This window comes from Streptomyces sp. NPDC001750 (genome assembly GCF_042892615.1).
In the GTDB taxonomy this organism is placed as follows: domain Bacteria; phylum Actinomycetota; class Actinomycetes; order Streptomycetales; family Streptomycetaceae; genus Streptomyces.
On the sequence record NZ_JBIAUE010000002.1, the window covers coordinates 294936 to 352606 of the forward strand.

49 protein-coding genes (2 of these 49 cut by a window edge) are annotated in these 57671 nt (G+C 71.9%); 23 read left to right on the forward strand and 26 right to left on the reverse strand.

Annotated elements, in window-relative coordinates:
- Positions 1-282 carry the 3' end of a DsbA family protein gene (locus tag ACFYY6_RS04660; protein WP_351522858.1) on the forward strand. Its footprint begins 726 nt before the window's first position, so only the last 282 of its 1008 coding nucleotides appear in the window; its start codon lies beyond the left edge, outside the window; the stop codon is at positions 280-282.
- Between the two features lie 359 nt (positions 283-641).
- Here the strand turns inward: ACFYY6_RS04660 and ACFYY6_RS04665 are convergent, their stop codons facing one another.
- From ACFYY6_RS04665 to ACFYY6_RS04690, 6 genes are all read right to left on the reverse strand, one after another.
- A complete protein-coding gene (locus tag ACFYY6_RS04665; protein ID WP_351522860.1) occupies positions 642-2111 on the reverse strand; it encodes a DUF6895 family protein in 1470 nt (489 codons plus the stop codon).
- Positions 2108-2929, reverse strand: coding sequence for an ABC transporter permease (locus ACFYY6_RS04670; protein WP_351522862.1), 822 nt, complete (start codon positions 2927-2929; stop codon positions 2108-2110). Before ACFYY6_RS04670 ends, ACFYY6_RS04665 begins: the two co-directional genes overlap by 4 nt.
- On the reverse strand, positions 2926-4056 hold the full coding sequence (locus ACFYY6_RS04675) for an ABC transporter ATP-binding protein (protein ID WP_351522863.1): 1131 nt from the start codon (positions 4054-4056) through the stop codon (positions 2926-2928). The genes ACFYY6_RS04670 and ACFYY6_RS04675 overlap by 4 nt, the downstream gene beginning before the upstream one ends.
- Complete coding sequence (locus tag ACFYY6_RS04680; protein WP_389191662.1) at positions 4053-5477, reverse strand: lanthionine synthetase C family protein; 1425 nt, start codon at positions 5475-5477, stop codon at positions 4053-4055. Before ACFYY6_RS04680 ends, ACFYY6_RS04675 begins: the two co-directional genes overlap by 4 nt.
- Positions 5474-8992 (reverse strand): lantibiotic dehydratase, encoded by a 3519-nt coding sequence (locus ACFYY6_RS04685; RefSeq protein WP_351627155.1) that lies wholly within the window; start codon positions 8990-8992, stop codon positions 5474-5476. The genes ACFYY6_RS04680 and ACFYY6_RS04685 overlap by 4 nt, the downstream gene beginning before the upstream one ends.
- A gap of 92 nt (positions 8993-9084) precedes the next feature.
- The gene (locus ACFYY6_RS04690; RefSeq protein WP_351522867.1) at positions 9085-9318 is read right to left on the reverse strand and encodes a gallidermin/nisin family lantibiotic; all 234 of its coding nucleotides are present in this window, start codon (positions 9316-9318) and stop codon (positions 9085-9087) included.
- A 282-nt stretch (positions 9319-9600) separates the two neighbouring features.
- Between ACFYY6_RS04690 and ACFYY6_RS04695 the strand changes: the two genes are divergently transcribed.
- The 7 genes from ACFYY6_RS04695 to ACFYY6_RS04725 all read left to right on the forward strand — a co-directional run bounded on the left by ACFYY6_RS04695 (position 9601) and on the right by ACFYY6_RS04725 (position 15034).
- Positions 9601-10158, forward strand: coding sequence for an RNA polymerase sigma factor (locus tag ACFYY6_RS04695; protein ID WP_073784617.1), 558 nt, complete (start codon positions 9601-9603; stop codon positions 10156-10158).
- Positions 10155-11234: a hypothetical protein gene (locus ACFYY6_RS04700; RefSeq protein ID WP_389191665.1), complete on the forward strand. Its 1080-nt coding sequence runs from the start codon at positions 10155-10157 to the stop codon at positions 11232-11234. Before ACFYY6_RS04695 ends, ACFYY6_RS04700 begins: the two co-directional genes overlap by 4 nt.
- A 138-nt stretch (positions 11235-11372) precedes the next feature.
- Entirely contained in the window at positions 11373-12011 is a 639-nt protein-coding gene (locus tag ACFYY6_RS04705) for a hypothetical protein (RefSeq protein WP_389191668.1), read from the forward strand.
- Positions 12011-12805, forward strand: coding sequence for a hypothetical protein (locus ACFYY6_RS04710; protein WP_389191671.1), 795 nt, complete (start codon positions 12011-12013; stop codon positions 12803-12805). The genes ACFYY6_RS04705 and ACFYY6_RS04710 overlap by 1 nt, the downstream gene beginning before the upstream one ends.
- A complete protein-coding gene (locus tag ACFYY6_RS04715) occupies positions 12802-13707 on the forward strand; it encodes an ATP-binding cassette domain-containing protein (protein WP_351627140.1) in 906 nt (301 codons plus the stop codon). Before ACFYY6_RS04710 ends, ACFYY6_RS04715 begins: the two co-directional genes overlap by 4 nt.
- Positions 13708-13714: 7 nt before the next feature.
- Positions 13715-14107 carry a DUF2511 domain-containing protein gene (locus ACFYY6_RS04720; protein ID WP_351522874.1) on the forward strand — a complete coding sequence of 131 codons (393 nt, stop codon included), beginning with the start codon at positions 13715-13717 and terminating at the stop codon, positions 14105-14107.
- Between the two features lie 108 nt (positions 14108-14215).
- Entirely contained in the window at positions 14216-15034 is an 819-nt protein-coding gene (locus ACFYY6_RS04725; protein ID WP_351627137.1) for a hypothetical protein, read from the forward strand.
- Positions 15035-15161: 127 nt separating this feature from the next.
- Here ACFYY6_RS04725 and ACFYY6_RS04730 read toward each other — a convergent pair whose 3' ends face one another.
- Both ACFYY6_RS04730 and ACFYY6_RS04735 read right to left on the reverse strand, forming a co-directional pair.
- Positions 15162-15908: an ATP-binding cassette domain-containing protein gene (locus ACFYY6_RS04730; RefSeq protein ID WP_351522877.1), complete on the reverse strand. Its 747-nt coding sequence runs from the start codon at positions 15906-15908 to the stop codon at positions 15162-15164.
- Positions 15909-15910: 2 nt separating this feature from the next.
- Positions 15911-16714, reverse strand: coding sequence for an ABC transporter permease (locus tag ACFYY6_RS04735; protein WP_351522878.1), 804 nt, complete (start codon positions 16712-16714; stop codon positions 15911-15913).
- Positions 16715-16979: 265 nt separating this feature from the next.
- Here ACFYY6_RS04735 and ACFYY6_RS04740 point away from each other — a divergent pair, with 265 nt between their 5' ends.
- The 3 genes from ACFYY6_RS04740 to ACFYY6_RS04750 all read left to right on the forward strand — a co-directional run bounded on the left by ACFYY6_RS04740 (position 16980) and on the right by ACFYY6_RS04750 (position 19234).
- Entirely contained in the window at positions 16980-17291 is a 312-nt protein-coding gene (locus ACFYY6_RS04740; protein WP_351627133.1) for a hypothetical protein, read from the forward strand.
- A gap of 134 nt (positions 17292-17425) precedes the next feature.
- Complete coding sequence (locus ACFYY6_RS04745; protein WP_351522881.1) at positions 17426-17659, forward strand: hypothetical protein; 234 nt, start codon at positions 17426-17428, stop codon at positions 17657-17659.
- A 597-nt stretch (positions 17660-18256) separates the two neighbouring features.
- Positions 18257-19234 (forward strand): terpene synthase family protein, encoded by a 978-nt coding sequence (locus ACFYY6_RS04750; RefSeq protein WP_351522884.1) that lies wholly within the window; start codon positions 18257-18259, stop codon positions 19232-19234.
- A 69-nt stretch (positions 19235-19303) separates the two neighbouring features.
- Here the strand turns inward: ACFYY6_RS04750 and ACFYY6_RS04755 are convergent, their stop codons facing one another.
- Positions 19304-20728: a helix-turn-helix domain-containing protein gene (locus ACFYY6_RS04755; RefSeq protein ID WP_351627131.1), complete on the reverse strand. Its 1425-nt coding sequence runs from the start codon at positions 20726-20728 to the stop codon at positions 19304-19306.
- A gap of 210 nt (positions 20729-20938) precedes the next feature.
- Here ACFYY6_RS04755 and ACFYY6_RS04760 point away from each other — a divergent pair, with 210 nt between their 5' ends.
- The 4 genes from ACFYY6_RS04760 to ACFYY6_RS04775 all read left to right on the forward strand — a co-directional run bounded on the left by ACFYY6_RS04760 (position 20939) and on the right by ACFYY6_RS04775 (position 27575).
- Complete coding sequence (locus ACFYY6_RS04760) at positions 20939-22447, forward strand: long-chain fatty acid--CoA ligase (protein ID WP_389191677.1); 1509 nt, start codon at positions 20939-20941, stop codon at positions 22445-22447.
- Positions 22448-22687: 240 nt separating this feature from the next.
- The gene (locus ACFYY6_RS04765; RefSeq protein ID WP_351627126.1) at positions 22688-23428 is read left to right on the forward strand and encodes an MFS transporter; all 741 of its coding nucleotides are present in this window, start codon (positions 22688-22690) and stop codon (positions 23426-23428) included.
- 129 nt (positions 23429-23557) lie between these two features.
- A complete protein-coding gene (locus ACFYY6_RS04770) occupies positions 23558-26065 on the forward strand; it encodes an alpha-L-rhamnosidase C-terminal domain-containing protein (RefSeq protein ID WP_389191680.1) in 2508 nt (835 codons plus the stop codon).
- A gap of 4 nt (positions 26066-26069) precedes the next feature.
- Complete coding sequence (locus tag ACFYY6_RS04775) at positions 26070-27575, forward strand: carboxylesterase/lipase family protein (protein ID WP_389191683.1); 1506 nt, start codon at positions 26070-26072, stop codon at positions 27573-27575.
- A 117-nt stretch (positions 27576-27692) separates the two neighbouring features.
- Here the strand turns inward: ACFYY6_RS04775 and ACFYY6_RS04780 are convergent, their stop codons facing one another.
- The 12 genes from ACFYY6_RS04780 to ACFYY6_RS04835 all read right to left on the reverse strand — a co-directional run bounded on the left by ACFYY6_RS04780 (position 27693) and on the right by ACFYY6_RS04835 (position 39848).
- Positions 27693-27908, reverse strand: a complete 216-nt coding sequence (locus ACFYY6_RS04780; protein ID WP_073784587.1) for an EF-hand domain-containing protein — start codon at positions 27906-27908, stop codon at positions 27693-27695.
- 186 nt (positions 27909-28094) lie between these two features.
- Positions 28095-28718 (reverse strand): ADP-ribosyltransferase, encoded by a 624-nt coding sequence (locus ACFYY6_RS04785; protein WP_351525075.1) that lies wholly within the window; start codon positions 28716-28718, stop codon positions 28095-28097.
- 201 nt (positions 28719-28919) lie between these two features.
- Complete coding sequence (locus ACFYY6_RS04790) at positions 28920-30110, reverse strand: YncE family protein (RefSeq protein WP_351525071.1); 1191 nt, start codon at positions 30108-30110, stop codon at positions 28920-28922.
- Positions 30110-30928 (reverse strand): polysaccharide deacetylase family protein, encoded by an 819-nt coding sequence (locus ACFYY6_RS04795; protein WP_351525072.1) that lies wholly within the window; start codon positions 30926-30928, stop codon positions 30110-30112. Before ACFYY6_RS04795 ends, ACFYY6_RS04790 begins: the two co-directional genes overlap by 1 nt.
- Positions 30929-31329: 401 nt before the next feature.
- Positions 31330-31845: an ATP-binding protein gene (locus tag ACFYY6_RS04800; RefSeq protein WP_351525073.1), complete on the reverse strand. Its 516-nt coding sequence runs from the start codon at positions 31843-31845 to the stop codon at positions 31330-31332.
- 251 nt (positions 31846-32096) lie between these two features.
- Positions 32097-32864 (reverse strand): enoyl-CoA hydratase/isomerase family protein, encoded by a 768-nt coding sequence (locus tag ACFYY6_RS04805; protein ID WP_351627117.1) that lies wholly within the window; start codon positions 32862-32864, stop codon positions 32097-32099.
- 176 nt (positions 32865-33040) lie between these two features.
- Positions 33041-34291, reverse strand: a complete 1251-nt coding sequence (locus tag ACFYY6_RS04810; RefSeq protein WP_351631123.1) for an Ig-like domain-containing protein — start codon at positions 34289-34291, stop codon at positions 33041-33043.
- A gap of 360 nt (positions 34292-34651) precedes the next feature.
- The gene (locus tag ACFYY6_RS04815) at positions 34652-35917 is read right to left on the reverse strand and encodes an Ig-like domain-containing protein (protein WP_386609261.1); all 1266 of its coding nucleotides are present in this window, start codon (positions 35915-35917) and stop codon (positions 34652-34654) included.
- 111 nt (positions 35918-36028) lie between these two features.
- On the reverse strand, positions 36029-36679 hold the full coding sequence (locus tag ACFYY6_RS04820) for a response regulator transcription factor (protein WP_351525281.1): 651 nt from the start codon (positions 36677-36679) through the stop codon (positions 36029-36031).
- Between the two features lie 27 nt (positions 36680-36706).
- Complete coding sequence (locus tag ACFYY6_RS04825) at positions 36707-37993, reverse strand: sensor histidine kinase (protein WP_351631116.1); 1287 nt, start codon at positions 37991-37993, stop codon at positions 36707-36709.
- Between the two features lie 159 nt (positions 37994-38152).
- Positions 38153-38944, reverse strand: a complete 792-nt coding sequence (locus ACFYY6_RS04830; RefSeq protein ID WP_351525283.1) for an ABC transporter permease — start codon at positions 38942-38944, stop codon at positions 38153-38155.
- A gap of 1 nt (position 38945) precedes the next feature.
- A complete protein-coding gene (locus tag ACFYY6_RS04835; protein WP_351525284.1) occupies positions 38946-39848 on the reverse strand; it encodes an ABC transporter ATP-binding protein in 903 nt (300 codons plus the stop codon).
- Between the two features lie 196 nt (positions 39849-40044).
- Between ACFYY6_RS04835 and ACFYY6_RS04840 the strand changes: the two genes are divergently transcribed.
- Both ACFYY6_RS04840 and ACFYY6_RS04845 read left to right on the forward strand, forming a co-directional pair.
- On the forward strand, positions 40045-42069 hold the full coding sequence (locus ACFYY6_RS04840; protein ID WP_389191689.1) for an ABC transporter ATP-binding protein: 2025 nt from the start codon (positions 40045-40047) through the stop codon (positions 42067-42069).
- Entirely contained in the window at positions 42066-43952 is a 1887-nt protein-coding gene (locus tag ACFYY6_RS04845; protein WP_351631108.1) for an ABC transporter ATP-binding protein, read from the forward strand. Before ACFYY6_RS04840 ends, ACFYY6_RS04845 begins: the two co-directional genes overlap by 4 nt.
- A 374-nt stretch (positions 43953-44326) precedes the next feature.
- Here the strand turns inward: ACFYY6_RS04845 and ACFYY6_RS04850 are convergent, their stop codons facing one another.
- Positions 44327-44560 carry a hypothetical protein gene (locus ACFYY6_RS04850; protein WP_351520884.1) on the reverse strand — a complete coding sequence of 78 codons (234 nt, stop codon included), beginning with the start codon at positions 44558-44560 and terminating at the stop codon, positions 44327-44329.
- A gap of 45 nt (positions 44561-44605) precedes the next feature.
- Positions 44606-46819 (reverse strand): polymorphic toxin-type HINT domain-containing protein, encoded by a 2214-nt coding sequence (locus ACFYY6_RS04855; protein WP_389191692.1) that lies wholly within the window; start codon positions 46817-46819, stop codon positions 44606-44608.
- A 308-nt stretch (positions 46820-47127) separates the two neighbouring features.
- Here ACFYY6_RS04855 and ACFYY6_RS04860 point away from each other — a divergent pair, with 308 nt between their 5' ends.
- Complete coding sequence (locus ACFYY6_RS04860; RefSeq protein WP_351520880.1) at positions 47128-47751, forward strand: TetR/AcrR family transcriptional regulator; 624 nt, start codon at positions 47128-47130, stop codon at positions 47749-47751.
- 132 nt (positions 47752-47883) lie between these two features.
- Here the strand turns inward: ACFYY6_RS04860 and ACFYY6_RS04865 are convergent, their stop codons facing one another.
- Together ACFYY6_RS04865 and ACFYY6_RS04870 are read right to left on the reverse strand one after the other, a co-directional pair.
- Positions 47884-50262, reverse strand: a complete 2379-nt coding sequence (locus tag ACFYY6_RS04865; RefSeq protein WP_351520878.1) for a hypothetical protein — start codon at positions 50260-50262, stop codon at positions 47884-47886.
- On the reverse strand, positions 50198-51310 hold the full coding sequence (locus ACFYY6_RS04870; RefSeq protein ID WP_351520877.1) for a patatin-like phospholipase family protein: 1113 nt from the start codon (positions 51308-51310) through the stop codon (positions 50198-50200). Before ACFYY6_RS04870 ends, ACFYY6_RS04865 begins: the two co-directional genes overlap by 65 nt.
- A 417-nt stretch (positions 51311-51727) precedes the next feature.
- Between ACFYY6_RS04870 and ACFYY6_RS04875 the strand changes: the two genes are divergently transcribed.
- From ACFYY6_RS04875 to ACFYY6_RS04895, 5 genes are all read left to right on the forward strand, one after another.
- Positions 51728-52594 (forward strand): helix-turn-helix transcriptional regulator, encoded by an 867-nt coding sequence (locus ACFYY6_RS04875; RefSeq protein WP_351520890.1) that lies wholly within the window; start codon positions 51728-51730, stop codon positions 52592-52594.
- On the forward strand, positions 52591-52794 hold the full coding sequence (locus ACFYY6_RS04880) for a DUF397 domain-containing protein (RefSeq protein WP_351520875.1): 204 nt from the start codon (positions 52591-52593) through the stop codon (positions 52792-52794). Before ACFYY6_RS04875 ends, ACFYY6_RS04880 begins: the two co-directional genes overlap by 4 nt.
- 243 nt (positions 52795-53037) lie before the next feature.
- A complete protein-coding gene (locus ACFYY6_RS04885; RefSeq protein ID WP_351520873.1) occupies positions 53038-53583 on the forward strand; it encodes a GNAT family protein in 546 nt (181 codons plus the stop codon).
- A 38-nt stretch (positions 53584-53621) separates the two neighbouring features.
- Entirely contained in the window at positions 53622-53825 is a 204-nt protein-coding gene (locus tag ACFYY6_RS04890) for a DUF397 domain-containing protein (protein WP_388648085.1), read from the forward strand.
- A 501-nt stretch (positions 53826-54326) separates the two neighbouring features.
- Positions 54327-56360 carry a M4 family metallopeptidase gene (locus tag ACFYY6_RS04895; protein WP_351520870.1) on the forward strand — a complete coding sequence of 678 codons (2034 nt, stop codon included), beginning with the start codon at positions 54327-54329 and terminating at the stop codon, positions 56358-56360.
- Between the two features lie 162 nt (positions 56361-56522).
- Here ACFYY6_RS04895 and glgP read toward each other — a convergent pair whose 3' ends face one another.
- On the reverse strand, positions 56523-57671 hold the 3' portion of the coding sequence (gene glgP / locus ACFYY6_RS04900; protein ID WP_386609267.1) for an alpha-glucan family phosphorylase. 1476 nt of this gene lie beyond the right edge of the window; only the last 1149 of its 2625 coding nucleotides appear in the window; its start codon lies beyond the right edge, outside the window; its stop codon occupies positions 56523-56525.

Here is a 57671-nt window from a genome sequence, read left to right on the forward strand (position 1 = left end):
CTCCGCCCCCTGCTGGACGACCGACAGGTCCCGGCGGACGTACGGCTGCTCGCCGCCCGCGCCTACTTCGCTTCCGCCCAACTCGAATCCGCGAAAAGAGAGCTGGAGATCTTCCTGGACGCCCAGCCGACGGACGACTTCGCGCACTTCCTGCTCGGCCGTACCTTCGAGCGGCTCGGCCGGGACGATGCGGCGCTGCGCGCCTATCGTCTCGCCTGCGCGCTCGGCACCGCCCCGCAGTACCGCACCGCCGTCGACCGCCTCGCCGGCGCGGTCTCGTGACCGGCGCGCCCGCCGCGCCGTCGCCCCGCTCTCCCGGCGCCTCTCCACCTCCGATCGAGATGGTCGTGGTCGTCCTGCTCGTCGCCACCGCCCGGACGCCGACGGCCGACGCGCCCCGGCAGCCGTCCGCGACGGGGGCGGAGGACTCCGCTCAGTACTCGGTCCGACGGCACCGGTACGGTGCTGCCGGCGTACGGAAGAGCGCGTCGCACGGGCACCTCTCGCCCGCCGGTCGCGACCGGGCCCGCCAGGCCGTTCGGCCCGCGGGCGTTCCGGTCCCGGCAGGGCGGTCCTCAGTGGCGTCGGCCTCATGTCCCCTCTTCTGCCCCCTCCCCCTCTCCCCGCTGCCCGGCCACCGGTCACGGGACCGGCGCCGTCCCCCAGGCCGCGAGGAGGGCCGCCGCCGAGCGGGCCAGGGGGTCGTCGCCGTGGCCGAGGCGTTCGGCGGCGCGCAGGACGTCTGTCAGGACGGCCGGGTCGTGGGCCCGGACGGCGAGGGCGAGCAGGGGGCCGAGGCACGCCGCCAGTTCCGCCCGTGCGGCGGGTGGCGCGTCCCGGGCCGCTTCGGTCTCCGCCCGCAGCCACTGCCGGATCTCCTCGGGGTGCGCGCGGGGCAGCGGGAGTCCGGGGGGTTCCGTGAGACCCGCAAGATCCGAGGGGTCCCAGGGGCCCACGGGCTCTGCGAGGGCCGCGGGGCCTGAGGGCCGCGGCACCGTGCGCGGCTTTCGCACGGCGGCGAGGGCCGCGGCGAGGGTGGTGTGGTAGCAGGTGCCGAAGAGATACGCGGCGGCCTTGTCCCCCGCCAGTCCGGCCAGTACCTCGGGGCGGTGCACCGGACCGGGCACGGCGCCGTCCGGGCGCTGGGCGGCAGCCAGCGCGTTCCAACCGGCCCGGCGCCACAGGCCCGAGCCCGGTCCGGTACTCGCACCAGGAACAGGAACGAGGTCCGGCCCTGGGTTCGCGGCCGGACCCATGCCCGGATCCGCGCCCCGACCGTGCCGGGGAACGGGCCCGTCCTCCCGGCACGCGTCCAGCGCCGCCTCGCACAGCAGCAGTTCCGCCAGGAGGTCCAGGCTCCCCCGGGCCAGGTGGACGCCGAGCAGCACCCGTACGGTCTCGCGCACCCGCGCCACCGACTCGCCCCGGCAGGGCAGGCGGTCGTGGTGGCCGAAGTCCGTCGCGTAGAGGAGGACATGGGTGAGCGCGTAGGTCTCGTCGCCCGTCAGCTGAAGGACGTCCGCACCCCTGGCGGCGATGCTCTGGCGGTAGAGCGGGCCGAGGCCGGGCAGCCGACCGGGGGCCGTGAAACCGCCGCGGTCGACGAAATAGCGCAGCTCGATCCTGGAGAGGACCGGCTTGTACGGTCGGCAGTGGCCGCCCGCGTCCGCCGTGAGCAGCGCCTGGCAGGACGCGCGCAGCGCGGGCTGCGGGCGGCCGAGGAGTTCCAGGAGCGCGGTCAGGTTGAGGTGGTACGGGAAGAATGCGTCGCCGCGGCGCAGACCGCGCCCGAACTCCGGCTCGTGGACGGTCTCCTCCGCCAGGTCGAGGGCCCGGGAGGACAGGGGCGCGGTGGCAGGCACGACGCCCGAGCGGTCCAGCACCCGTACCAGTCCGAGCAGTTCGAGGAGCGGGCCGGGCCGGTAGGGGCGGCGGGGCAGGAACTCCTCCCAGCGTCGCGGAGCGAACCAGTCCAGCCGAGCCTCGATCCATTCCAGTGCCCCCGCCAGCACCCGACGGGCCGCATCCTCCTCGTCCAGGAACACCTCGCCCACGCACCCGGCGTGCGCGGGGAGCGCGGGCCAGTGCGTCTCGCCGGCCACGCCGTTCACCGCCCGCTCCGCAGCCGCAGCACCGTCATGGCGACGGCCAGGATCGCCGCGAGCGCTCCCAGGTCCGCCCAGCGCGGCAGCAGACCGCCGCCGCCGAGCAGGGTCTGACGGGCCAGGTCGACGGCGTACGTCATGGGGTTGATGTGCATGATCCAGCCGAGCCAGGCCGGAACGTCCTGCGGGCTGAAGACCGAACCGGAGAGGAACAGCATGGGGAACATGGCGAGTTGGACGGTGGCCTGAAGCGTCTGCACCCGGGTGATGACGGTGGCGAGACAGAGGCCGATGACGCTGAACACGGTGGCGGCCAACGCGTAGCAGCCGAGCGCGGCGGCGAACCGGCCGGCCGTCAGGTCCACGCCCATCAACGGGGCGAAGGCGAGCATCACCGTGCTCTGAGCCGTCACCGTCCCCGCTCCGGCGACGACCTTCCCCAGCGGCAGGCAGACCGGGGGCACCGGCGCGACGAGGAGTTCCCGCAGCACCCCGTACTCACGGTCCCAGGCGTACGTCTGACCGGAGGCGACCCCGATCGACACGACCTGGATGGCGATGATCCCGGGGAAGACGTAGGCGCTGAACGGTGCGTCACCGACCGAACCGATCATCCCGTCGAAGCCGACGGCGTAGACGAGGACGAAGAAGAAGATCTGGGCGCCCTGGCTGATGAGTACACCCGGCCGTTTGGCCTGTCGCAGCAGATCGCGGTGGGCGATGACGCCGATGGCGCGCAGGGCCACGCGCAGCCGGTCGTCGTCGCCCACGAGGCCAGGCGGGGCGCACGCCGGGGCGGAAGCGGGGGCGTTCGTCGCGGTCATGGCGTGACCGCCTCCTCCGGCCGCTGCGGCGCCTCGCCCGGCCCGGCCTCCGTGCCCTCGCCGGCCGCTTTCCTCTCAGCCGCCTCGCCCTTCCCTGTTGCCTGGTCCTTGCCTGCCGCCGCGTCCTCCCCTGCCGCCACTGCTGCCACACCCTTGTCTGCCGCCTCGTCCTCCCCGGCCTCCGTGTCCTCTCCCGCCACCGCCAGGTAGACGTCGTTCATGGACGGATGGTGCACGGAGACCGCCAGAACCGGGACGTCCAGCGCCCGCACCACCTCCGCGATCCGGGCCTCGGGATCGGGGCAGTGCACCGCTACCCCGCCGGGTCCGATCAGCGGCTCGAAACCGGCCGCGCGCAACTGCCGTGCGGCGGCCTCGTCGTCCGCGCAGCCGACCACGAGGCGGGACGACTCCAGGCCGCCCTTGAGCCGGTCGACGCTGCCCTGCCGCACGACCCGGCCGCGGCGCAGGATGACGATCTCGTCGGCGTACTCCGCCTCGTCCATGTAGTGCGTCGCGTACAGGACGGTGACCCCCAACTCGTCGCGCAGGCGCAGCAGATCGGACCAGACGGTGGCGCGGGCGGTGGGATCGAGGCCGTTGGTGGGCTCGTCCAGGACGATCAGCCCGGGCCGGTGCAGCAGCGCACGAGCGATCTCGACGCGTCTGGCCAGTCCGCCGGAGAGCTCCTCGACCGGCTGTCGGCGGCGGTGGGCGAGGCCGAACAGATCCAGCAGCAGGCTGATCCGGGCCCGGGCGTCGGCCCGTTCCATGCCGTACAGCCGGGCATGGAACCACAGGTTCCGTTCGACGGAGAGCTCCTTGTCCAGGGTGCGTTCCTGGAAGACGAGCCCGAGGCGGCGCCGCGCGGCCGTCGGTGAGTCGCGGACGTCGTGGCCGAAGACGCGGACCGTGCCCGCGTCGGGCCGGGCGGCCGTCGACACGACGCCCAACAGGCTCGACTTCCCCGCTCCGTTGGGGCCGAGCAGGGCGGTGACACGGCCCGGCGGCGAGCTGATCGACACCCCGTGCACGGCGGTCACCCTGCCGTGGCGTACGACGAGATCGTTGATCTCGAAGGCCGGTGTCACGGCCTCGTGGTGCGTCGTCGGCGGCCGGGCGGTCATGCCAGCCCCAATGTGCGGTCCCACGGCAGCGGCCCGTCGCCGACGGGCAGCAGCGCGAGGGCGACGCCCGCCGCCCCCTCCAGCATGCCCGCGGTGTCGACGGCGCGGTGGGGTACGGGCGAACGGGCGGCGGCCGGGAAGCGCATGAGGTGGCGGAACCCGAAGGGCGCGCTCACGTCGACGAGTTCCAGCACCTTGCCGGTCAGGTGTCGGCGTCCGGCACGCAGATCGGGATCGCCGGTCGCCTCGGCGATCCGGGCCACGACACGCAGCAGGCCGGCGTATCCGTGGCAGACGGTGGGCCCCTCGATCGCCCACCGCGACTCGTCGCGGCGCAGCGCGGCCCGCAGCGCGTCGACGGCGGCGGTGCGCCAGTCGGGCCGGTCCAGGGCGGTCCCGGCCCGGAACAGCGCGGCGGCGACACCGGGGGTGCCGTAGCACCATGCCGTGCGGGTGAACATCTGCCGCGGGCGGTGCGGCGCGATCTCCTCGTCCCAGCCCGCGCGGGCGGGCCAGTACGGACCGGAGTCGTCGCTCAACGTCCAGCTCAGCAGCCACTCGGCGACGCGCCGGACGGCGTCGCACAGCTCCGGGGTGCCGTGTCCGGTTTCGTACGCGGCGCTGAGCACGGCGAGCGGTCCGGCGATGCCGTGCGCCATGCCGAGGTTGAAGTCCCCGCGCGGGTACGTCTCGCGGTCCCTGTCGCTGATCTGGAGGCGGGCGGGCACCCACCAGCCGGGGACCCGGTGGCCGTCGGCACGGACCGGCGCGGTGAGGTCGACGAGGTGGCGCAGGGACGCGGCGAGCGCCACTTCGACGGCGGAGCCGTTCTCGGCAGGATCGGCGACCGCGTCCAGGAGCAGTCTGGTCGTCCCCGACACCCCGTTGATCAGGTCGTACGCAGCCCAGTCGACACCGGGGCCGCTCTCCCGCGCGCGGCTGCGGAAGACCCGCAGCCGTTCGGTCTGGTTCTCGGCCACCCAGGCGGCGAGCCCCCGCCGCAGCGAGCGGTAGTGGCCCTCGGGCCCCGCGCAGGTCTGCGCGGCGGCGAGCAGCGCGGCCGGTCCCGAGAACAGGCCCCGGCTCGGCGCGGTCGCCATGGCGCGCCCGGCGGCCACGAGGTGACGGTGGGCGACCTGTCGCCGGGCTTCGTCGGTACGGGCCAGTTCGCCGTGGAGGAGGGCGCTGCCCGGCAGTCCGTTGGCGAGCGTCAGGGGCCCCCACATGACGGCGTCGTAGACGGGGTCGCGGTTGTCGTCCCGCGAGGCGACCGCTGCGACGTGCTCCGGGTCGGCGAGCCGCTCGGCGACGAGACCGACGACCGCGTCGACGTCGAGGGCCGGGGGGTCTCCCGGGGCGGCGGGGGCCGGGGCCGAAGCGGCGCGGGAGGGTGGGTCGGGGCGGGTGCTGGTGGAGCTCACTGCTGGTGCCTCCGGCGGTTGGCGTGGTCCTGGACGGCGCCGCGGGCGATGCCGAGCACGGTCGTCTCGCGGGCGCCGGAACCGCCGAACAGGCGGTTGCACACCATGTGCAGCAGACTTCCGACGACCCGCCCCTCGGGCGTCTCCCCCGCCGCCCGCACGCACGCGGCGAGCCGTCCCACCGCCCGGTCGCGCGGGCGCAGCGCGTCGAGGACACGGGCGCCGGCCGGGTCGCGCGCGAGGGCGGGCCAGCCGCCGTAGGGGTCGACGAGTTCGCGCCAGCGCGCGCTCCGGGCGCGGAAGGCCCCGGGGAGGTCGCGGCGCGAACCGGTCATGGAAAGCCAGGTCGCGGCGGCGTCGTCGCCGTACCCCTCGGCTGCCTTCGGGCCGCCGGGCACGGGCGTCCCGAACGCGTGGGCCAGCGCGGCGCAGGAGAGGACGGCGAGATCGTCGACGTCGTAGCCGTTCGTGGGGTCCTTGGCCACGCGCAGCAGCGCGACGGCGGCCTCGCTGTCGTACCGGAACACGTCCTCGGCCGGGCGCCGGGCGGTGGGGCCGCCGTAGCGCTCGGTCTCCGGGTCGTACTGGTCGAGGCTGTGGCCTCGCACCACCCCGTCCCGCTGCCAGGTCCGCAGCAGCGCGCCGAGCGCCGGGACGGCCGTGCCCCACAGGGCCTCGGGACGTGGCCCGTGCAGCCGCAGCCGCAGGTGGTGGCCGTGGTCGTCGGTGTACCGGACGAAGAACCAGCGGTCGGCTCCATGCCGCCCGGCCAGCTCGACCAGCGCGGGCACGTGCTCGCGCAGCAGATCGTCCTGGGCGCGGGCCGATCCGCGCAGCTTGAGGTAGAGCCATTCGCCGCCGAGTCCGTGGACCGTGCGCGGAGCACGGGGCGCGTACGAGGCGTGGCACGGGCCCGGGGCGCGGGGCGGGCCGGGGGGCGGAGCGTGCGGAGCGCAAGGAGAATCCGGGGTGCGTGGGGCGCTCGCGGCGGACGAGGGCGGTGCGCCCGGCGCGCGGCTCTCGGCGCGACCGCTCCGCACGGGGTCGCGGCTTCCGGCGTACGGGCGGCGCAGGGGGTGGCCGGCGGCCCGGCGGGTCATCGGGACGACGAGCTCGACGACGTGCCCGGCGAGCGGACTGTCCAGCCAGTCCTCGTGCTCCCCGGGGACCTCCTGGGCGATGAGGTCCGGATGGCGCACCAACTGGTCGAGCAGCAGTTCCCGGTGCCAGACGTCGTCGAGGTCGAGCAGCAGCCGCTGGTCGGCGGTGACCGCGAGGATCCTGCTCGGCACGTCCCAGTCGGCCCGCCAGTCGGCCACGGCACGCGCCCAGTCGGAGGTGCGTTCCCCGTCGTCCCTCGTCCGCAGGTCACGGGCTCGCGCCCGGATCCCGTCCGGCCGCCAGACCGCGGAGGCCAGCACGAACCGCCCGTGCCGCACCCGGGGGACGAACGGCGCGTCGGCGAACGGGCCCCAGTTCCAGGGTTCCCAGAGCCGCTGTCCCTCCAGCCCGATCTCCCACAGCAGGCGGACGGCGTTCGGGGCCTGGGCGGGGGCACTGACCATGTTGCCGAGCACGGGCACGATCTCGCGGCCGGTGGGCATGTGCACGGCGGTCAGCCGGTCGAGGGTGGCGCCGACGCCGATGTCGGCCAGGCGCAGCTCCTCCGCGCCGGGCGCGTCGGGCAGGCCCACACCGATGCGACGGCCGGTGGCCGGGACGGTGTGGGCCAGGTTGGCAGCCCGGCCCGAGCGCGGCCGGAAGGCGAGGTCGACGGCGATGGCGTCCTGGACGTGCACCGGGTTGTCGCGGTGCAGCGCCGCGAACTCCGTCTCCCAGGAGGGGTGCTGGTCGGCGAACCGGGCGAAGGTGGAACCGGCCCGGTGCGATCCGGGCGAGGGCGAGAGGAAGACCAGGAAGTCCCCCGCGTCCAGCGCCGCCGCCGAACGGGCGACGACCTGCACCGTCACCTCGCAGGAGTTGGGCACGTCAGCGGGGTCGGCCTCGTCGTGGCACAACTCGTCGAGATCCGCGTCGTCGAGGACCACTTCGCGCCGTCCGGTCCGCTGCGCGACGGCCACGAGCCGGGCCACGGCGCGGTTCCTGCGGGCGGTACGCGGCCCCTCGTACGCTTCCGGCGTTACGGGCGCCGCCTCGCTGTTGGGCCAGCCGTAGCCCTCGGGGGCGCCGAGTCCGGTCGACGGGTCGAGGAGTTCCAGGACGGGCACCACGCGGTCGGCCCCGTAGACGTCGAGGAAGCGGCGGTGGTGGTCGCGCAGCGCGAGCAGGCCGAGCTTGGGGCGGGACAGCCGCCACATCACTCCGGCGGCGGTCTCGATCTCGTCGCGCACCGCGTACGGCAGCCGCACATCGGCGTCGAGGCGAGTGTCGACGTGCAGGGGTGTGTCGTCGGGCTCCACCGACCGCGCGGCGCTCAGCAGCCTGCCCAACTCCTTCCGTCCGGCGCCGACGGGCCGGGCGTCGTACGCCTTCCTCCGCTCCTCCACGGCCAGCAGCGCGTCACGCGTCCGAAGGGTCTCCCCGGACGGTTCGGCGACCCCGGCGAGCAGTCCGATGACGTGGTGCAGCGGGTCGCCGCCGTCCAGCGGCGGGCGCAGTCCGGTCAGGAGGATCTCCTGCCGCACCAGTTCGGCGAGCAGACTGCGCACTCGTTCCGGGGACGCCCCGGGGAAGGCGTCGGTGGTGCGCCGGAGCAGTTCCCCGTACGGCAGGGGGGTCATGGCCTCGGTCACGACCCGTTCGACGACCGCGGTCCTGCGCACGGACACGGTGGAACGGCCCTCGCCGCCCTCGCCCGGGGGCACGCCCTGCGTGGAGGGGGCGGTCAGGACGAGGCGGTCCCCGCGCGCGACGAGGGCCTGGTGCGCCTGGACGGTGAGCGTGGACAGCACGGCCGGATCGCGTTCCAGCCGGTGGCCGATCCTGGTGAGCCACTGCATGTCGGCATGGGTGCGGGTGCGGTGCGCCGTGCCGCGCCCGGACTCGGCGGTGGTGCCGAACCGGCCGCGGGCCACGCCCGCGAACAGGCCGAACGGCGTGGGTCGGGTCCGCATCCTGATGTCGTAGCGGAGCACGGCGAGCGCGGCCCGGCGCAACTGCCCGGGCCTGATGCCGTCGGGGCCGTGCTCGGAGACGCGACGCACCAGGGCGCCGAGGCTGGGCGAGGCGAGATCGAGCGCCTCGCCGAGAACGGTGTCCGTGGCGGCCGAGGCGAGGAGCCGGGCACAGGCGTCGAGGGACCGGGGGTCCCCCCCGGCGGGTGCCCGCAGGCCGCTTTGGGCCTCGGCCCGCGCCCCGGACGGAGGCGTCGGCGGCGCCAGCGGCGCGCGGTACAGGAAGACGTCCTTCGCCTCGAACGGTGCCGCGGGTGATGCCCTGGCCGACGTCCTCGTCGATGCCCGCACCGACGTCCGGGGCTCGTTCTCGGACTGCGTCCCGGGCGTCGTGCCGAACGGTGGCGGTGTCCCGGGCGGTGTCTCGGACCGTTCCCTCACCGTGGTCCCCCTTCTCGTTCCCGTCCGGGCGGACCCGGGGACGGTCCGTGGGGCCGCGCCGTCGTCCCGCACGGCCCCACGGTTGCGCGCCGTCAACAGCAGTGGCTGCAGCCGGAGCCGCCGCCTTCACTCGTACATCCGGGCGTGCAGTAGGAGACGCTCGTGATGGCGGGGCCGGCGACGGACTGCTCCACGCCGATCTCCAGGTCGAGGTCGAACAGGTCGGTCTCGACGTCCGACAGCGGGACGGACTTGATCCCCATGCTGAACTCCTTGCCTCTCGGTGCTGCTTCGGACTCCTTGACGGAAACCGAACAGGTGGTCACGGAACGTGATCCTCGCATCACGATCCATGGCCGCCCGCGACCGTTCAATAGGTTCCGGCCCGGTTGGCAGTCCTGGCAGTCCAGGCAGGCCCCGCAGGCAGTCCCGTGACCGGGGGCGTCGACGTGCGGGCCCGCGCGACCGCGGCCCTTCCCTGGCCGAAACCACGCCTATTACCACGGCGGCCCGGAACACGAAGACCTCCGCCACTCCCCCGGCTGAAAAATCACGGATCGTCCCGACGGACGGTGAACCGTTCGGCGCTTTCTTGATACGTACGTGATGTGTGCTCGGACGAAGCTCTGCTATCCGCCGTCGCCCACGGCGACCAGACCGCCCTGCGAACGCTCTACGACAGGCATGCCGGCGCGATGCTCCGACTCATCCGCAGACTCACCTCGGACCAGGGCGTTTCCGAGGAGATCCTGCAGGAGACGTGGCTGGCCGTCTGGCGCTCGGCGGCCGGTTTCCGGGGTGATTCATCCGTCAGGGGTTGGCTGATGGGCGTGGCCAGACGGCAGGCGCACAATCAACTCCGCAGGTCGCGGCCCCGGTTGACGGACCTGTCGGAGGCGCGGGACGTGGCCGACACCGCGCCGAGCGTCGAGGACCAGGTCGTGGTGGAGTCCGAGCACTCCGCGCTGCGGGCAGCGGTACGCGCGCTGCCCGAGCATCTGCGCGAGGTGCTCGCGTTGGTGCTGTTCGAAGAGATGGCCTATCCGGAGGTGGCCACCGCGCTCGCCATCCCGGTGGGCACCGTCAAGAGCCGGATGTCCCACGCACGCAGGCGGCTGGGCAACATGCTCGCCGCCACGCGGCTGGAAGGATCGGGACAGCTATGAGCGATCACCTCACGGACGACGTCCTGGCGTGCCTGGCACGCGCAGGGACCGTCGACACGCACCACGACCGGCATCTGGGCGCATGCTCCGACTGCCGAGAGAATTTGGCAGTTTGGCAGAACATCACGTACGCGGTCCGCGCCGAGACCGAGGCCGCAGAAACCGTACCCGTACCGTCCTTCGACGACCTGCTGGGGGTCCTGCCCGCCGCCAACGCGCCGATCGGCACGGCTCCCCGTTCCCCCGCCGTCCCCGTCGTGCCCACCGTCCCCACCGTCCCCGCCGCCGCCCGCTCGGGACGAACACCGGCCACCGCACGGAAACGCTTCGCCGGGCGGAGAAGCGGGTCCGGGACCAGGCCGGAATCCGCCGCGTCCGGTGCCATCCCGGCCGGCGCCCCCGCATCCGCCGACGCCTCCGTGCCCACGGGCGCCGCGGGCACCACCGGTCCCACACGGCCCTGGCGGACGGCCTGGCAACTGGCCGTCCGGCAACTGGTGCTGATGCCCCGGCTGTGGGCCCCACTGAGCGCGATCGGTCTGGTCGCCGCCGCTCTGGTCTCCTCGGCGCAGATGCAGGAGCGCGTCGGGATACGGCTGTTCGGTGCGGTGGTCGTGCTGTCCGCGCTGTTCGGGGCACTGATCGTGGCCTCACCTCGCCGGGACCCCCGGCGCGAGCTGCTGTTCACGCTGCCGGTGTCGCCCGCGGCGGTGTTCCTGGCCCGGCTGGCGACAGTCCTGTGCGTGGATCTGGCGCTCGCCATGGTCTGCTCCGCGCTGGTGCGGGGGCCCGGCTGGTGGGCGGTGGTGGCGAGCTGGCTCGGCGAGTCGCTGCTGGCGGCCTCGCTCGCTCTCGCGCTCTCCGTCCGCTTCTCGCCAGCGGTGGGCGCGGCGGCGGGGGGCACGCTGTGGTTCCTGGGCGTGGTGGGCGGGCCGCACGGGCTGCTCAGCACACCGCTCGACGCGCTGCTGGACGGGCTGCTGTCGACGACGCCGTGGACACTCGCGGCGGCGGCGGCCCTGCTGGTGTGGGCCGCCCGGGCGATGCGGTCGTTCGGCGAGCACGCGCCGTCGTAGCCCCCGCCGTACGCGGGGCGCGTGCACGCGGCCGTGCCCCGCACCGCCGATTCCGGCTCCTGGTGTGAACCGTCCCGGGCCGGACCGCTACGTACGGGGTGCAACGGGAGGCCGGGGAACAACGGGAGGAACGGGACCATGACCGCTGTACCGTGGTGGGCCCACGAAGCACGTCGCTGCGGACGGCAGGCGTTCGTGCTGCCGGTTCTCGCGGCGATAACCGCATCCGCGGCCGTGGCCACGGGGTCCGGCACCGGAGTCGTTCTCGACCGGGCGCTGCTCAGTTGCGCGCTCCCCACCGCCACCGCGCTGGCGTGTGCGGCCGTCGTGGCGCGGGAGCCGATGCTGGAACTCCATCTCTCCCTGCCCACCGCCTATCCGCGCACCGTCGCCCGTCGGCTGGCCTGGCCCGCGTCCGTCACGGCTGCCACCGCCCTCGTCCTGGTGGGACTGGTGGCGGCCACCGGCCACCAACCCGGTCCCCTCACCGCCCTGCTGGAGTTGTCCGGTCTGTCCGTGCTTCTGAGCGGTGCCGCCGTCTGGGCGACGGTACGGACGGGGTCGGCGACACCCGCGACCGGGCTGGTCGTCGCCGTGGTCCTGGCCAAGCTGCTGCTGGTCGACCGTGTAGTGCCCGAAGGGGCGGCGCAGGCCGTGCCCGCCCTGCTGATCGGGGGCCATCTGTTCTCACTCGCGCTGCGCGCGCTGCGCCCGGGTGCCCGTTCCGGGGCCCGGCTCGGTCATGGCGCCGCCCACCTCGGCCCCCGGGAGGCATGATGACCGCTCTGCTGTGGACCCTTCGCTACGAGGCCCTGATGACGGCCCGTCGAAAGGTGGTCTGGGGCGCCGTGCTGCCCCTGGCCCTGCTGAGCCTGCTGCTGGTGATCACCTCGCCCGTCGTCGGTGGGCAGGGCGATCCCGCCGCCAGGACCGGGGCGGCGGCGGTGGTCGTCAACACCTTCTGCACCCTCGGCGTGGGCATCGCGCTCGCGGACCGGTTGCGGCGCGGTGTCGAAGCCCGCGGCATGGCCGAGCTGCTGACCGCCACTCCCGCGGGGCCGCTGCCCCGCACCGCCGGTGTGCTGGGGGGACCGCTGCTGGCCGCCCTGGCGCCGGTCGCCGGTCTCTATCTGCTGTACGCCACGGTGTTCTCGGTGGCCGGCGGTTCCCCTGGCCCGGTCGTGTCCGCGGTGATCGCGCTGGTCACGGCGGTGGTACCGGCGGCGCTGCTGGTCACCGCCTTCGCCGGTCTCCTGGGCGTGCTGCTGCCGGTGGCGGCGGCACGCGCCGCCACGGTCGTGGTGTGGCTGTGGGCCTGTCACTTCCCACCGGCCTTCTCGCCACTGCCCACGCCCACCGGCACGGTCCTGTCCCCGCTCGGCGGTTATCCACTGGCCGTCTGGGCGCACGCCCCCGAGGTATGGGCCACCCGGCAGGGCACCGGGGCCCTGCGCCCGGCGGCCGACGACGCGGCTGCGCTGCTGAACGTCGCGCTCGTCCTCGCGATGGCCGCGGCCTGCTATGTGCTGGGGCATCTCGCCGCCCGCACCGGACGACACGGAGCATCATGAACATCACCACGGAACAACTGACAAAAGTCCATCCCGGCGGCATGCGTGCCTTGGACGCGGTCGACCTCCACATCGAGAGCGGCACCGTCGGGCTGCTGGGCGCCAACGGGGCGGGGAAGACCACTCTGTTGCGCATCCTGACCGGTGTGCTGCGCCCCACCTCCGGGCGCGTCCACGTCGCCGGACACGATCTGTCGACGAGCTCCGGGCTCGCCGCCGTGAAGCGCACCCTCGGCTATCTGCCGCAGGAACTGTCCTTGTACCCGGACCTGACGGCACGCGAGTTCCTCGACTACATCGGCGTGCTCAAGGGCATCCACGACAGACGTGAGCGGCGCCGTCAGGTCGACGAGCGGATTACCGAGGTGGGTCTGGCCGACCGGGCCGGAGAGCGACTGGCCGGCTTCTCCGGAGGGATGAAGCGACGGGTCGGTATCGCACAGGCACTCATGGGCGCCCCGACGGTACTGATCGTCGACGAGCCCACCACCGGACTGGACCCGCATGAACGGATGCGCTTCCGCACGCTGCTCGCCGGCCTCGGCCGCGGCCGCACGGTGCTGCTGTCCACCCACATCCTCGACGACGTCGCCCAGACCTGCCCCGATGTGGCCGTGCTCGCCTCCGGCCGTCTGGTCTTCCACGACTCCACCACCGCCCTGGTCAGTCGGGCGGCGGGCTGCACCTATGTCCACCGACTCGCCGGACACGCAGAAGGACCACCGCCCGGCGCCGAAGTGGTCAGCGCGGTGACCACCTCGGCAGGTACCGAGTACCGCATCGTCACGACCTCTCCGCCCGCCGGGGCCCGCCCCGTCGAACCATCGCTCGAGGACGGATACGCCGCTCTTCTCGGCGCCGACGTCCGGACCCACCCCACCAGCTTTCCGACAGTGAGGTAGCAGACACATGACCACGCATCGCCGTTGCATCGCCGTCTCGGCCCTGACCGGTGCGGCACTCCTGGCGCTCACCGCCTGCGGGGGCGGCGGCCTCAGCGAACCGGCCACCACGGACCCCGTACCGCTGCCCAGCCCGACCGCCACCAAGCAGGAGGTCACGGAGAAGAACCTCGGCTACACCTGGCCGCTGACCGCCGATCGCGGAACCGCCGAATGCCGCCAGGGCGATCAGGCCGTGATCACCGTCCCCGACGGCACGACGTACGCGCTCAACGACCGGGCCCGAGACGCTGGTTACGCCGACATCGCACCAGTGCGACGGTCCGGGGATGACGGCGACAAGGTGAGCCTCGGCACTTTGATCAGCAGGACACTGAAACTCTGCAAGGTCGGCCGATGACCGGAGACAGGTGTTCGCAGGCGAGTCACGAGCGTGATCCGACACTGTGTGCCGCCCAGTGACCGCGGGACGACCATCACCGGGATCGACGCTACGGGGAACAGCGCCTTGCACCACAGCGAGCAGCAGCACGCATCGACCGCCACCGATCTCCATGTCCTGGCCCATTCGGGACTCAAGCCATACTTCAACCCGCCGAACGCGCTGCTGGGCATACTTCGTTCCGGTCTGGGCCGGGTCGAATTCATCAGCGCCGCCCAGCTGAACGCACCCTGTGGTGCGCTTGATCTGCCGGTGCTGATGCCGGTCACCAGCGAGTTCCAGGCCGAGGAACTGCGTGCGGTGAGAGTGCGGCATCCGTTGTCCCTGCTCGTCGCCGTCACCAACGACATCTCGGGGTATCGGACGTACTACGCGATCCGTTCCGGCGCGAACTTCGTGCTCAACCTCGCCATACCCGGCGAGAGTCAGCGCGATCTGCTGTACGCACAGCTCAGAGCGCATCTCCTGGCCGGTCCTGGCGGCCCCTTCGCCCCTGGCGGTCCTTCCGCCCCGGCCGGGGCGATCGACACCACGGACGCCGCGGCCGCCGATGCGCAGGGGAGCCTGGCGGACCGGGAGGGCCCTCACCGTTGCCAGTTCCATGACGGAGAGTCGTCAAGGGCGGAGGCCAATCGCGAGGGGGACATACCCGAGCAGCGTCGGCGTCCTGACGCGCCCTCGTACGATGCGGAGCTTTTGCGGCTGCTCTGTACGCCCATCACGGTGGCCGAGATCGCGCGCCGTCATTACTACTGCTCCGAGCGGTCCATGTATCGCCGTATCCGCAGGCTCTACGACGATCTGGGGGTCGGAGGCCGTGCCGAACTGATGTCGTTGGCCACTGTGCTCGGCCCTCGGCTCCCGGTGACGGCGCGGGCCTGCTGAGGGTCTGCACGACGGCGTGAGCCTGTTGAGGGCATGGGCCGGCTTCATGTGGACGGCTTCGTATGCGCGCAGTTGCCGTGTACGCGGGCGGGGGCGGCCCCCGGGGAGGACGGAGGCCGCTTCCGGGTCAGCGGATGGCTGCGTCGGCCGACTCCAGGAGCTGGAAGAATCCGGCCTCCACGTCCCCGTCGACGGCAAGCCCTGCCAGGGAGCCTTCGTACTGGGTGCGGCCGGAAGCCAGTACCTGCACTCTGTCGCAGACCTGCGCGACTTCCGCCAGTTGATGGCTGGCGATGAGGACCGCCACTCCCTCGTCGGCCAGTGAGCGGATGATTCCGCGCATCTCGCGGATGCCGACGGGGTCGAGGCCGTTGGTGGGTTCGTCGAGAACGATCAGCCTCGGCCTGGCGAGCAGCGCAACGGCGATCCCCAGCCGCCAGCGCATGCCGAGGGAGTACGCCCCGACTTTGCGGCGGCGTGCGTCGGTCATCTTGACGAGGTGCAGCGCCGGGTCGATCCATTCGGTCGGTACACCGCGCAGTTTGGCATGCAGTTTCAGCGTTTCGTCGGCCGTGAGGTTTGGCCACAGGCCGGGGACCTCGATCAGGGCGCCGACCTCGGCCAATGTCTCGCGTCCGACCGGCCTGCCGAAGATCTCGATGGTGCCCGATGTGGGGCGTTGCAGGCCGAGCAGGGCTTTCATCAGCGTGGTCTTGCCGGCGCCGTTCGGCCCCAGGAGGCCGTAGACCTCTCCGGTCTCGACCGTGAGGTCCACGCCGTCCAGTGCGCGGTGGGGGCCGTAGTGCTTGTGCAGGCCTCGGATGGTGAGTGCCGGTGCCGTCTGTGTTTCCGGCCGGGCCGGTGTCGCGGTCATGGTCAGATCTCCTTACGGCGCATGTGCATGCTGCCGACGACCAGCAGGACCGCGGTCAGCGCGGCGGCCAGGCCCACGGCGAGCGGGATGGCCGACATCTGGGTCACCGGACTGTCCTTGGGCAGCGGCACCCCGTTGGGCCCGATTCCGGCGAGCGGAAGGACCACTCTCATCGGCCAGGCGAAGGGGACGGCGTACCAGAAGACCTTGTCCGAGACCAGGGCCCCGCACAGCAGGCCCGCGACGCCCACTCCGATGCTGGGACCCATGCCCCACACCACCGCGACCAGCACCGCAAGCGCTGTCATCGACAGCCCCACCAGCCAGGGCAGGTACACCGCAGCGGCCACCATCCCCATCGCTCCGGGAAAGCGGCCGCTGGCCAAGGCACCGAGGGAGAGCATCACGAGCAGCACGGTGGAGGAGAGGAACCCCAGAACGCCGAGGGCGGCGACCTTGCCGATGAAGTAGCGCCTGCGCGGCACGCCGTAGGAGAGCAGCAGCCGCCAGGCGTCCTGGTCGGCACGGACCGTGAGCGCCGCGGCCAGCCCGGCGGTCATGGGTACCAGCACGCCCCAGAACTCCAGGGTCACGTTCCGGAACACCTCGAAGGTCTGGCCCGCCTTCGCCTCGGAGGAGCCGAGGGCACCGAGAAAGAGCGGGATCGTGATGACGACGGGGGCGAGGAGGTGGTACCAGGGAACGAACCCTCTTTTGTTGCGGGCGAGTTCCGTACTCACCACCGTCGCCAGTGAGGGGTTGTCGCGGCGCCCCGCGAGGGGTGGGGCCGCCCTGTCGTACGCCATGTGCACTCCTACCTGGCCACTGTCGGTTGCATCAGGTACGTAGCCGCGGCCCGCGTCGAGGTTCACGGCCGGGGGCGGCGTTGACCCGTTCGGCAGCTGCCGGACAGGTGGCGGACGACTGCCGAACGCCTGCCAATCGCGTGGCCGGCGGGGGTGTCCCGCCGCGCCCGAGTGGGAGTGTCGTGAGCGCCGCCGGGCTGTGCGCGCACCGGAAGAAGGGCCCGTCCGCCCGGCACGGTCACATCGCCGTCAGGGAGGAACACCGATGAAGTCACTCCGCCGCACGCTCGCCGTCGGGGCCATGGCCCTCACGCTCGCGGGGTTCGCGATCCCCGCCGTCTCCGCCGTCCCGGGCACCGCCCGGCCGGCCGTGACGCGCGAGATCTCCGTCATGAAGACCTGGCACGCCACGGTGCAGTGCCAGATCGTCCGTATCAGTGACAACCACGTCGTCGGGTACGACAGGGCCGACGGCACCGGCAACACCGAGCAGGCGGCCATCAACGACGCGGCGCGCAACATCCCCGTCCCGGCGGGTCACTACAAGCGCCACTGCGACGCCAAGCGCACCTGGTAGCCTCGGGCAAGGGGGCGGAGAACTTCGCCCCCTTTTGCCATTCTTCCACCCCCTCTCTCCTCTCCTTTTATCCTCCCTTTTCCCTTTTCTAATTTCTTCTGCCCCTTTCTCTCTGTTGATCCGGGACGTGAGCGATGCCTGAGAACCCGAGTGTCTGGGAAGTGCGGCTGGGTATCTACGCCACTCCGCAGCAAGCCGAAGAGATCAAAGAGCGCATCGCCAGACTGCTCTGTCCCGATCCCGACCACGCCCCGCCGTGCCCGATTCCGTGGTCGGTCTCCCTTCGCCACGAGGAGGGGCTGGAGGAGGACGGCTCGTACGCGGAACTGATCGAGCAGGCCGAGGCGGAGAAGCACCTCCGACCGTAGCCCGAGCGCGCCGCCCCGGACCGGGCGCGGTCCCGCCGCACCACCCGCATGCGACGCGGTCTCAGCCGGACGCGTGCCGACGCGACTTGGCCGGAGCCGCGCCTCGCCGAGGGGCCGGGCGCCCCGTCAGAGCGCGGTTCACAACGGCGCGAATTCGTCGAATGTCGCACGGGCCTGCGCGGTCGATGGAACCGCGGCGCGCCTGTGTCGCAGGGGATCACGAACCACTCACAGACGTTCAGGCGTCCCCAACCATCAAGCATTTTCGGTCACACATGACTTCCCTCTCCCTCCCGTACGAGGTTGACTGGGGGATCACGCGTGGTGATGCCGCCGCCCTGTTCCGGGGGTGTTTGCCATCGTGGGCCTGCGGGCCCGGTCCCGATGCCTCGAAACCGGCGGAAGAGAGTGAGCAGGGATGACCGCCTTGTCGCGCACGGTGACCCTCTGGCCGAAACCAGCTGCCGAAGGGCTGCCCGCTTCTCCCCGCGTACCCGCGCCGACGCACGAATTCGATCAGCTCCCCATTCGTATCGTTCATCCGCATCGTCTCGACGAGGGGCACCAATGAGCCAGATCGCGCTGCCAGCGTTTCACATGCCGTTCGAGAGCACCGGATGCAATCCCGGCATCGAGGAGACCAGGAAAGTCGCCTGGGAGTGGGCCGAGTCCCAGGGGCTCGCGCTTTCCCCCACGGCCCGGAAGAAGATGATCCGGACCAGGCCGGAGCTCTGGATCTCTCTCATATTCCCCACTGCTTCGCAACCGCATCTCGATCTCTTCTGCCAATGGCTGTTCTGGGCCTTCCTCGTCGACGACGAGTTCGACGACGGTCCCGCCGGTCGTGATCCCCGGATGTGCGAGGCGGCGATCGACCGGCTGGTGACGGTGCTCGACGGCGGGCCGCCGCGCGGTGCCATGGAGCACGCGCTCGTAGACCTGCGGGAGCGGACGTACCGGGGCCGCCCGGCGCACTGGCTCCGGCAGTTCCGCCGGGACACGGTCGCCTGGTTGTGGACCTACTACGCCGAGGCCGTGGAGCGGGCCGCGGGACAGGTGCCTGCCAGGGAGGATTTCGTGAGGCACCGCCGGGACTCCGTGGCCATGCAGCCGTTCCTGGACCTGCATGAGATCACCGCCGGGATCGACCTTCCGGAGTCGGCGCGTGCGCTTCCCGCGTACATCGCCCTGCGCAACGCCGTGACCGATCATTCCGGGCTCTGCAACGACATCTGTTCCTTCGAGAAGGAGGCGCGGCTCGGCTACGAGCACAATGCCGTGCGGCTCATCCAGCGCGAGCGCGGATGCACCCTCCAGGAGGCCGTCGACGAGGCCGGGGCGCGGCTCGGGGGTGTGGCGGAGCGCGTCCGGTGTGCCGAGCGGGAGCTGGTCGAGCAGATCGCGGCGGCCGGGATCGAGGGTTCCGCCCGGGTGGCGTTGGAGCGGTGCGTACGGGACTACCGCGGGCTGGTCCGGGGCGACTTCGACTACCACGCCCGCGCGGAGCGCTACACCCGTCCGGATCTGGTGGAGATCGACGACCGGGAGACGCTGTCCCGGTTCTTCGCCGCCTGACCGGCCGGGCGGGGCAGGCCAGGAGGGTCGAGCAGGGCGAGTCGAGGCGGGTGGGGGCGGGCCGGGCGGTCAGGCCGGAACGGGGCCGTGTGGTCCTCCCGGGGCGGTCTCCGCCGAGCCCGGTCCGTCCTCCGTGCCGCTCAGCGGCAGCGCTCTCAGGGCCAGCGCCCAGCCGAGCCGGGCCTCGCCGGACTCCGCGGAACGGCCGGTGAGTTCGGCGATCCGGCCGATCCGGTTGAGGACCGTGTTGCGGTGGCAGTAGAGCTGTTCGGCGGCGCGCGCCGCCGAACAGCCGTTGTCGAGCCAGACCCGGAGCGTGTCGAGCAACGTGTCCCGTTCGGCCGCGCTGTCCAGCACGGAGCCCAGGTAGGCGGTGACGATGCGCTCGGCGATCTCGGGCCGCCCGACGAGCAGGACCTCCGGCAGCCGGTCGTCGAACGCCGCCACCTCTCCGCTCCCGGCCGGCAGGGTGCGCAGGGCCTGCTCGGCCAGTCGCAGGGCCCGGCCCGACTGGGAGAGCCGGTCGAACTCCGGTGACACCCCTGCGGTCGCCGTGGTGCGGTGGCGCAGCAGGTCGAGCAGTACGCCGGACTCCCCGGCGGCGAGCCGCACGATTCCCGCGTACCGGCCGGACCTCGGCCGCCAGAAGGACCAGATGCCGTGGTCGTCGAGGACGGGCGCCGGGTTGGGCGGCGCTGCCGGGTCCTGGGTGGCGACCACGATGACGTACCGGTCGTGGACGGGTACGCCGAGCGCGGCGGCCGCGGCCGAGGCGACGGCCGGGTCGTCCCCGCGCCCGTCGAGCAGGGCCTCGAAGAGGGCGACGCGGCGGGTGTCCTGGCGGCCCTGCATCTCCAGCTGGGTCAGCCGGTACGACTCCGCCATCACGAGCGAGTAGCGGTCGATGGTCTCCCACACGGCACCCGCGATGTCGAGCTCGGTGTCCGGGTCCGCCCCGTATGCCCGGCCGCGATCACCGATCCGGCCCGCCCCGTCCCCCCGGCCGCCGCCACCGGTCCGGCCCGCCCCGTACGTCCCGTCGGCCCGGTCCTGCGTGTCGCCCCGGCCGGTCCTGGACGCCCGCAGATGCTCCGCCATCACCTGCCACATCACCCGGCCGCCGCGCCGGTATGCCTGGAGCACGGTGTCCAGCGGCACGTTCTGTTCCGCCCGTCGCCGCCCCGTCTCCCGGGCCGCGTGCTCGAAGTCGCCCGCGCTGGGCGGCAGTCCGCCGAAGTCCTCCAGTGCCCGCAGCAGGTTGTCGCGGCAGATCTCCCACAGGTCGTCGCGGCTCACGGGGGTACCGGAGGCATAGGCGTCGCTGTGCGCGTGGATGTCCGCGACGACCCGCCGGGTCAGCTCGTCGATCTCCGGGACCATGGCGACCGCCAGCGCGTGCCGCAGCCCGCCGTCCTCCCCGCCGTGCTCTCCGCCGCTCCTCCGGTCGCCGCGCTCGCCGAGGGGCGCGTTCCGGTTCCGCTGGTTCTCCGCCATGCCAGCAGGTTAGGCGCTCTCTTTGGACAGCGCTTTGGGCGGGGTTTGGGACAGGACTTTAGGCGGATGCCTTGCCGCGTACACATCCGAGGGGCCAATGCCCAGGTGATCGGTGCGCATGATGGGCACCTGCACATTGTGCCGGGGTGGGTCGACGGCCGATTCTGAGCAGCACCAGCCCTGTAAACACCATGTTTCCCGGAGCGTGTCATGTTTCTGAGCGTCGCCTCTGTCCTCGGTGAGTCGGCTCGCAGCCACCCCGACCGTGTCGCCGTCGTCGACGCGGACACGCGACTCACCTACCGGGAACTGTGGACGCGGGCGCTGCGCTGCGCGGGCGCGCTGCGGGCGTCCGGGGTGCGGCCGGGCGACCGGGTGGCGGTGCTGCTGCCGAACACGGCGGACTTCCTGTACGCGTACTACGGGGCGCTGGCCGCCGGGGCGACGGTCGTTCCGGTGCACGGGCTGCTGGTGGCCGACGAGGTGGCGTACGTGCTGCGGCACAGCGGTTCGTCGGTGCTGGTCAGCGGTGGTCCGCTGTGGCCGGTCGCCGAGGAGGCGGCGGTTGTCGCGGGAGTGCGGGCGGTGTGCGGCGTACCGGAGGACGGCGAGCCGCTGCCCGCTGCGGAGCCCGCGGCTCCGGACGGCACCGCGGTGATCCTCTACACCAGCGGGACCACCGGGCGGCCGAAGGGAGCCCTGCTCACCCATCTCAACATCGTGATGAACGCGTCCGTGGTCGCCCACGACCTGCTGGAGCTGGGCTTCGACGACGTCGTGCTGGGCTGTCTGCCGCTGTTCCACAGCTATGGGCAGACCTGTGCCATGAACGCGACGCTGAGGGCGGGGGCGACGCTCGTCCTGATGCCCCGGTTCAACGGGCCGGGCGCCCTGGAGCTGCTGGCCGCCGAGAACGTGAGCGTGTTCATGGGCGTGCCGACGATGTATCACGCGCTCGTCGAGGCGGCGGCGCAGGACTCGGCGGCGCTGGTCGGCGCGACGCGGGGGCTCACCCTGCGCGCGGCCGTCTCCGGCGGTGCCGCGCTCCCCGTCGCCGTGCTCGAACGCTTCGAGGCGACCTTCGCGACGCAGGTCCTGGAGGGGTACGGGCTGACCGAGACCTCCCCCGTCGCCACGTTCAACCAGCCCCGGACCGGCCGCCGCCCCGGCACGGTCGGTCACCCGGTGTGGGGCGTGGAGACGGGTGTCGCGGACGCGGCGGTGGAGGAGTCCGTGGTGCTGCTGCCGGACGGCGAGGTCGGCGAGGTGGTGGTGCGCGGGCACAACGTCTTCGCGGGGTATCTCGACGATCCGGAGGCGACGGCCGCCGCCGTGGTCGACGGCTGGTTCCGCACCGGTGATCTCGGAGCGCGGGACGAGGACGGCTTCCTGCGCATCGTCGACCGGAAGAAGGACCTGGTCATCCGGGGTGGCTTCAACATCTACCCGCGTGAGGTCGAGGAGGTGCTCGTGCGTCACCCGGCGGTCGGCGAGGTGGCCGTGATCGGTGTGCCGGACGAGGAGCGCGGCGAGGAGATCTGCGCAGTCGTGGTGACGCGCGCGGAGGCCGGGGCGGTGACGGAGGAGGAGCTGATCGCCTGGGCCCGGGAGCGGCTCGGTCGGCACAAGTACCCCCGGATCGTGCGGTTCACCGACGCCCTGCCCCTGGGCCCGACCGGCAAGATCCTGAAGCGAGCCCTGACCTCGCCCACTCCCTGAGCGCGCCCACTCCCTGACCTCGCCCACTCCCTGACCTCCGCGCCCCCTCACCGGGCCCGCTTCCCGACCTCCCCGCCCTCCCCTCGACCGGGCCGGCCGGATACCGCCCCCGGGCCGGCCGGCCCCTGCCCCCGCCCCGAGGACCAGCCGGCCTCGGGGCGGGGAAACACTCCCTCGCCCCGCTCACGGACACGCCCCCGCCGACGGGAAGACGGCACACGAAGACCGGAGCCACCCGCCATGACCGCCACCGCCCAGCCCCTCGCGTCCGCCGTCGGCAGCGGGCGCGCCGGGCAATGCCCCGCCCTCAAGGAGAGGCTGGGCTACTTCGCGGGCAACTTCGGGAACATCCTGCTGTCCACCACCATCAGTTCGTTCCTGCTGCTCTACCTCACCGACGTGCTGGGGCTCGCGGCGGCCGCCGTCGTGGTCGCCGTGCTCGGCAACGGCGCGCTGCTGTTCGTCCCGTACGACACGGTCCCGGCGATCCTGGTCTGTCTGGCCGTCGCGGGCCTCGGCATGGGAACGGCGACCACCCTCAACTACACGCTGCTGGCCGAGCTGACCGACTACGTCGAGTGGCACCACGGCCATCGCGCCGAGGGGGCCCTGGCGTCCCTGGCCTCGTTCGCGGCCAAGGCGGGCGGCGGGCTGGGCGGCGCGGCCACCGCGTACTGCCTGGGCCTGTTCGGCTACGTGGCACACGCCGACCAGTCGGAACGGGCGCTGGACGGCATCCGCTACGCGCAGGGCGGGATTCCGATGACGCTCATATTGCTCGGCGGACTGGTCTTCCTGGCGTATCCGATCAACCGCCACGTCTCGGCGCGGATCGCGAACGAACTGGCCGAGCGCCGGGCGGCCGTCCCGGCGGGCGGCGCGAGCGGAACCGAGGACGCGGACGGGTCCCGGGGCGCGGGCGGATCCGGGAGCACGAGCGGATACGGAGGAAACGACGCACGCGGATCCGGAGGAAAGTGAGCTCCGGGGCGGAGGATCCCGGAGGACGGCCGAACCGGTCGGACCATCGGAAGGAAACGAGCTCGTGGGAAACCGACCCCGAGGAGAGCAGGCTCCAAGGAGCACGGGCTCCGGAGGAAGTGAGCAGAGATGAGTGAGCCGCACGCGTACGACTGGGGGCCGTGGCGCGGACAGTGGATCTGGGGCGAGGAGTCCGGTGTGGTCCCGCCGGGACCGGAGTCGATGCTCGGGGCGCCCGATCCGGACGTGTACGACCGGCGGGTGCTGCTGCGGCGCGCCTTCGAGCTGACGGACGTGCCCGACCGGGCTCCGTTCCGCATCACGTCGGACTCCCGGCACGTGCTGTACGTCAACGGTACGGAGGTGGCGCGCGGCCCGGTCCGGCACGGCCCCCGGATGCTGCACTACGACACCGGGGACGCCGCTCCCCTGCTGCGTCCAGGGCGCAACACCGTCGCCGTGCTGGCCCGCCACTACGGGCACGCGGTGCCGTGGTGGGAGCCGTCGCCGTGGACGCACCAGCTCGGTGGGGGTTCGGTGGTGGCCGAGCTGATGCTCGGCCCGGACCGCCGGATCGTCACGGACTCCTCCTGGACGTACCACGCGGGCGACGCCTGGACCCCGTGCCGGCCGCATTCCCAACTGGTCACCCAGACCCCGGAGCTGCTGGACGGCCGGCTGCTCGACCCGCACTGGACCGTCGCAGGCGAGGCCAACGGCGAAGGAACCGGGAACGGGGACGGCGGCTGGCGGCCGGTACGAGTGCTGTCCACGCGTGCCGTGGTCGGCCCGAAGGACGGCACCCGCCCGGACTCGGAGCCCTTCGGGGCGCTGCTCCCCCGTCCGATCCCGCCGCTCTCCGAGACGGTGCGGGAGGCCGTGTCCGTACGGGCCGCGCCGCTGTTCGGGACGGTGCCGGACGATCCGCGACAGGCTCTCGCCGGGGCCGTCTCCGACGCCACCCCTGACACCGCCGTCCCGGTCCCGGCGGACGCCCGCCACGGCCTCGACGCGGGGCCGGTGTTCCTCATGGCCGACTTCGGCGGGATCGTCACCGGCCATCTGCGCATCGAGGTGGAGGCCGCGCCCGGCACCGAGATCCACGGTTCGCTCGTCGAGCTGCCCACGGTCGCCGCCCTCGACGCCGCCAACACCTTCGGCTACACGACGCGCGGGCGCGACGACGTCTTCGAGACCGGTGACACGGTCGGCGGCCGGTACGCGCTGTTCGTCGTGCGGGGCATCGGAAGGGTGCGGTTCGGGCCGGCCCGGGTGCGCGAGCGGCTGCGCCCGCGTCCCGAGGGTCCGTACTTCGACTGCGACGACCCGGAGCTGAACGAGATCCACCGGGTGGGGCTGCGCACGGTCGACCTCACCGCGCAGGACGCCTATCTGGACTGCCCCACCCGGGAGCAGCGGGCCTGGACCGGCGACTCGGTGGTGCACCAGTCGGTCGACCTGGTGGCCAATCCGGACTGGAGCCTGGCCCGCTGGAACCCGGGGCTGGCCGCGCAGCCCCGCCCGGACGGCATGCTGCGGATGGTGGCCGCCGGTGACCTGGCCCGGGATCCGGTCCCCACCATTCCGGACTGGGCGCTGCACTGGGTCCGCTCGGTGCACCAGCTGTACCGCTACACGGGCGACCGGGAGCTGGTGGCCGGGCTGCTGTCGACGGCGGAGCCGGTGCTGCGCTGGTTCGTGCCGTTCCGGCGCCCGGACGGGCTGCTGCACGGGGTGACGGGCTGGGTGCTGATCGACTGGTCGCCGGTACAGGTGGCCGGCGCGAGCGCGGCCCTGAACGCGCTGTGGGCGCGGGCCCTGGCCGATTTCGCGGAGATGGCGGACTGGCTCGGGGACGCGGGCCGGGCCGGCTGGGCGCGCGACCTGCACCGGGGCGTGAGCGACGGTTTCGAGGCGTTCTGGGACGAGCGGCGGGGCGCGTACCGCGACAACCTGGTCGACGGGCGCCTCGGCGCGTCGGTCAGCGAGCACACCCACGCGGCGGCGGTGTGCGCGGGCCTCGTGCCGCCCGAACGCAAGGCCCTGGTACGGGATTTGTTGCTGGACCGGGAGGCCATGTTCACCCGTTCGCCGATGCGGTACCGGGGCAGTGACACGGGCGGGCCCACCGCCACGGCGCCCGTGACGGACCGGGACGGTCCCGACTGGGACACCGAGCGGCTGGTCGTGGGGGCGCAGCCGTTCTTCCGCTACGTGGTGCACGACGCGCTGGCGCTGCTGGGCGCGGCCGACGAGATCGAGCGGCTGTGCCGGGACTGGACGGCGTTGCTGAGCACCGGCGGCTCCGCGTTCCGGGAGTGCTGGGACGGCGGTTCGTACTGCCACGGATGGTCGGCCACTCCGAGCCGTGATCTGCTGGTGTACACGCTCGGCGTCACCCCGGCCGAACCCGGGTACGGCCGCGTGCGGGTGGCTCCCCGGCTCGGCACGCTGTCCGGCGCGCGGGGCGAGGTGCCGACCCCGCACGGCCCGGTACGGGTCGCCGCGACCCCGGACCGGGTGCGCGTCACCTCACCGGTCCCGGTGGAGGTGCTGCACCCGGACGGCTCCCTCACCCATCACCCGTCCGGTTCGTCGGCCGTAGCGCTCGCCGGACCCGCACCGCGTAAGGACTGAAGCCATGTCTGCCCTGCCCCCGTCCGTGTCCGAGACGTCCCCGTCCGAGACGTCCCCGCTGGTCGGCACCGCCCACGGCACGGTGCGCGGCACGCGGGAAGGGGGCGTCGCCGTCTTCCGGGGCATCCCGTACGCGGCGCCGCCGGTCGGCGCCCGGCGTTTCGCGGCGCCCGAGCCGCCGGAGCCCTGGGAGGGGGTGCGCGATGCGGTGGCGTTCGGGCCGACCGCGCCCAAGCGGCCGTACGCCCCGCCGCTGGACCGGCTGCTGCCCGACCCGGACGTTCCCGGGGACGACTGCCTCAACCTCAATGTGTGGACGCCGTCGCCGGACGCGGCCGGCCTTCCCGTGCTCGTCTGGATCCACGGCGGTTCGCTGCTGCACGGCTCCTCGACCGTGCCGCTGTACGACGGGGCGGCGTTCGCCCGTGACGGGGTCGTGTTCGTCTCCCTCAACTACCGGCTCGGCATCGAGGGGTTCGGGGTGTTCCCGGACGCCCCCGCCAACCGGGGGCTGCTCGACCAGATCGCGGCGCTGACCTGGGTGCGGGACAACATCGCGGCGTTCGGCGGCGACCCGGACCTGGTCACGGTGTGCGGGGAGTCCGCGGGGGCCATCGGCATCGCCGCGCTGCTGGCCGCGCCGCGAGCGCAGGGGCTGTTCCGGCGTGCGGTGCTGCAGAGCGGGGCGCCGAACGCGCTGCCGCTGGACGACGCCGCCCGGCGCACCACGGAGCTGATCGCCCGTCGGCTGGGCGTGGCGGCGACGGCCGGGGCGCTGGCGGAGGTGGACCGGGAACGGCTGCTGGACGCGCAGACCGAGGTGACCTCCGGCGGTTCGCCGCTGACCGGCGGGAACTCCTTCCAGATCGTGGTGGACGGCGATCTGCTGCCGCGCGACCCGCTGGAGGCACTGCTGGACGGCGCCTCGGCCGATGTCGATCTGCTGATGGGCGCGAACACCGAGGAGTACCGGCTCTGGTTCGTGCCGAGCGGGCTCACGGAGAAGCTGTCGAGGGTCGGGCTCCGGCTGGCCCTGCTGAAGTTCCGCGTGCCGAGGGAGACGGAGCGCGCGTACCGCGCCAACCGCCCGGACGCCGCTCCGGGGGAACTGCTCGGGGCGCTCGCCACGGACCTGCTGCTGCGCGTCCCGTTGAACCGGGTGGCGGACGCCCGTGCGGGCGCGCCGGGGAGCACCCGTCTCTACGAGTTCGGGTGGCCGTCCCCCGTGCTGGGGCTCGGCGCCTGTCACGCGCTGGAGATCGGCTTCGTCCTCGACAACCTGGACAAGCCGGGCGCGGTGGCTCTGACCGGCCCGGACGCCCCTCAGGAGCTGGCCGACGCGATGCATACGGCCTGGGTGCGGTTCGCCGCCACCGGCGATCCGGGCTGGCCGGTGTGGGACGAGTCCCGACCGGTGATGGGCTTCGGCCAGGGGACTCCCGCGGTGGTGCGCGCCCCGCGCGACGACGAACTGCGCGGCTGGGCGCCGTACCGGCGCAGGAAGGGGTGAGCGCGGCCGCCCCCGCGTCGGTGCCGTGCCTTCACCGGGGACCGGGCCCCTCACCGGGGCATTCGCGCGGAAAGGCCCCGGCCCGTGAGCGTCGTCACGGGCCGGGGCCCCGGCGGATCAGCCCTTGTTCCGCGACGCCCAGAACTCGTCGAAGGTGAGCAGACCGTCGCCGTTGGCGTCGTGGTCGTTGATGATGGCCTGGGCCACCGTCTCGGTGACGTGGGGGTCGCCGAGCTGAGCCATCACGCTCTTGTACTCGGCGGCCGATATCAGCCCGTCGCCGTTCAGATCGAACCGCTCGAACGCCTTGCGCGCCGACTCGATGTCCGCCACAGTTCCGTCCTCCGTAATGCCTGACCAGTGCCTGACCAATGCCTGGTCAGTGCGTTCATGACGGGGGTCAGATTAACGGGCGTCACGACGGACCCTCGCGGCGGCCGGTCGCCACGCGCGGGCCGCCCGCCGCGGGACGTCCCCCCACCGCACCGTTCTCGACGGCTCGGACTCGACCTCGACGGCTCAGCTGCGCCACGGCCGGTAGTGCGGGTTGTCCACGCACTCGCTCATGATCTCGGTCTTGTTCGTCGGGTCGATCGGGCACGCCCCCACGATGAACGTCCGGTCGACTCCGCCCGGGAAGGCGACCTCCACCTGGTCCGCGTACTTGTGGGTGTCGCCGATCGTCTTGTTCACGTCGACGCCTCCGGGAGCGTCGATGTAGTAGTTGAACGCGGCCTTCCACCGCTTGTACAGGTCGTGGTCGTACGAAGTGGAGACGTACGGCGAGGGCTGGTTGACCAGGACGTACTTCTCCACGTCGTACTGGCCGTACGTGATGTCCCGGGCGTGGAAGCCCTCGTCGAAGATCGTCTCCGGGCCCCGCCCGTCCGCCCGGTAGAGCTGGCGGCAGTCGCCGCGCCAGGCGGGCCGCGGGGTGATCCGGCCGACGTCGACGGGGTCCGCGGCGGCGAAGAGGCGGTCGGTGACGACCGGGCAGTCACCGGGCTTGAACGCGGCTGCCGCGGGGGCCGCCGAGGCGGAGGCGGCGACAGGAGCGGCCTCGGTGGCAGCGGCCGGGACGAGCGCGGCGGCGAGGGAGAGGGCGAGAACGGCGGCCCGGCGCCGCAGAAGAGAAGTGATCATCATGCGGATCACTGTCCCGGCACGGCGTATACCGGCCGCGCACCATCACCCGATGGTGAGCGGGTCCGGCCGGGAGTTGACGTCCCACCACCCCGGCAAATTTGGATATCTTTCACATTCGGGGCATTCATCCCCCGAACCTTCCCCGCCTCACGACCTCACCGCCCCACAGCCCCCACCGCCTCGCGGCCTCGCGGTCCGTCAGCGGAAGACGCCGGTATGGCCGAGCGAGTAGCGTCCCGGCTGCGGGTAGACGGCGAGGCCGTGCGGGCCGCTGCCGACCGGGATCCGGGCGAGCTGCTTGCCGCTGTCGGTGTCGATGGCATAGACCTCGGAGTGGTAACGGCCGCTCAGCCAGAGGACCTTGCCGTCGGCCGAGACCCCGCCCATGTCCGGGCTGCCGCCGTTGGGCAGCCGCCACTTCTTGGACACCTTGCGCTGTGCGAAGTCGAAGACGGAGATGGTGCCCTCGCCCCGGTTGGAGACGTACATCTCCTTGGAGTCGCGGCTGACGTAGAGGCCGTGGGCGCCCTCGCCGGTGGGCAGCAGCTTCGGGGTGGTGAACTTCTCGCCGTCCAGGACCCACACTCCGTTCGCGACCATGTCCGCGATGTAGAAAGTGCCGCCGTCGGGCGACAGTTTCACATCCTGCGGCATGGCCCCGTGCAGCGGGAGCTTCTGCTGTCCGACGACCTCCATCCGCGCGGTGTCGACCTTGAGGAGTTCGCCGGAGAACTCGCAGGAGACGATGAAGTACCGCCCGTCGGCGGAGTAGTCGGCGTGGTTGACCCCGGCGCAGCTGACCGGAACGGTCTTGACGGTCTTCATGGTGTGGGCGTCGCGGAAGACCAGTTCGCGGTCCATGGAGGCCATGACCACGGCGTACTTGCCGTCGGGGGTGAAGTAGAGGTTGTACGGGTCGGAGACGGGCACCGTGGGGCCGACCTTGCCGGTGGCGGGGTCGATGGCGGTCAGGCTGTCGCCGAGGTCGTTGTTGACCCAGAGGGTCTTCATGTCCCAGGAGGGCACGACGTGCTGCGGCTGGCGGCCGACCTTGATGGTCCTGATGACCTTGTACGTGGCGGGGTCGATCACGGACACCGTGTCGGAGTTGGTGTTGGGGACGTACACCCGGGAGGGGAAGTTCCTGACGACCGGGGAGAGCTTCCCCGGCCGGTCGGCGGCGTAGACGTCCTGGGGATCGAGGACCGGCGGCATGCCGGGCAGTCCGGGCGGTGCGGGCGGTGCGACGCGTCCGGTGCCGGTGGGCCGGGCGGCCTCGCTGCCGCCGGCTTCGATGTTCCCCTTCTCGGTGGATGATCCGCAGCCCGCGAGGGCGGCGAGAAGGACGCCCCCGAGCAGGGCGGCGATGTGCTTGGTGTGGGGAGACATCAGGTCAGCAGCTCCGTGGTCGTCACCGCACGCAGTCCGCGGCGGTCGATTTCGGTGAGGAGGAGGGGCAGGGCGGCGACCGTGTCCGCGTAGCCGAGGTGCAGGCTCACCACGGAGCCGTTGCGGATCTCCCCGGCCACCTTGCGGGAGACGGCCGCGGCGCCGGGTGAGGTGAAGTCGAGGGAGTCCACGTCGTAGGAGAGGACGTGCGGATAGCCCGCCCGGGCGGCGAGCCGCCGGACGAGCGGGGTGGCGTACCGGGCGCGCGAGGGCCGGAACCAGGAGCCGATGGATCCGGTGAGCCGCCGCAGCCGCTCCGCACAGCCGGTGATCTCCGCGTACGCCTCGGTCTCGCCGAGTGCGCAGACGTCGACGTGGTGCCAGGTGTGATTGCCGAGGTCGTGGCCGCCGTCGAGGATGCGGCGGGCCATGCCGGGATGCTCGTCGAGCCAGCTGCCGACGGCGAGGACGGTGATCCGGGCGCGGGCCCGTTCGGTCTCGGCGAGGACGGTCCGGGCGAGGGCGGGATCGCCCTGGCCGTGGAAGGTGAGGGCGACGCGGGGGCGGTCGCGCGGACCGTGGTCGATCTGGGCCGGCCGCCCGGGGAAGCGATGCGGAGTGGGCGCCGGACGCGGGGACGGAGGGCGGCCGCTCGGGGCGGCGGGTTTCCCGGTGCCCGCCCCGGCGGTGGCGGGCCCGGTCGGCGTACCGGGGGCGTCACGACGGTCCGCGCAGCCGGCGGCGAGGCCGGCGAGTACGGCCCCCGCTCCCGCGCGCAGGGCACTGCGGCGGTGCACCGGGCCGTCGGAGGCGTTCATGCGCAGACACGATAGGGGCGGAAGAGGCGGATGATAGCGATGCGGACATATGGGCGGCGCGAATGAATCATTCACCGAATCCCATAAATATTCACGCTTTTCCAGGCAAGTGACCCATCACACCTACGAATTATTGAAGAAATGGCGAGATATGCATGGAAATGTCCCGTTTGCACCTTTGGCGGCGAGGTCGCCCGTCTGCCATAGTCGGTGACACGACCCGCACCGACCCGAGTTCGGTCGTCACGAGCGGCCGTGAACACACCCCCCATGTCACGGCCCCCACCACAGCGGCCCCCGAAGCGCCCCACGACGGCAGCCCGGGGGCTGCTGTGTTTCCGGTGCCGGAAACCGGGAGTCCGGGGCGCGGACCACTCCCGGCCGCGACGGTCGGACGGTGGTCAGCGGTCGGAGGTCCGCATCTCGAACCAGGTGGTCTTGCCCCGGGGCAGCAGATCCACCCCCCATCGGTCGGAGAGCTTGTCGACGAGGAAGAGCCCCCGCCCGCTGACGTCCATCTCGCGCACGGGCATCAGGCACGGCAGCCCGCGCGAGGGGTCGCGCACCTCGATCCTGATCCAGCCGCGGCGGCGCAGCATCCGCAGGCCGAAGACCCGGGCGCCGGTGTGCCGCACCGCGTTGCCCACGAGCTCCGAGACGAGCAGTACCGCGTACTCGGAGATCTGCGGCGAGAGCGCCCACTGCCGGAGCACCACGTGCGAGGTGAGTCGTCGCGCATGGGCCGCGGATTCCGGGCGGGAGGGCAGTCGCACCTCCCCCTCCGCCGGATCGCCGAACAACTCCAGCGCCTTGTACGCCTGTTCTTCCTCGCCGGTAGTCATCCAGCGTGCCGCCGTCGCGCCTGCGCGCGGTCGCGGCTGTTCCACACCCTCCAGGCCCGCCATGCACACCATCATGGCCGCACGGCGCGCGCCCGGGGGCCGTTCCGGAGGAATCACCACCGCGGAACGCAATAATCCGCGACATTCGCACGACATATGCCATTGGCAGAATGTCGTGCGGAACCGCGGCTCTGACCTGCGAAAACAGCACCTCCGGGCGCATGTGCCCGCTCACGCCGACGGCCGGATCCCGAGAGCTCCTCAAGATCCGGCCGATCCGCCCGCACGGATGAACCGGCGTCCGTCCGTGCGTAACTGACGTTCAATCAGAGAAAGACGGCCTTGCCCGGCCCCTCCTCCACGAAGCTGCGCATACCGCGTTCCCGGTCCTCGGTGGCGAACAGCCCGGCGAACCAGTTCCGTTCGATCGTGAGCCCGGTGTCGATGTCCGTCTCCAGTCCCGCGTCGATGGATTCCTTGGCGGCGCGCAGCGCGAGGGCCGGCCCCTTCGCGAGGGCGGCGGCCCAGGCGCGGGCCTGCTCGTACACCTCGGCGGCGGGCACCACACGGTCCACCAGGCCGATCGCCAGGGCCTCCTCCGCCTTCACGTGACGGCCGGTGAAGATCAGGTCCTTGGCCCGGGAGGGGCCGACCAGCCGGGCGAGCCGCTGGGTGCCGCCCGCGCCGGGGATCAGCCCGAGCAGAATCTCGGGCTGGCCCAGCTTCGCGTTGTCGGCGGCGATCCTGAAGTCGGCGCACAGCGCCAGTTCGCAGCCGCCGCCGAGCGCGTAGCCGGTGACCGCCGCGACGACCGGCTTGGGGATCCGGGCCACCGCGGTGAACGCGTCCTGGAGCGCCTTGGACCGCACGACCATCGCCGTGTGGTCCATCGCCCGCATCTCCTTGATGTCCGCGCCCGCCGCGAACACCTTCTCGCCGCCGTAGAGGACCACGGCACGCACGTCGTCGCGCCGGGTCGCCTCCTCGGCGAGTTCGCGCAACCGGTCCTGGGTGGCCACGTCCAGGGCGTTCATGGGCGGTCGGTCCAGCCGGATGGTGCCGACGCCGTCGCTTGCTTCGAGGGTTACGGTCATGGGAGGAGGTTAACCGTCGTCAGGGCCTGTTCTGAGTCCGCCCGCGGGCGGACTCAGAACAGGCCCTGACGACGGCGGGCCCGGTGCCGTCGGTCACAGCACCGGGCCCGCCCGTGTTCCGTACGACGGGAGCCTGTTCCGTACTCCCCCGGCTCCCGTCCTCCGTGCGACGGGAGTTACGCGGTCCACTCCGACCAGGACATGTTCCAGCCGTTGAGGCCGTTGTCCGGCTGGATCGTCTTGTCCTGGGAGTTCTTCACGATCACCACGTCACCGATGAGCGAGTTGTCGAAGAACCAGGCCCCGGAGGTCTTCTTGCTCCAACCGCCGCGCACGTCCTGGAGGCCGACGCAGCCGTGGCTGGTGTTGGCGGAGCCGAAGACGCCGGAGCCGCCCCAGTAGTTGCCGTGGATGAAGGTGCCGGAGGTGGACAGCCGCATGGCGTGCGGGACGTCCTTGATGTCGTACTCGCCGCCGAAGCCGACGGTGTCACCGTTCATCCGGGTCACCTTGAGCTTCTCGCTGATGACCATCTGTCCGTTGTACGTGGTGGTCGCCGGGGCGCCCGCCGAGATCGGGATGTCCTTGATCTGCCGGCCGTCGCGGACGACCTTCATCCGGTGCGACTTGGCGTCGACGGTGCTGATCTGGCTGCGGCCGACGGTGAAGGAGATCGTCCTGGTCTGCTTGCCGTAGACCCCCGGACGGCCCTCGACGCCGTCGAGGTCGAGCTTCACGGTCACCTTGGTGCCGGCCGCCCAGTACTTCTCGGGGCGGAAGTCGAGGCGGTCGTTGCCGAACCAGTGGCCCTCGATCGGCACGGACGGCTCGGCCTTCACCTCGATGGCCTTCTCGACCGCCTCCGGGTCGGTGATGCCCCGGGTGAAGTGGATCGAGACGGGCATCCCGACACCGACCGTGGAGCCGTCCTCCGGGGTGTACTGCCCGATGAAGGTGTTCTGCGGGACCAGCGTGGTGAAGCTGGTGTCCTTCGCCGACTCACGACCCTTCGTGTCCTCGGCGACGACATGCACCTTGTACTTGGTCGCGGCGGCCAGATGCCGGTCGGGCGTCCAGCTGGTGCCGTCGGCCGCGATCTTCCCCTCGACCTCGGCGCCCTTGGCGTCGGAGACCTTCACCGTCGTCAGCTTCCCCTGCGAGGCGGAGATCTTCAGCGCCCCGCTCGTGGCGACGGACTCGGCCCCGTCCTTCGGCGCGACGGTCACCACCGCCTGCGAGGCGGTGGTGTCCTCGACCTTCGCTCCGTCCTTGCCGTCCCGGCCGGCGCCCCCGGTGTCGTCCCCGCCGCACGCCGTCACCAGCATCAGCAGCGCCCCCAGGGCCAGAGCCAGTGGTCCGGTGGCCCCGCGTCCTCGCCGTTCGCTGCCCGTCCCGGCCGATCTCCCCGATATCGGCTGCCCGTTCAATGTGTTCGTCTCCCCTCGCATGGCCCGGCCCCGCCAAGGCCCCGGGGGCCCAGGGCCCCCTCCCCCGCGCGCTGCACATGCGCGCTCAGCGAAAGATAATCACACTGGTCGCGACGAGAAGACCCCTCGGATGTCACCGTTCAGTCCCAACTCGTCCATCCGGACGTCTCCGAGGGACGGCACCGAGCGAATCCGAACGTCTTCCAGGGACAGGACGGGACCGGACGGGCACACGCCGGGGCGGCGGGCGCCCTCGGGGGACGTGGGTGGGCCTCCGGGCTCGTGGGTGGGCCTCCGGGCTCGTGGGTGGGCCTCCGGGCTCGTGGACGTGCTTCCGGAGCAACGGGCGCATCGGCGGGGTCAGGGTCGGCGAAGAGCGGAGCCCGCCTTCCACTTCTTCCAGCTCAGGTTCCAGCCGCTGAGCCCGTCGTCCGGCGCGACCGGCCTGCCCCGGGAGTTGACGACCTCGATCACGTCGCCGACGAGGGTCCGGTCGAAGAACCAGCCGGCCGGGGTGTCGCTCCCGCCGCCCGGCACGTCACGGAGTCCGACACAGCCCCGGCCGACGTTCGCCGAGCCGAAGGCCCCCTCGTCCGACCAGTGGTCGCCGTGCAGCAGGACGCCGGAGCCGGTGAGCCGCAGGGCGTGCGGGATCTCCCCGCCGTCGCCCCCGCGGCCGCAGTCGGCCGCACGGCCGTCCGCGCGGATCGCGTCGTACATCTCGCCGACCACCATCCGGCCGCTGTACGTGTCCGCGCCAGGGCGTCCCGCCGTGATCGGGACGGTGGCGACGAGCTGGCCGTCGCGGCGGACCTCCATCGTGTGCGCGGCCACGTCGACCAGGGACGTCTGGGAGCGGCCCACCCGGAAGGCGACCGTCCTGTCCTGGCTCCCGTACACGCCGGGCGCGGCCTCCACGTCCCGCAGCCGCGCCGTGACGGTGACCTCGGTGCCCGGTGCCCAGTACCCGGCGGGGCGGAGGTCGAGCCGGCCGGCGCCGAACCAGTGCCCCACCACCTCGACCTTCGGCACCGTGGTCACCTGGACGGCCCGCTCCACGGCGGCCCGGTCGACGACCGGCCGGCCGAAGGCGACGGAAACGATCGTTCCGGTGCCCACCGTGGCACGGTTCTCCGGGGTGACCCGGCCGGTGAAGCGGTGCTCGGGGACGGCGGTGGTGAAGGTGGTGCGCCGGGCGACCTCGTGTCCGTCACCGTCCACGGCGACCGCGTCGACGCGGTAGGTGGCGGCGAGTCCGAGCCGTCCCTTCTCCCCCTCCGCCGACGACGTCCAGGAACGGCCGTCGCGCGCGAGCCGGCCCGGCACCCGCTGCGGCTGTGCGTCCTCGATCCGGGTGACCCCGACCCTCTTCAGCCGCCCCTCCGGAACCCTCACCTCCACCCGGCCGTCCGGAGCGATGTCCCGTGCCCCGTCGCCGGGGGTGACCAGGATCGCCCTCTCCGGGGAGCGGCGCCCGTCCCCGAAGGCGGCGGGGCCGCCGGTGCAGCCGCTCAGTACGGCGGCCAGTGCGGTCAGTGCTCCCAGTGCCCCCGGTACGGCGACACGTCCTGTCCGTGCCGGCACGGTGGCCGCGCGAGCCACCGGCCTCTTCGCTACGTGGTCCACGTCCCCCCAACGACGCGTGCCGGTCAGGGGCAACGTGCGCAGCCGCGCCGATACGGGTGCGGGTGGAACGGGGGGCGGGTGTCCCGATGCGGGGGAACGGGGCGGGCGGCGTCAGCCGAGGATGCCCCGGTCGTAGCCGATCGCGACGGCGGCGGCCCGGTCCTTCGCCCCGAGCTTGGCGAAGACATGGGTGAGGTGGGTCTTCACGGTGGCCTCGCTGATGAACAGTTCGGCGGCGATCGCGCGGTTCGAGGTGCCCTTGGCGACGAGTACGAGCACCTCGCGCTCGCGGGCCGACAGCGGTTCGTTGCCCGCTGCGGACGGGGTGCGCACCCGCGAGACCAGCCGGGAGGCGACGGCGGGCGAGAGGACCGTGCGGCCGTCGGCCGCGGCGCGGACGGCGTTGAACAGCTCCTCGCGGGGTGCGTCCTTGAGCAGGTAGCCGGTCGCGCCCGCTTCGATCGCGGGCAGCGTGTCGGAGTCGGTGTCGTACGTGGTGAGCACGAGCACCCGGGCGCGGGCACCGCGCCGGGTGAGTTCGGCGATGGCGGCGACCCCGCCGCCGCCCGGCATCCGCAGGTCCATCAGCACGACGTCCGGATCGAGCCGGGCGACGAGGTCGACGCCCGTCACCCCGTCCGGGGCCTCCCCGAGGACCCGGAACCCGGGCGCCGATTCGAACATGCCGCGCAGACCGTCCCGTACGACGGGGTGGTCGTCGACGACGACGAGCGTGATGACGTGTGCGGGTTCCTCAGCCATGACGGGGCCAACCGTACTCCGTCCTGGTCACCGCCCCTCCCGGACCAGGGGCACCAGGGCGCGGACGGCGGTGCCCCGGCCCGGTTCCGTCTCCAGTTCGACGGTTCCCGCGACGCGTTCGGCACGGGCGCGCATGCCGCCGAGTCCGAAGCCTCCCGCCCCGCCGCGCGGCGGCAGGGCGGACGGGTCGAAGCCCCGGCCGTCGTCCCGTACGTCCAGGCTGAGTTCGTCGTCCATGAACGACAGGGTCAGGCCGACCCGTGAGGCCCCGGCGTGGCGCCCCGCGTTGGCGAGGGCCTCCTCGGCGATCCGGAGCAGGGTGGCGGCGATCTCGTCGTGGACCGGTTCGACCGTGCCGGTGACGGTGAACTCGGCCCGGATTCCGATGCGGTCGGTCCAGTCGTCGACCGTCTTGCGCAGCGCGCCGGGCAGATCGTCGTGCACCAGCGCGGCCGGGACCAGGCCGTGGACCGAGCGGCGCGCCTCGCCCAGGCTGTGCCGGGCCAGGCCGGTCGCCCGGTCGAGGTGACGGCGCGCCAGTTCGGGATCGGTGTCGGCGACCGAGGCCACCACCTGGAGCTGGGCGATGATGCCCGCCAGGCCCTGGGCGAGGGTGTCGTGGATCTCGGCCGCGAGCCGCCGCCGCTCGTCGGCGACGCCCGCCTCCCGGGCCTGGACGAGGAGTTGGGCATGCAGGCCGGCGTTCTCTGCGAGGGCCTGTTCGAGACGGGCGTTGGCGGACTCCAGCGCGTCGATGGTGTCGGCCTGGGCCCGTACGTGCTCGGCCTCCCGGTCGCCGATCTGGGCGAAGACCATGGTGAGTGTCGCGTGCAGGGCGAAGAGGATGCCGAAGGCGGCCCAGTTCATGGGGCCAGCCGGCGGGAAGCCGCCGCACTGCGACCCGGCCAGGATGACGGCGGTGGCCAGCAGCCCGGTACGGACGGCTCGTTCCGGGAGCAGTCGGGCGGCGTCGAAGTAGCCGATGACGGCGAAGATGGAGAAGAACGGGTTGCACCAGGTCAGCGCGAAGGCGAGCAGCGTACGGACGCCGAAGTAGAACACCGCCCGGCGCGACCCGGACGGCGCGGCGGCCCCGGCCCGGCTCCACCAGAGCTGGAGGACGAGCGTCGGCGGGACGAGCACCACGGCGACGCGGATGTCCGCTTCGGACATGATGGCTCCGGCGGTCACCGCCGAGATCACGATGCTCAGGGCGAGCGTGCAGTACGGCCCGTAGCGGAAGAACCGTTCCCACCACTGGGCCGCCGTCCCCGGTCCGGTCCGGTGCGTTCGCGTCGTGTCCCCCGTGTCCATGGGTGAAGTGTGGCCGAGAAACGCCTCCCGCGGGCCGAGAGACGTCTCCCGCGGGCCGGGGAACGCCTTCCGCGGGCCGGTGTCCGGGAGCGTGGGCAGGGGCGGGAGCGGGTTGCGCCCGCGGATCGCACGGGCCCTGGAAGCGGTGGCTCCCAACGGTCACTCCCAGCGGAACAGACGGGTCGCCAGCAGCGTCGCGAGCGCCGTCCACAGGGCGACCACGCCCAGGTGTACCCAGCCGGGCCAGCCGCCGGACGCCGCCTGGTCCAGTGCCTGGGAGGCCGCGCCGAGCGGGGTGACCTGGACGATGTGGCGAAGGGTGTCGGGCATGGACTGCACCGGGATCCACACCCCGGCGGTGAACATCATCACCAGCGAGACCGCCGATCCGACGGCGGTCGACGCCTTGGCGGTGCGGGAGAGCGCGCAGACCAGCGCGCCGATGGCGAGCACGCCCGCGACCGCCAGGAGCAGGGCCAGCGCGTAGCCGAGCGGCTGCTTCGGCAGCCGTACGTCGAAGGCCGTCCGGCCGACGGTCAGGACCAGGGCCCCCGAGACGAGAGCGGCGCCCCCGTGCAGCGCAAGCTGCACGGTGAGCAGGACGGACGGCCGTACCGGGGTGGTCGACATGCGGCGCAGGATGCCGCGTTCGCGGTATCCGGTGAGGACCTGTGGCATGGTCTGCCCGGCCATGGTCATGGCGAGCAGCACCGCCACGGGAACGTAGAGGTCGATGACGCGACGGCCGCCGAGCGCGTCGTCGGGTTCTCGGAAGGACGGGATCAGGCCGAGGATCGTCATCAGCGCGGCCGGGAAGACGAGGATCCAGAACAGGCTGCCGGGTTCGCGGAGGAACAGCCGTGTCTCGGTCCGCAGGACGGCCGCCCACGGGGCCCGGGTCCTCGACTCCCCGGCGGGCGCGGCGAGGGCGTCGGTGTGCGTCGTGGTCATCTCAGGCCGCCTGTTCGGTGAGGTCGAGGTAGGCGTCGTCCAGGGTCGCCTCGGAGACGCGGAGCTGATGTGCGGTGACGCGGAGCCGGGCCAGCAGCGAGATCACGGCGTTGACGGTCTCGTCGGTGCCGTGGATGACGATCCGTCCGTCCTTCCGCTCCACGCCGGACGCGCCGGGCAGCGTGTCGAGTTCGGTGTCGTCCAGGGGCCGGGACGGCGTGAAGGAGATGACCGTTCCGCCGTCGGCCCTGCGGATCAGCCCGGACGGGGTGTCGAGGGCGACCACCTCGCCCTTGTCGATGACGGCGACGCGGTCGCAGAGCCGCCGGGCCTCCTCCATGAAGTGGGTGACGAGAAGGACCGTCACGCCGCTGTCGCGCACGTCCTCGATGAGTTTCCAGGTGTCCCGGCGAGCCCGCGGGTCCAGGCCGGTGGTCAGCTCGTCGAGCACCACGACCTGCGGATTGCCGACCAGGGCGAGCGCGATGGACAGCCGCTGCTTCTGACCGCCGGACAGCTTGGTGTACCGGGTGGCGTACGAGGTGTGCAGGCCGAGCCGTTCGGCCAACGCACGCCAGTCGGCGGGGGACGGGTACAGGGCGCTGTACAGCTCCAGCGCCTCGGCGACGGTGATCTTCGGCTGGAGCTCGCTCTCCTGGAGCTGGGCGCCGAGCAGCCGGGTCACCCGGTCGTGGTCGGCCACGGGGTCGAGACCGGCGACGCGGACCGTACCGGCATCGGGGATCCGCAGCCCCTCGACGCATTCGACGGTGGTGGTCTTGCCCGCCCCGTTGGGCCCGAGGATGCCGAAGATCTCCCCGGCCTCGACGGAGAAGCTCACCCCGTCCACCGCGGGCCGCCCGCCGTACGCCTTGCGCAGGCCGTTGACTTCGATGATTGCCATGCCACGAGGATCGTGGCGGGCGCGGCACCGCACCATCGTCCATCGCGCTCGAAGGTGCATCGTCCGATCGGTTGACCGGGACGTACGACCCGTGGCCCGGTCACCTGCCGGACCGCCCCGTCCGCGACGGGGTGTCACCACGGTCGGCCGAAAACCACATGAGCGAGGACCACGGCGAACCGTAGGCTCGGCTGTGATGCCCGAAAAACATGTAGACCCCAAGGACCGGTCCACAGTGCGCTCCCTGCTGCGGCTGTGGCCCTACGTGAGACCGGTGCGGGGGCGTCTGTTCAGCGCCGCGATGGTCGCCGTCGTGGCGTCCTGCGTGGGTCTGGTGATCCCCCTCGTACTGAAGTGGATGGTCGACGGGCCGGTGGCGGACCGGGACCCGGGCGGGGTCTGGCTCGGTGCGCTGTACCTGCTGTTGCTGGGCCTCGCCGAGGCCGGACTCTTCGGGCTGCGGCGCTGGCTGGTGGCCCGGCCGATGGCCGGGGTCGAGGCGGCGATGCGAGCCGATCTGTACCGGCACCTCCAACGGCTGCCGGTGGCGTTCCACGACCGTTGGCCATCGGGGCAGTTGCTCTCGCGCGCGACCACGGACCTGATGCTGCTGCGCATGTTCCTGGCCTTCCCGCTGATCTTCCTGCTGGTCAACGGCACGACGATCCTGGTCGGTTTCGTCATTCTGCTGATGCAGCAGTGGACGCTGGGGCTGGTGCTGCTCGCTCCGGTGGTGCCGCTGGTCGTCGTCTGCTCGCTCTTCGAGACGAAGTACTCGGCCGTGGCGCGCAGGGCCCAGGACCAGGTAGGCGATCTGACCACGGTGGTCGAGGAGAGCGTCCTGGGCATCCGCATCATCAAGGGCTTCGGCCGGCACCGCAGTCAGGCCCGCGCGTTCCGCGCGCTCTCCGAGCGGCTGCGGGAGACGGAACTGGGCAAGGCGCGGCTGCTCGCGGGAATCTGGGCCGTCATCACCACGGTTCCCGAACTGGCCATCGGGGCGGCCCTGGTCCTCGGCACGATCCAGGTCGCCGACGGCGGTCTCTCGGCAGGCACCCTCGTCGCCTTCCTCTCCACTGCCCTCGCGCTGCGGTGGCCCATCGAATCGATCGGCTTCCTGCTCGCGATGAGCCAGGAGTCGGCGACGGCGACGGAGCGGTACTTCGAGGTGATGGACGTGGCGGAGGAACGCGACGAACTGTCCGAACCGACCGGACCCACCGAAGCGACCGGACCGACCAAAACGGCCGGAGCGGCCGACGAAGCCGGTACGGCAGGCGCGGGAGCCCGTACGGCAGGCGCGGGAGCCCGTACGGCAGGCGCGGGAGCCCGTACGGCAGGCGCGGGAGCCCGTACGGCAGGCGCGGCGGACGGGGTTCCGGCGGACGGGCCGACGGACGGCCGGGAAGGCATGGTGTTCGAGGGAGTGGAGTTCCGCTACCCCGACGCCGATCCCGGCTCCGCGCCGGTGCTGTCCCGGATCGATCTCAGCATCCGTCCCGGCGAGACGATGGCCCTGGTCGGGGCCACGGGCTCGGGGAAGACGACGCTCACCGCCCTCGTGCCCCGTCTGTACGAGGCCACCGCGGGACGGATCACGCTCGACGGCCGGGACATCGCCGCCATGTCCCGGCAGGAACTGCGCGGGCTGGTGTCGGTGGCGTTCGAGGAGCCGACGCTGTTCTCCGCGACCGTCGGGGAGAACGTCCTGATGGGCGCCGACGGCGCCGGACAGGACGAGCTGCGCCGGGCGCTCGCGATCGCGCAGGCCGACTTCGTGCACGACCTGCCCGACGGCATCGGCACCCAGGTCGGCGAGCAGGGCCTCAGTCTCTCCGGCGGACAGCGCCAGCGCCTCGCGCTGGCCCGCGCCGTGGTCGGCAGGCCGCGCTTCCTGGTGCTCGACGATCCGCTCTCCGCCCTGGACGTGCACACGGAGGCGCTGGTGGAGGCCGCGCTGCGGCAGGTGCTGGAGGAGACGACAGCGATCGTGGTCGCGCACCGCCCGTCCACGGTGATGCTCGCGGACCGGGTGGCGCTGCTCTCCGAGGGCCGGATCGTCGCCGTCGGCACCCACCAGGAGCTGCTGCGCGGCAACGCGGAGTACGCCCGGCTGATGTCGGGCGACGGCGATGACACGGAGCAGGACGCCTTCCCCGACCCGCCCACCGACGGCCGCCTCGTGCCGGACGTCGCCGCCGAGAAGGACCGCACCCGATGACCAGTACGACGACGACCGGCCCCGGCGGCCGACCCGACACGCACGAGGATTCCGGCGCCCCGTCCGAAGACGTCGGCCCCGGCAGCGGCACCGGGGACCGGTTCGACCGCGACGATCTGCCCACTGCCCCGGGCGCCACCCGCGCGCTGCTGTTCTCGTTGCTCCGGGCGCACCGGACCCGGGTGCTGGTGGCGGCGCTGTTGCTGCTGGTCCAGCAGGCGGCGGTGCAGGCGGGCCCGCTGCTCGTCGCGTACGCCATCGACCGGGGCGTGCCCGCGTTCCGCGAGGCGGACCACGGGCCGCTGATCGCGGTGGCCGTCGGGTACGCGCTGTGCTCAGTGGCGGCGGGAGGCATGCAGTACGCCTTCATCGCGGTCTCCGCGCGGATCAACCAGGACGTGCTGCTCGATCTGCGCGGCCGGATCTTCCGTCACGCGCAGGCGCTGAGCGTGGACTTCCACGAGCGCTACACCTCGGGCCGGCTGATCTCCCGTTCCACCACGGACGTGGAGTCGCTGCGGGAGCTGCTCAGCGAGGGGCTCCAGGAACTCATCACCGTGATCCTGTCGTTCCTCTCCATCTCGCTGATGCTGCTGTGGCTGGACCTCGGCCTCGGCGCGGCGGCCGTGCTGTCCTTCGTCCCCCTGTATCTGCTGGTGCGCCTCTACCAGCGGCGGGCCGGGGTGCTCTACGCGGCGCGGTCGACGGCGATCGCCGCGGTCATCGTGAAGTTCGCCGAGTCGATGAACGGCATCCGGCCCGTCCAGGCGTTCCGGCGGGAGCGCGTCAACGACGCGCACTTCGAGAAGCTCAACCACGCGCACCGGTGGGCGAACGGCAGCGCCACGTTGGAGATGGCGCGCTACGTCGTCGGCTCCCGGCTGGTCGCCAACACGGCGGTCGCGGGCATCGTGCTGTGGGGTGCGTACCGGGTGGCGTCGGGCACCCTGGCACTCGGGGTGCTGGCCGCGGCCGTGCTGTACCTGCGCCGGCTGTACGACCCGATCGACCGGCTGGGCATGTTCCTCAACTCCTACCAGTCGGCGGCGGCTTCACTGGGGAAGATCGCGGGTCTGCTGGCCCAGACCCCGTCCGTTCCCGAGACCGCGGACCCGAAGGAGTTGCCCGCCCTCCCGGGTGAGCACCCCGGCCGTGAGGTCGTCTTCGACTCGGTGCGTTTCGCGTACCGCACGGGCGGCGAGGTGCTGCCCCGCTTCGACCTGACGATCCCGGCCGGTCAGACCGTCGCCGTGGTCGGTTCGACGGGCGCGGGCAAATCGACGCTCGCCAAGCTGCTGGCCCGCTTCTACGACCCTTCGGAGGGCCGGGTGCTGCTCGACGGCACGGACCTGCGGGACCTGGCCGTGCCCGAGCTGCGGCGGGGCGTGGTGATGGTGACGCAGGAGGCGTTCCTGTTCTCCGGGACGGTCGCCGAGAACATCGCGATCGGCCGACCGGACGCGACGCGCGAGGAGATCGAACAGGCGGCCCGTGCGATCGGCGCGCACGCGTTCATCGCCGGCCTGCCGGAGGGCTACGACACGGACGTACGCAAACGGGGCGGCCGGATCTCGGCCGGTCAACGCCAACTGGTCGCGTTCGCACGTGCGTTGCTGGCGAACCCGTCGGTGCTGATCCTGGACGAGGCGACGAGTTCGCTGGACATCCCCGGTGAACGGGCGGTGCAGCGAGCCATGGACACGGTCCTGCACGGTCGTACGGCGGTGGTGATCGCCCACCGCCTGTCGACCGTGGAGATCGCGGACCGGGTCCTGGTGATGGAGCACGGCCGCATCGTCGAGGACGGCACCCCGTCCGAACTCATCGGCGGCACGGGCAGGTTCGCGGGCCTGCACCGTGCGTGGCGGGAGAGCCTGACGTGAGGCCGGCGCCCCGGACCCGGCCGACCGGCGGCTCGGGTCCGGGAGGGCCGACGGCCCGGACCCGAGCGGAGCGCGGCGCCATGACCGTGGGCGTCGCGGGTCAGCGCTAGTGCTGTGACCGGCAAGGTTTGCCCGGAAGGAGCGTCGTCCGGTGCGTGCGAGCGTGCGTGCCGGACGGTGCGACGGGGCAAACGTTGCCAGTCACGGCACTGGGTGCTGTGGCCGGAAAGGTTTACCGGCTCGCGACGCCCGGCACGGCACCTCGCCGCGTTGTCGCATCACCCGAGTGCGTCCCGCACGAGGGCGATCCTCCGCCTTGCAATGCACCGCACCGGACGCCGCGAGCTTCCCGGTAGACGTCTCCGGCCACAGCACTAGCCGAAATCCCCGAGCTCGCCGATGAGCCGCCGACGGGCCGCATCCAGCTGTTCGGAGTACGAGGAATCGAAGACCGCCGGCGACTGCGTCTCCAGCGCCCCGCTGATCCTGAACAGAGCCGACCAGACCGCAGGGTCGTCGACGAGCGCCGAGAAGTCCTCCCGGTGCATGACGCGGCTCATCCAGTCGGACAGGACGAGTGCCTGGTCGTCCGTCAATTCGATGTTCACGGGGATCCTTCTTCGTCTCGTTGCCCTCGCGTCGGCGACCCGGTACTACAGCTTCCCGTCCCGCAGCAGGTAGGTGAGCTGATCGCCCGAGGACCGCCATCCTCCGAGGTACTCTCCGACATTCGGGCCGTTCGCGGCGAACGATGCGTGCAGTCCGGTGTCGTCCACGTAGTGGACGGCGTCCCGCCCCCGGTACGTACCCTGGATGCGCCGCGTTCCCGGATTCTTCACGAACTGTCCGATGGCCCGGATGAATGCCTCCCCGTTGGCCTTGTTGTACGGACCCTTCACGCCGAAGTCCTCGGCGTGCCTGACGCCCTGGTCGCTCGTCCGCATGTAGTGATGCGGAAGCTTGTCGGGCGACATCCAGTTCGATCCACAGCCGGGCCCACTGTTGTGCACCAGTACGGGAGTGGTCCCCGCCAGCACGTAATACGTGTGGAGATCGCCGACGGTGAGGTCGTGCGTACGCCGCAGGCCCTTCTCGTCGGCCACGCCCGCGACCCGGAATGACGCGCCCGTCGGGCTGCGCAGTTCGTCGCCGGGGCGGATGTCCTCCGCGTCGGCCCAGCGCCTGGCGCCGGTCAGCCAGAACGGGTGGTTGTCGGTGGCGGTGAGGGTGGCGCGACCCCGGTCGGTGACGACGGTGAGGCGTGTGAAGTCCTTGTCGTCCTCGGTGGTGATGGTGTCGGTGACCGGGCGTGCGGCGGTGAGTCCGGTCTCCGGATCGGTGGCGGTCACCCGATCGCCGACGCGGACCGCCTCGATGGAACGGGTGGTCCCGTCGGCGAGGAGCACCTGCGTGCCGGGCGGGAAGCTGTGGAGCTTGACGCAGTTCGCGCCGTCCCGTTCGCGCCGGACGCGGTCCACGAGTTGCTTGACCTCGACGGTGGCGAGGGCGCGGGCGTCGATCAGGGTGCTGGCACGCAGCGGGATGCTGTAGCGGACCGTACGGCCCCCGCTGGCGCGGGACTCGGCCAGGGCATCGGCCCGGTACTTCGCGGCGACCGAGGTGTAGACGGGGCCTGCGCCCGGGTTGGTGCAGGTGAGGGTGCCGGAGACGGAGTTGCCGCTGAGCGGGAACGTGCCGCGGCTGCTGGTGCAGCGTCCCGCGGACTGTCCGCCGATGGTGAAGGTCGCGCTCATGACGGCGGTGACCTTGCCGTCGGTGACACGGCTCCTCGCCCCGGTGGTGACCTTTCCGGTGAACTTCTGGTGGGCGGTGCATCCCCCTGAACCGCAGTTCAGGTCCCCGGAGCCGTCGAGCGTGAAGTTGATGCCCTGGTCGCTCGCGTCCTTGAGCTGATCGGCGTAGGCGACCAGGGTGTCGTACATCGCCTTGACGGCTTCACCGACGATCGGGGTCAGGTCCATCCCCTCGGAGCCGCCGTCGGCCAACGGTCCGGTGGTCACCCGGGGGACCTCGGTCGGCCGCTTCCCGTCCCGCCACTTGCCGATCGTCTCGGACAGGTCGTAGGGCTCCAGCCGCAGGACCCGGTACGGCTTGTTCCGGGTGACGAGGAGACGGCCGGCGGAGGTGTCGATCCCGAGGGCGGGTGTCCCGTTCACCGTGGTCGTCCGCCTCGGCGTCGAGGCATCCGACCGCGGGGCGTCGGCCAGGACCTGGAGTGCGTGCGACAGCTGGGCCGCCAGCTTCGACGGGGAGGGCCGCTGATCGAGTATCTCGTCGAGGATGTCGGAGTTGCCGTAGAACCCGACCGTCCACGCACCCGGCGCCTTCGTGCCCGGCGCCTTCGTGCCCGATGCGGAGTCCGCGTCGGGGACCGGATCCACCTTCCAGCGGGTGAAGTCCTTCCGCCCGATCCGCAGGACGTCGCGGTCGTGCCGCTTGATGCCGGAGCTCGTGCTGCCGAACTGGTTCCCGGAGGCGGTGACGGTGATGTCCCGCTCGGTGATGCCGGCGATCGCCGTGTCCCGGTAGCGCAGCCCGTCGGCGCCGCCCAGGTCGTCGACCGCCTCCTCGAACGGCCGCAGGTCACGTCTCGCCACGGCCGGGGCGGATTCGGAGGAGGAGGAGTCCACCCAGGTCAGCAGCCCGCCCACCAGCGCCAGGACCAGAGCCCCGACCGCGGCGAGGAGCAGCACGCGCCGCCTTCCGGACAGCGCCCGGAAGCGCTCTCTCCAGGAGCGGCGCACCGGCGCCGGTGGGTGATCGGGCGGTGGTGGTACGAACGGGGCACCCGACGGCGGCTGTCCCGCGGCCCGCCACTGTCCTTCGGCGGGACCTGGCTCGGTCATGACTTCCCCTCATCTGTGTCGACGTCGCGCCACCGCTTCGGCGGAGCCATGGCGGCCGCGGTACGGGGCGCCGGCCCGGCGGGAACGTCTCCCGCCCCGGACCGGCCCGCCCCGCTTCCGCGCACCACCGACTCAACGCCCCTTCACATCACCCGAGTTGACGGAGTCCCGGCGCACACCACTCAGTGTGGGGGTCCAACTCCCTTAACTGGAAGCCTTTCTAGAAAAAAATCCAGAAGGAGTGTTCTACGCTGTCCGTGTCGAGACCCCCAGGGCATCCGTCCCACGAGACCGAGGACGTCCGTTCGATGAGACCGAAGCAGCAGCGCGGTGAAGCCACGGTCGAGCAGGTACTGGAGGCAGCGCTGCGGATATACGCCTCCGAGGGTGAGGCCGGCCTCACCGTCGGCGCGATCACCAAGGCCAGCGGGGTCAGTTCCGGCAGCGTCTACCACCACTTCGGCAACCTGCACGGCGTTATCGCCACGCTCGCGCTGCGTTCGGTGGGCCGGCTCCTGGACGCGCTGACCACCGCGCTGGAGCAGGCGACCGACGCCCGCTCCGGCGTCCGGGCCGTCGTCCGGACCTACCTCGACTTCGCGCAGGCCCATCCGGAAGCGGCCCGGCTCATGCACTCCGTCACCGCGGACCACGAGCTCATGACCCGCACCGGGCAGATCCGTGAGTCCCAGGAGGCCCGACTGACGCCGATCGCGCTCTGGATCCACGCCCACACGAAGTCCGGCGAACTCGCCGATCTCCCCACCCCCGTGATCGAGGCCCTCGTCCTCGGCCCGGTCGTCGCCGTCGTCCGCCGCTGGCTCACCGTCGGCGACCTCGATCTGGCGGAGGCCGACCGCACGCTTCCCGACCAGATCTGGCGCGCCGTCAGCAACGCCCGTACCGACTCGCCCGATACGGGTACTTCCTGACCGGGCGGAACAGGGCCGGGCGGAACAGAACCGGGCGGAACAGGGCCGGGCGAGGCGGAACCGGGCGGAGCGGAACCGGGCAGCCGTCCCGCCGGGCCGACCGCCGCGACCCGGACGCCGCCCGCATGACGGCTACCGGCACCGGGCCACACGTTCCGCGGCCAGACACGTGCGGACCATCGTCACCCGTACCGTCGGGCCGCCTATGCCGCACTTGATGACGTAGAAGAGGAAGAGATTGGTCGAGGTCACGGCCAGCGCGTACACATAGACGTCGTGCAGTATCCCCAGGTACAGGAAGGTGCCGATGGTGAGCACGGCGGTGGCGTAGAACAGCGAGGTCGGCACCCACTGGGTGAGCGCGGCGAAGCCGGTGATCTTGCCGTCGTCGCCCGGGACCGTACTGAGGCCGAGCCGGCGTGAGCGGGTGATGACGGCACGGACGTAGGCGAGGACCAGGAAGTTCGCCAGCCAGGTCAGGCACTGTCCGATCGCCGAGTTGAGGGGCCACCAGCGGGGTTCGACCAGGGTGATCGCCAGGACGAGCATGCAGGGCACGACGGCCATCACCCGCATGACCGCCTCGGTCGCCAGGGCCAGCCGGGTCAGCCCGCCCGCCCGCCATCCGATGGTGAGCGGGGTGAGGCCGGAGAACAGCGTCTGGTAGTACTTCGGCGCGGCGATGGCGTAGGAGAGCCCGACCATCCGGGCCGGGAGGTTGGCCCGCCAGTCCGGCAGCCGGTAGTCGTCGTGCCGCCACGAGTCCACGATCGGGAGCCCATCGGTGCCTCCGTCGACGTGCTGTACCAGTTCCACCAGCTTGTTGCCCCAGTCGAGGCCGAGATCGCGCAGCAACCAGGTGATGACGATGGCGTTCGTCACCGCCCAGATCAGCGCGGACACCATCGCCCAGAGGAGCAGCCAGTGGCCGAAGGGGCGGCGGTGCGCGTCGGGCCGGGCACTCTGCTGGCGGTGCATCCGCCACAGCCTCCATTCCCGGCCCGGGTCACCGGACAGGGGGCGCAGCAGGCCGGGCAGCGCCCGCCAGCCGGTTTCGATCCGCAGCTCGGACTCGCCGTTCTCGGCGGTCCGCACCGTCTCCAGTTCGGTGAGGAAGGCGGTCTTCAACTCCGCGTAGGAGAAGGAGGGTTCCGTCCCCGTGCCGAACACGATCAGTCGGCGTGCCGGGTCGGCGTCGATCAGGTCCTCGATGAAGCGGGCCAGTTGCACGGCGCGCATGTAGAAGATGTCCGGGACCACACCGTCGGTGTCGGCACGTCCGGTGCCGAACGTGATCAGCAGCCGGCCGAGCGAGTAGAGGTCGGCACGGGCGATCTCGCTGTCGCCCGCCCTGACCTCGGGGGCGATGTAGAAGGACTCGGTCCCGGGTGTGCCGGTGATGGTATGGGTGTAGAGGTAGTTGCGTCCGAGGTCGACGAGCCGGAACGCGCCGTCGGTGTCGGACACGATGATGTTGGAGGGCGAGAGGTCGGCGTGCACGCCCGTGAGGCGGCCCTGCGCGGTGGCCTCCCGTGCGACGCGTTGCAGGTCCGCCAGCGCGTCGAGGAGCAGCACCCCGTTCTCCCGGAGGCGGTCGAGCCGGAGACGGAGCGCCTGGCCCGCCGCTCCGGACGCGTCCGGGTCGTCGTCCTCCCGGAGGAGTTCGGCGAGCGTCCTGCCCTCGATGAAGTCCATCAGGATCCAGCTGTCGAAGCTGGCCCAGACCCGCACCAGGTGCCGTGAGCCGGTGTCGGCGGTGCCGTACGTCTCGGCGTACTCGCGGGTGGCGCGGGTCAGGGTCGGGATCCTGGTGAACGGGTACAGGATGAGCTTCAGGGCGAACTCCGGGCGGGTCCCGTGCACCGCACCCGCCGCGGTGCCGCGCAGGATCAGCGAGGTGCTGCCGTGCCGGTGGAAGGCCAGATCCCCTCGGATCGCACCCCATTCGCGCTCGGCCGGATCGGTGGCGGCGTCCGCGCGGCGGCGTCCCGGGCGTGGCCGGGGGTGGTGGATCTCCGCGATGGTGTCCGCGACCGCTGCCTCCGTGACGAGTACGCCGCAGACGGCACCGCAGTCGTGCGTCAGTGCCCGTCCGCCACCGGGACCGGGACCGGGCGGCGGCTGCGGGAGCGAACGTTGGGCCTCGGACTCGGCCAGGCCCAGCAGGGTCAGCAGGTACAGGCCGACGAAACCGAACAGCCCGGCGTGGCTCGCCCGGTGCCGTTCGCTCCGCTCACGGTGTCCGAGGCACCAGGCCGTCAGGACGGTGATGGTGTCCTGCCGTCCGCCGGGCCCGAACCGGTCGTCGAAGGAACGCTCGTCCAGCGGAACGTCCTGGAGCAGCAGCCGCCACGACGCGAGGCGGCGGGTCCGTGCTCGGGCGGTCTCCGGTGTCCCGTCGGCGGGCAGTAGCAGAAGCTCCCGCAACCGGGCCAGGTCCCGGTCGCTATGGCCCCTCAGCTCGCGCAGTGCCGCGACCAGCAGGTCCGGGGTCGCGCCTCGGTTCTCCATTCTCGGTGTCCACCACCATCAGTCTCGGCATGGTGCGGATGCCTCCGCGACGGATCAGCTCGACGGACCGGCGCTCGGTGGCGCAGAAGGCGATCCCGTACGCCGCGCGGGCCCCGTCGAGGAGTCGGCGTTGGTTCAGCTCGTGGCGCTTGATCTCCGGCATCCAGGGCAGCGGAGCCAGATCGAGGACGTACGGCGCATCGGCCGCCGGGTCCGTGCGCATCCGGCGCAGCCGTTCCTGGTCCCGGCGCTTCTGCCGGATCGCCGCCAGGTAGCCGCGGCCGAGCCCGGCGCGCATGCGCTCCAGGTGCAGGCCGGTGAGGCGGTGCGCGAGGGTGAGTCCGCCGCTCGCCGCCCGCATCGGGCGGGTGCTGAGGGAGAGGACGTGCGTGCAGCCGTCGTCGACCGCGAGCCGGAAGGGCAGTGCGGTGAGCACCCCGCCGTCGACGGCGCGCCTCCCGTCCGGCGTCGGGACCGTACCGGGCAGCGCGACGGGCAGCCAGGCGGAGGCCCGCAAGGTGTCCTTGAGGTCCCGGCGGCCGGCGAAGTCCCGCAGCACGACGGTCCGCAGGGCGTCGACGTCGGTGACCGGCACGGCCAGCGGGATCGGCGAGGCGATGACCGCCTCGTAGTCGAGGGGCTTGACCTGTTCCATGACGCGGTCGAAGGAGTACGACAGATCGAGGATCGGCCGCCTGCGCAGCGCCCGGGAGAAGTCGACGAACTGTTTGGTCGTCAGGTCGTCGTAGTAGATCGAGAGCGGATACCAGGTCTCCCCGGCCAGGAAGTAGGCCGCGTTGATGCCTCCGGAGGAGCAGCCGTAGACGACATCGAAGGCGTTCTTGTAGCCGTAGTCCTCCAGTTGGGACAGCATCGCCGCCGAGACGACTCCCCGCATGCCGCCGCCCTCCACGGCGAGCGCCACGCACGCCCCGTCCTCGCGCCGCCCCGGCAGGCTCCCCGAGGCGCGGCGGGCGCGCAGGATCTCCAGGACGGGATGGTCCGGGTCCCAGTACCCGGCCCCGCTTCCGGCATCAGGCACCCGCATGGCACCACCCCCGCTGGAACATGCCCGGGTTTTCCCGCCACGACACGTCACGGGGCGGGGCCGCCCACACACCCTGCCGGACGACGATGCGAAAGGCCGTGCGCACGGGCACCAGATCGCCGAGCCGTACGCCGCGTCAGCGTACGGGTGCACGGAGTGGACTCACTCACTGACTTTCCGTAACGATTCCGGAGTCGGGAGCGAGCGCCGGGACGACGTGAAGTCCCCTTTGCTCGAACGGAGTTGCGGGCCAAGGGAAGGCAGGTACCAGTCGTGACGGACAGCGCGGAGGCGGGCAGTGCGGGGGCGGGCAGCACGACCGCGGGCACGACGGAGCCGGGCAGTACGGCCGCAGGCTTCGCGGAGTCGGGCCGTACGGCCACCGGCAGTACGGTCGCGGGCAGTACGACGGCGGGCATCGGGGTCGCGGGCAGTGGATTCGCCAACGACCAGCTCGCCTGCGGCGGCGAACCGGAGGCGTCGGACAGCCTCAAGGCGTTCGGCGCGGTCGTCAAGGCGTTCCGCAAGCGGGCGCGTCTGACACAGGAGGAGTTCGCCCCGCGGGTCCGGTACTCGGTTCCCACGGTCGCCTCCATCGAGCAGGGCCGCCGGTTCCCCTCGCTCGAATTCGTGGAGCGGGCGGAGGAGGTCCTGGACGCGTTCGGCGCGCTGCGGGGAGCGGCGCGGCATCTGACGCGGCGGCCGGGCATCGCGAACTGGTTCCGGCGGTGGGCGGGTGTCGAGGCGGAAGCGGTGAGCCTGTACACGTACGAGTGCCGCGTGGTGCCGGGCCTGTTGCAGACGGAGGCGTACACACGGGCGGTGTCGCTCAGCGTGCCGCCGTTGCCGGACGAGGAGGAACTGAACGCGCGCATCGCGGCACGACTGGACCGCCAAGAACTGCTGTCCACGCGCCGGAAGCCGCCGACGGCGTTCAGCTTCATCGTGGAACAGGCGGTGCTGGAACGGCACACGGGCGGGGAGGACGTGACGCGCGACCAGTTCGACCACTTGTTGAACGTGGTCGAACGGCACTGGAACATCGAGTTCCAACTGATGCCGCTGCGGCGGCCGATGCACGCGGGGTTGGACGGGCCGATGCGACTTGCGGAGACACCCGAGCACCGGTGGTTCGGGTACTCCGAGGGGCAGAAGAACGGGCGCTTCATCACCGATCCGAAGGAGATCAGCGTGCTCCACCGGCGATATGCTTCACTGCGCTCACAGGCCCTGACCCCTGAGGATTCCCTCAGCCTGTTGAAGCGAATGCGAGGAGCGCTATGAGCACGTCCGAACTGACCTGGTTCAAAAGCAGCTACAGCGGCTCCGAGGGCGACGACTGCGTCGAGGTAGCGATGTCCCGGGCCGCCTCGGAGCCGGCCTCGGCCGTCCACGTACGGGACTCGAAGCTGGACCGGAGCCCCCGACTCACCGTCACCCCCGAGGCATGGTGCGACTTCCTGCCGTACGCGACGCACGGCTGAGCACTCCCTCCATACGAACACGAGAAGCGCCACGCTCTCGTGCCCCGGCCCCGTCACCGCACACCGCGGCGGTGACGGGGCCGACCGGAACGCCGGTGCCTCGGCTCTTCCCGCACGATCCAACGGCCCGCCCGCCCCGGCCGACGAAAGCCCGCGCCAGGCCCTGCGTCCGAGTCGCCCAGGTCGCCCGAAACCTTCGAAATCCGTTACCGGGCACGGTGATCGATCCGTAGGGTGCGCGCCGTGGACACCACCTACCGGCGCCTCGCCGCCTCCGACACCGACTACCTGGCCGACTTCCTGATCAACGAGTCGTGGCCGTTTCACGGGCCGACGGTGCTCGACCGTGACACCGTCCGACGGCGGGTCCGCGAGGGCTTCTACGACGGTGACGACAGCCGGACCTTCTGGATCATCGAAGGCGGTGAAAGAGCCGGTCTTATCCGGCTGTTCGACCTCTCCGACGTGCCCCACGGAGGCGCGCCGCTGTTCGACCTCAGGATCGGCGGAGCCCACCGCGGGCGCGGTCTCGGCGGACGGGCCCTGGCCTGGCTGACGCACTATCTGTTCACCGAGTTCCCCGAACTCCGGCGGATCGAGGGCACCACGCGTCAGGACAATCGCGCGATGCGCCGTACTTTCCTCTCCAGCGGTTACGTCAAGGAAGCGCATCACCGCGATGCCTGGCCCGGCGAGGGGGGACGCGTCCACGATGCGGTCGGATACGCGATCCTGCGCCGGGACTGGCTCTCCGGCGTGACGACGCCGCCGGACTGGAACGACGAGTAGCCTGCGAAGAACCCGTCGAAGCGAATGCGAGGAGTGCAATGAGCGCGTCCAAGCCGACCTGGTTCAAGAGCAGTTACAGCGGATCGCAGAGCGACGACTGCGTCGAGGTGGCGATGTCCCGGTCCGCCTCGGCAGCGACCACGGCCGTCCACGTACGGGACTCCAAGCTGGATCGGAGCCCCCGGCTCACCCTCACCCCCGACACCTGGCGGAGCTTCCTCTCCTACGCCACCCGGGACTGAGAACTCCACAACACGCACGCGACGCCCCGCCCCGACGCAGACCGGGGGCGGGGCGTCGCGTTTCGCCTCCGCACACGCCCCACCCCCGACCGTCGGGGCTTGAAGTCGCCGCCGCGCGGCTCCGGTCGGTGTACGGGCTCGGGGCCGCACCGCCCACCTCGGGCATAGCGAAGAGTTTCAGCCACACGCCACACCATCTCGGCCACCGTGAACACCCGCCGTGGGAGTCGATGTTCGAATACGGCCGTCACCGGGCCGTTACCGCCCCGCGCTATGGATTCAGCCGGTGCGGGCCCCTCTACGGCACCCCGGTGTTGATCGGTGAAACGTCCGCTTAACGAACATGGTCTCTCCGGCAACGAACGAGATCCGGCCAAGTTGTTGACGCGCTCCTGACAGGAACGCCCTCCGGCTGACACTCTTCACCCCGTTCTGCGCACTTCTCATTCGTCGGCCGGCTGACACCCACCGGCCGGTACCCCCCTTGCAGAAGGAGTTCGCGTGAGATCCACGCCCAGCCGTCGCGCCACCGCGACCGGTGCTCTGATAGCCGCAGCGGCGCTTCTCGCCGTCGGCGTCCAGGCCGGCACGGCCACCGCCACCCCCGGCAACACGACCGCGGCAGCGGCGACCGCCGGCGCCAAGTTCGGTGCACTGGCAAAGCAGCTCACTCCCTCCCAGCGTGCCGAGCTGATCCGCGAGGCCGACGCGACCAAGGCGGCCACGGCCAAGGAGCTCGGACTCGGCTCCCAGGAGAAGCTCGTCGTCAGGGACGTCGTCCAGGACAACGACGGCACCACGCACACGCGTTACGAGCGCACCTTCGCGGGCCTCCCGGTGCTCGGCGGCGACCTGGTCGTCAAGGAGTCCAAGTCCGGCGCGACCCAGGGCGTCACCAAGGCGTCCAAGGTCACCAGCGGCCAGCTGAAGGCCGTGGACACGAAGGCCGATGTCGCGCCCGCCGTCGCCGAGAAGCAGGCGCTCGGGCTCGCCAAGGCCGAAGGCTCCAAGAAGACCGAGGCGGACCGGGCGCCCCGCAAGGTGGTCTGGATGGCGCAGGGCGCGCCGCAGCTCGCCTACGAGACCGTCGTCGGCGGCCTCCAGGAGGACGGCACGCCGAACGAGCTGCACGTCATCACGGACGCCACCACCGGCGCGAAGCTGTACGAGTGGCAGGGTGTCGTCAACGGCGTCGGCAACACGCAGTTCAGCGGCCAGGTCACCCTGGGCACCTCGGGTTCGTACACGCTGACGGACGCGGGCCGCGGCAACCACAAGACGTACAACCTGAACCACGGCAGCTCCGGCACCGGGACGCTGTTCTCGAACACCACGGACGTCTGGGGCAACGGCACCCCGCAGAACGCCGAGACGGCCGGCGCCGACGCGCACTACGGCGCGGCGGAGACCTGGGACTACTACAAGAACGTCCACGGCCGCACCGGAATCAAGGGCGACGGCGTCGGCGCGTACTCCCGCGTCCACTACGGCAACAACTATGTCAACGCGTTCTGGCAGGACAGCTGCTTCTGCATGACGTACGGCGACGGCAGCGGCAACGCGAACCCGCTGACCGCCCTCGACGTGGCGGCGCACGAGATGTCGCACGGCGTCACCGCCAACACCGCGGGCCTGATCTACAGCGGCGAGTCCGGTGGCCTCAACGAGGCGACCAGCGACATCTTCGCCACCGCGGTCGAGTTCTACGCCAACAACGCGTCCGACAAGGGCGACTACCTCATCGGCGAGAAGATCGACATCAACGGCGACGGCACCCCGCTGCGCTACATGGACAAGCCGAGCAAGGACGGCGCGTCCAAGGACGCGTGGTACTCGGGCATCGGCAACATCGACGTCCACTACTCCTCGGGTCCGGCGAACCACTTCTTCTACCTGCTCTCCGAGGGCAGCGGCAAGAAGACCATCAACGGCGTCGACTACGACTCGCCGACCTCCGACGGTCTGCCGGTGACCGGCATCGGCATCAACAAGGCCGAGAAGATCTGGTTCAAGGCGCTCAGCACCAAGTTCACCTCCACCACGAACTACGCGGCGGCCCGCACCGGCACCCTCGCCGCGGCCGGTGAGCTGTACGGCACCACCAGCGCCGAGTACAAGGCCGTCGCCGACGCCTGGGCCGCCATCAACGTCGGCTCGCGTCCCGGCGGCGGCGACCCCGAACCCGGCGGCAAGGTCTTCGAGAGCACCGCCAAGGTCGCCATCCCGGACCGCGGCACGGCCGTCACCACCTCCGTCAACGTCACCGGTGTCACCGGCAACGCCCCCAGCACCCTCAAGGTCGGCGTGGACATCACCCACACCTACCGCGGTGACCTGGTCATCGACCTCGTCGCCCCGGACGGCGGCACCTTCCGGCTGAAGAACGCCCAGCTCGGCGACTCCGCGGACAACGTCGTGGAGACCTACACGGTCGACGCCTCGTCCAAGGTCGCCAACGGCACCTGGAAGCTCAAGGTCCAGGACATGTACTCGGGCGACAAGGGCACCATCAACGGCTTCAAGCTGACCTTCTGAGACGGCTTCGGGCCGACTCTCCGAGACCTGGGCGACACCCTGTGACGCCCGGACAGCCGAACCACGTTCCGGACCTCGGTACGGAACGGCCGCCCGGGAGGAGCACCGCGCTCCTCCCGGGCGGTTCGGCGTCCACGGGGGGTACGGGACGGCCCCGGGCTCTCAGCGCATGAGCAGGCCCGTGCCGTCCGCCGTGGTCTCCGTCGGCAGCGCCACCAGCCCGAGCTCGGCGCCGGTCGCCAGCCGCGGATGCGCGGGCAGCACCCGCACCGTGTAGCCGTAGGGACCGGTGCGGTCGAGCACCAGCGGCCCCTCGTAGAGCCAGCGGCCCTCCAGGTCCTGGCCGCCCGCGGGCTTCAGCGGGAGAACCTGGGCGTCCGAGATGCCGTCGGCGGCGTCCACCCGGCCGGCCACCGCCTGCACCTCCACGTCCTCCGGCTCCAGCTCCCCGAGGGTGACCCTGGCCCGCAGCATCAGCGTCGAGCCCAGCTCGGCCGAGCCCTCCACCGTGTCCGGCACCTCGGCCGCCACGTGGTCGACCGCGACCCGCGGCCAGGCGGTGCCGACCGCCGCCTTCCAGCCGGCGAGACGGCGGGCCGCGCCCCGGTCCATCGCCCGTTGTGCCAGCGCCGCTGGGGCGTACAGCCGCTCCACGTACTCCGCGACCATGCGCCCGGCGAGGACCTTGGGGCCGAGGTCGCGCAGCGTACGCCGGACCATCTCGATCCAGCGGCCCGGGAGCCCCTCGTCGTCCCGGTCGTAGAAACGCGGCGCGATGCGGTCCTCGATCAGCTCGTAGAGCGCGCCCGCCTCCAGGTCGTCGCGGCGGTCCTCGTCCACGGCCAGACCGTCGGCGGTGGGGATCGCCCAGCCGAAGTCCGGCTCGTACCACTCGTCCCACCAGCCGTCGAGGACCGAGAGGTTGAGGCAGCCGTTGAGCGCGGCCTTCATTCCGCTGGTGCCGCACGCCTCCAGAGGACGCAGCGGGTTGTTGAGCCAGATGTCGCACCCCGGATAGAGCTTCTGCGCCAGGGCCATGCCGTAGTCGGGCAGGAAGACGATGCGGTGGCGGACCCGGGGGTCGTCGGAGAACCGCACCAGCTCCCGCACCAGCCGCTTGCCGCCGTCGTCGGCGGGGTGGGCCTTGCCCGCGACGACGATCTGGACCGGGCGCTCCGGATGGGTCAGCAGTTCCCTGAGCCGGTCGCGGTCGCGCAGCATCAGCGTCAGCCGCTTGTACGAGGGCACGCGCCGGGCGAAGCCGATCGTGAGCACGTCCGGGTCCAGCACGCCGTCGATCCAGCCGAGTTC

Bases quoted from the DNA above. Each gene is read 5' to 3' on its own strand.
- ACFYY6_RS04670 (WP_351522862.1), bottom strand. From the start codon at position 2,929: ATGACCGCGACGAACGCCCCCGCTTCCGCCCCGGCGTGCGCCCCGCCT.
- ACFYY6_RS04675 (WP_351522863.1), bottom strand. From the start codon at position 4,056: ATGACCGCCCGGCCGCCGACGACGCACCACGAGGCCGTGACACCGGCC.
- ACFYY6_RS04700 (WP_389191665.1), top strand. From the start codon at position 10,155: ATGAGCGATCACCTCACGGACGACGTCCTGGCGTGCCTGGCACGCGCA.
- ACFYY6_RS04705 (WP_389191668.1), top strand. From the start codon at position 11,373: ATGACCGCTGTACCGTGGTGGGCCCACGAAGCACGTCGCTGCGGACGG.
- ACFYY6_RS04710 (WP_389191671.1), top strand. From the start codon at position 12,011: ATGACCGCTCTGCTGTGGACCCTTCGCTACGAGGCCCTGATGACGGCC.
- ACFYY6_RS04715 (WP_351627140.1), top strand. From the start codon at position 12,802: ATGAACATCACCACGGAACAACTGACAAAAGTCCATCCCGGCGGCATG.
- ACFYY6_RS04720 (WP_351522874.1), top strand. From the start codon at position 13,715: ATGACCACGCATCGCCGTTGCATCGCCGTCTCGGCCCTGACCGGTGCG.
- ACFYY6_RS04730 (WP_351522877.1), bottom strand. From the start codon at position 15,908: ATGACCGCGACACCGGCCCGGCCGGAAACACAGACGGCACCGGCACTC.
- ACFYY6_RS04735 (WP_351522878.1), bottom strand. From the start codon at position 16,714: ATGGCGTACGACAGGGCGGCCCCACCCCTCGCGGGGCGCCGCGACAAC.
- ACFYY6_RS04740 (WP_351627133.1), top strand. From the start codon at position 16,980: ATGAAGTCACTCCGCCGCACGCTCGCCGTCGGGGCCATGGCCCTCACG.
- ACFYY6_RS04745 (WP_351522881.1), top strand. From the start codon at position 17,426: ATGCCTGAGAACCCGAGTGTCTGGGAAGTGCGGCTGGGTATCTACGCC.
- ACFYY6_RS04750 (WP_351522884.1), top strand. From the start codon at position 18,257: ATGCCGTTCGAGAGCACCGGATGCAATCCCGGCATCGAGGAGACCAGG.
- ACFYY6_RS04755 (WP_351627131.1), bottom strand. From the start codon at position 20,728: ATGGCGGAGAACCAGCGGAACCGGAACGCGCCCCTCGGCGAGCGCGGC.
- ACFYY6_RS04760 (WP_389191677.1), top strand. From the start codon at position 20,939: ATGTTTCTGAGCGTCGCCTCTGTCCTCGGTGAGTCGGCTCGCAGCCAC.
- ACFYY6_RS04765 (WP_351627126.1), top strand. From the start codon at position 22,688: ATGACCGCCACCGCCCAGCCCCTCGCGTCCGCCGTCGGCAGCGGGCGC.
- ACFYY6_RS04770 (WP_389191680.1), top strand. From the start codon at position 23,558: ATGAGTGAGCCGCACGCGTACGACTGGGGGCCGTGGCGCGGACAGTGG.
- ACFYY6_RS04775 (WP_389191683.1), top strand. From the start codon at position 26,070: ATGTCTGCCCTGCCCCCGTCCGTGTCCGAGACGTCCCCGTCCGAGACG.
- ACFYY6_RS04785 (WP_351525075.1), bottom strand. From the start codon at position 28,718: ATGATCACTTCTCTTCTGCGGCGCCGGGCCGCCGTTCTCGCCCTCTCC.
- ACFYY6_RS04790 (WP_351525071.1), bottom strand. From the start codon at position 30,110: ATGTCTCCCCACACCAAGCACATCGCCGCCCTGCTCGGGGGCGTCCTT.
- ACFYY6_RS04795 (WP_351525072.1), bottom strand. From the start codon at position 30,928: ATGAACGCCTCCGACGGCCCGGTGCACCGCCGCAGTGCCCTGCGCGCG.
- ACFYY6_RS04800 (WP_351525073.1), bottom strand. From the start codon at position 31,845: ATGATGGTGTGCATGGCGGGCCTGGAGGGTGTGGAACAGCCGCGACCG.
- ACFYY6_RS04805 (WP_351627117.1), bottom strand. From the start codon at position 32,864: ATGACCGTAACCCTCGAAGCAAGCGACGGCGTCGGCACCATCCGGCTG.
- ACFYY6_RS04820 (WP_351525281.1), bottom strand. From the start codon at position 36,679: ATGGCTGAGGAACCCGCACACGTCATCACGCTCGTCGTCGTCGACGAC.
- ACFYY6_RS04825 (WP_351631116.1), bottom strand. From the start codon at position 37,993: ATGGACACGGGGGACACGACGCGAACGCACCGGACCGGACCGGGGACG.
- ACFYY6_RS04830 (WP_351525283.1), bottom strand. From the start codon at position 38,944: ATGACCACGACGCACACCGACGCCCTCGCCGCGCCCGCCGGGGAGTCG.
- ACFYY6_RS04835 (WP_351525284.1), bottom strand. From the start codon at position 39,848: ATGGCAATCATCGAAGTCAACGGCCTGCGCAAGGCGTACGGCGGGCGG.
- ACFYY6_RS04840 (WP_389191689.1), top strand. From the start codon at position 40,045: ATGCCCGAAAAACATGTAGACCCCAAGGACCGGTCCACAGTGCGCTCC.
- ACFYY6_RS04845 (WP_351631108.1), top strand. From the start codon at position 42,066: ATGACCAGTACGACGACGACCGGCCCCGGCGGCCGACCCGACACGCAC.
- ACFYY6_RS04855 (WP_389191692.1), bottom strand. From the start codon at position 46,819: ATGACCGAGCCAGGTCCCGCCGAAGGACAGTGGCGGGCCGCGGGACAG.
- ACFYY6_RS04860 (WP_351520880.1), top strand. From the start codon at position 47,128: ATGAGACCGAAGCAGCAGCGCGGTGAAGCCACGGTCGAGCAGGTACTG.
- ACFYY6_RS04865 (WP_351520878.1), bottom strand. From the start codon at position 50,262: ATGGAGAACCGAGGCGCGACCCCGGACCTGCTGGTCGCGGCACTGCGC.
- ACFYY6_RS04870 (WP_351520877.1), bottom strand. From the start codon at position 51,310: ATGCGGGTGCCTGATGCCGGAAGCGGGGCCGGGTACTGGGACCCGGAC.
- ACFYY6_RS04880 (WP_351520875.1), top strand. From the start codon at position 52,591: ATGAGCACGTCCGAACTGACCTGGTTCAAAAGCAGCTACAGCGGCTCC.
- ACFYY6_RS04890 (WP_388648085.1), top strand. From the start codon at position 53,622: ATGAGCGCGTCCAAGCCGACCTGGTTCAAGAGCAGTTACAGCGGATCG.